Here is a 56,751-nt window from a genome sequence, read left to right on the forward strand (position 1 = left end):
CGCAGGTCGCCCAGGTCTTCCCCGACCTGAACGCGCCGGAGTTCATGCCGGCCACCGCGGCCGGCCCGTCCTGGCCCGCCTCCACCAGGACCGCCGCCCAGCTGGCCGGCCTTAATGTCATCGACGTCGTGCTGCCGACCGACGGCACGCCCGCCGCTGTCGAGCGCGCCCGGACCATGCTGAACAGGGCTTTCCCGTACGGCCGGCTCGCCGCCACGGAGAGCGACTACGCCAGCGACTTCACCCGGCAGCTGTACCAGTTCCAGCGGCTCGCCGATGTCGTGATCGTCGCCAGCCTGGTGATCGCCGGTTGCAGTCTCGCGGTCAGCGTGACCGGCGGGCTCACCGAGCGCCGGCGCCCGTTCGCGATGCTGCGCCTGACCGGGGTGCGCCTGGCCGAGCTGCGCCGGGTGGTGGCGCTGGAGACCACGATCCCGCTGCTGAGCGTCTCGGTCGTCGCGATCGGCGTCGGCTTCCTCGCCGCCCACCTGTTCCTGCGCTCGCAGATGCGGTACAGCCTGCACGCCCCCGGCCCGGCCTACTACGTGACGGTGGCCGTCGGGCTGCTCGCCTCCATCGCCGTCCTCACCTCGACCATGCCGCTGCTCGCCCGGATGACCGGCCCCGCCGCCGCCCGCAACGAGTGACACCCGCGGACCGCGGGCCGGTGCCGGATCCGCTCCGGCCTGCGGTCCGCCGCTTGACGGTACGCCCGGTCCGGTCCCGCCCCGCACACAGGCTCGCGCGGCGGAACCGGGCGCCGCCGCGTACCGGAAAGCGGGCGGGCCCGGAGCGCACGCCCGCCTCGCGCCGGTCCGCGGTCAGGCCGGCGGACGGCCCGGTGCGTCGCGACGGCAGGGGTCATCGTGCCGTTCTCGGGTGCCTAGGGCCCGTCCATGACCTGCCCCGGGTCCCCGAAGAGCTTCACCACGTCGGTGATGCACAGCACCTGGTGCACGATCGGGCAGACCGCGGTGATCGACAGCCGGCTCCCGGCCGCCTCGGCGAGCTCGAAGCAGGCCTCCAGGGCTCGGATCCCACCGGAGTCGACGAACGTCAGCGGACCGGCGTCGAACTCGAGCGCCCGGCCGGGGTGCTCCCGCAGCAGGGTGGTCACCCGGTCCACCAGGCCGCCGGCCTCGCGGCGGTCCAGCTCGCCGCTGAGCACCAGGCGCAGCGGTGCCCCCGGGCCGGTGGCGACGCGACACACCTGCAACCGGCACTGCCCGGACACGTCGAGAGACGCTCGATAGCCGCTGCTCAAGGAACTCTCCCGCCCATCGTGAGGCCGCGGTCCCTCGCTGCTGAAGGTTTGACGCTGTGACCCACGGTAGTCCACCACCGCCTCGGGGACGGCACCATCGTCGGCTGTTCACCCGGCGTGTGACGGTCAGATCCCCTCCGGTACGGCGGGGGCGCTCCGGTCGTACCGGAAACGGGTTCCGCCGATCGCGCGGACCTCAGCCGTCGATGCAGCGGGACAGGTTGGCGATGCTGACGACCAGCGCGGTGAGGTAGGCGTCGATCCGCCAGACGGTGGCGACGACGCCGGCCAGGCGGGCGGCCAGCACCGGCAGCGGGACGACGGTGCCGCCGGCGGCCCAGACGATCACCCGGGCGACCAGGTCGCCGATGATGCCCCGGACGATGTCCCGGGTCAGCAGGATCACGTCGCCGGCCGCCCTGGTCAGCACGGTCATCGCGGTGGAGGTGGCGGCGAGGCCGCGCAGGCCGACCACGTTGTTCCCCATGATCGCCAGGTAGGCGCGCACGTCGGACCGGTCCCGGTCCGGGAAGTCCCGGTCGAGGCAGCGTTGCAGACCGCCGGCGATCCGGTCCAGGCCGGCGGCCATCGCCTGCCACTGGCCGGCCTGCTTGGCGACCACCTCCGGGGTGCCGGTCAGGTCGTCGAGCATCCGGCCCAGGTCCGGCACGTGGGTCACCGCCCAGTCCAGGCCGCCGGCGCGCAGCAGGGCGAACGTGTCCTCGACCGGCAGCGCGAACTCGGCGACCGGCGCGGCGTCGGCCAGCAGCGGCTCGACCCACTCACGGGACGTCACCGTCTCCAGGACGTCCTCGATGATCTCGGAGGCCCGGTCCTCCATGGTGCCCACGTCGTCGGCGGGCATGCCGAGCATGGCGGCGAACCCCTCGACCCCGTCGGCCACCCGCTGGAACCCCTGGACGAACAGCTCCAGGGTCTCCTCCAGGTAGGCCACCAGCTCGCCGTGCCGGACCACCCGGTCGCCGAGCCCGGTCAGGATCCAGCCGCAGCGCGCCCCGAACGCGGCCTGGTCCTGCTCGAACCGCTGCACGTCGTCGCCGATCCGGCCGAGCCGCGCCCGCAGCACCTCGAGCCGGGCCGCGTGCACCCGAAACCGTTTCGCATCGATCGGCTGCTCGGCGGAACTCGACACACGAGCACTCTAGGCGAGCCCGTCGATCATCAACCGCAGGGTGAAGTCGAACCGGTCGTGGGTGCTGCCGGCGGTGAGCTCGGCGGCGTGCCGCTTGGTGTGCGGGAAGCTGTCGGGCAGCGCGGCGATCCGGCTGAGCAGCTCCTCGCGGCCGACCACCCAGCCCTCGTGTCCACTGCCGACCCGCCGGTTCACCAGCGAGAGCTCCAGACAGTACGCGTTGATGTAGAGCAGCAGCGCGTCCATCCCCCAGGCGGCGGCCCGCGGCTCGATGCCCCCGGCGAGCAGGATGCCGAGCATGCCCTCGGCCAGGCGCAGGGTGTCCTGATGAGACGGGGCGGCGGCGAAGGCGGCCCGGGAGATGCCGGGATAGCGCAGGTACTGGTCGCGCAGCCGGGTGCAGACGCCGATCAGATCCGCCTTCCAGGTGGCCGGGTCCGGCTCGGGCAGCTCGATCTCGGCGCACAGCCGGCCGATGAGCAGCTCGTCCAGGTCCTCCTTGTTGACCACGTGGGCGTAGAGCGAGGCCGGGCCGGTCTCCAGCGCGGCGGCCAGCCGGCGCATGGTGAGCGCCTCGTAGCCCTCGGCGGCCACGATGCCGAACGCGGTGCTGACGATCGCGTCGACGGTGATCGGTTTCTTGCCGCCGCCGGACGGCCCGCGCCGGACGGCGGGCGCGGGCGGACCGCCGAGCTGGTGTCGCGCCGCGCGCCGTTCCTGCGGAGTGGGTGACATACCGGCAGCCTAGCCCATGACGAACGGTGTTCTGCACCACAAGAACGGTGTTCGTATTGTTCAGAACGGTGTTCGTCCGTACAACGGTAGGCGTGGCAACTTCCCCTCGGTCCCTGCGGGCGGCCTGGCTCGCCCTGACCGGGCTGTCCGCCGTCTTCCTCGTCGAGATGCTGGACAACTCGATCCTCAACGTCGCGCTGCCCACCATCGGGCGCGACCTGCACGCCTCCACCGTCGCCCTGCAGTGGGTGACCGGGGCGTACGCGGTGGTCTTCGGCGGCCTGATGCTGGCCTTCGGCGCGCTGGCCGACCGGTTCGGCCGCCGCCGGCTCATGCTGACCGGCCTGGTCCTGCTCGGCGCGGCCAGCCTCGCCACCGCGTTCGTCACCACGGCGGAGCAGCTGATCGCGGTCCGGGCGCTGACCGGCGTCGCGGCCGCGATGACCACCCCCGGGTCGATGGCCCTCGCCTTCCGGCTGTTCGCCGACGACCGCCTGCGCGTCCGGGCCACCACGCTGATCTCCACTGTCGGCCTGGCCGGGCTCGCGATCGGCCCGGCCGCCGGCGGCTTCCTCCTCGCCGTCGCGCCCTGGCAGGTGCTGCTGCTGATGAACGTGCCGATCGCCGCGCTGGCGTTCCTCGGCATCCGGTCCGGCATCGCCGCCGACGACCCGGCCGGCCTGCACCGCGACCCGGTCGACGTGGCCGGCGCGGCGCTCGGCACCACCACCATCGGGCTGGCACTGCTGGCGCCCACCCTGTTCGTCGACGGCTCACCGGCCCGCTGGCCGGTCACCGCCGCGGCGGTGCTGGCGGCGATCCTCTTCGTGCTGCGCCAGCGCTCCGCCCGGCATCCGCTGCTCGACCCGAGACTCATCGGGCGGCCACTGGTCGCCGGCGGCCTGGCCTACAAGGCCGCCGCCGGGCTGGCCACCGCCGGCCTCGGCTACCTGGTCACCCTGCAGCTCCAGCTCGACTGGGGCTGGCCCCCCGCTCAGGCGGCGCTCGGCCTGCTGCCCCAGGTGATCGTGCTGATCGCGGGCGGCGCGTTCGTCGACCCGTTCGTCAGGTGGGCCGGCCTCGACCGGGCCGCCTGGCTGAGCGCCACCTCGGTGGTGGCCGGGCTCGCGGTCTGGACCGGGCTCGGCCGGCTCGGCTACGCCTGGGTGGCGCTCGCCCTCGCCCTGGTCGCCGCCGGGCTGCGGGTGGTCGGCGTGGTCGCCGCGGTGAACGTCCTGCGCGGCCTGCCGGAGAACCGCACCTCCATCGGCGCGGCCCTCACCGACACGGTCACCGAGGTCGCCTCCGGAGCCGGCCTCGCCGTGTCCGGCACCATCCTGGCCGCCGTCTTCACCGGCGACATCGCCACCTCGCACTGGTCGGCCCGGCAGACCACCGAGTTCGCCACCGCGGCCCGGCTCGCCGGCCTGGTCCTCACCGTGGTGGCGGCCGCCCTGGTCGTCTGGGCCTACCGCCGCACGCACCGCCCGGCGCCCGTCCGCCGGCCCGCGCCGGTCGAGGCATAGGGTCGGGTCCATGCCGGAGACCCCCTTGGAAACCCAGCGCGAACGAGTCCCGCTCAACGACGACGGCGAGCGGGACACCGCCCTGGCGTTCCTCACCTTCGCCCGATCGTGTGTCCTCAAGAAGGTCGGCGGGCTCGACGACGAGCAGCTGCGCCGCCGCCTGGTGGTCTCCGACACCACCCTGCTGGGCCTGGTGCGGCACCTGACCGACGCCGAGCGTTTCTGGTTCGGCTACACGGTGGGCGGCGACGAGCGCCACGCCGGCGTCGACTTCAGCATGGTGGTGCCCGCCGACCGCCCCGCCCACCAGGTGATCGCCGACTACCGCGCGGCGATCGCCGAGAGCGACGCCCTGCTCCCGGCCGGCCTGGACGCCCGCACCGCCCACCCGGTCGCCGGTGAGTTCCGCACCGTCCGCTGGGTGATCGCCCACGTGACCGGCGAAACCGTCCGCCACGCCGGCCACGCCGACATCCTGCGCGAACTGATCGACGGCGTCACCGGCCGCTGACCGATCCTCACCGGCTCAGGGTCGCGTGGCGGCGTACCGGTGCCGGTTGGTGTCCCGCACCGCCGCGGGCACCCGCTCGATCAGCGCCCGCACCGTCCGGGCGCGCGGGGTGCCGCGCCACCCTGCGCACGGCCAGCATGACGCCGCTGACCGCGCGGGGTTCGGTGCAGTACTCGGCGGGCACGGCCCGGCACCCTGCCGCCGGATCTCCTGGCAGCGCAACGGCGGTGCGCCGGTGCCCCTCGACGGCGTCCACGACGCCGAGCACGGCGGGCAGCCCGCGCCGAGTCCCGCGTGGACGGTGGAGAGCCCGCACCGCGCGCCATCCTTGACCGGTGGCGGACACTGTAAGCATGCAAACGCCGGCCGACGCTCACCCCTCGGAGCGTGGCTTCTTCGTGCTCTCCCAACGCCAGTCGGGCGTCACGCCCCGGGAGGCGATCGTCGGATTCCGGGCGGTCGTCGACGCGGATCTGGACTGGGCCGACCGGCGCAAGGAGCGGTATCGCCGACGGGCGGTGACGACAAAGGTGGCGTCCCTGGTGCTGGCCGGCCTTTCCACGGTCGCGCTCGGTGTGGACCCAGCCGGGCACGGCACCGCGTTGGCGCTGCCGATGGTGGCCGCGGTGACCGTTCTGACGGGGCTCGAGCCGTACATGAGCTGGCGCAACCGCTGGGTGTCGATGGAGCAGACGCGGTACGAGCTCAACCGCCTTCGCGATGAGATCGACTACTACCTGGTCACCACCAGCGCCGGCGACCGCGATCAGGAACAGTTGCGGGAGTTCTTCGCCGATCAGCAGAAGATCTGGCGAGGCGTCAGCCAGCAGTGGCGGGAGTTCCGAGTCGCCGATGCCGCCCCTCCCACGCCCCGGCCCGGCGACTGACCCGGCACCTTCCGACCGGGTGAGCGACCGGGCCGAACGATGCCGGCGGCGGACTCGGCCGGCGCGGGTGATCCTCCGTGGCGGGAACGGCGGCCCGCTGAATCAGCCCAGGCCGCCGTTCGAGCGCAACGCACGTGGGTCAGAGCGGGCGAATGTTCTCCGCCTGCGGGCCCTTCTGGCCCTGGGTGATCTCGAACTCCACCCGCTGGTTCTCGTCCAGGCTGCGGTAGCCGCTCGCCGAGATCGCCGAGAAGTGGGCGAAGACATCGGCGCCGCCGTCATCCGGGCTGATGAAGCCGAAGCCCTTGTCCGCGTTGAACCACTTGACGGTACCTGTAGTCATAACTGCTCCTTCAGCAGGCTTTCGGAGACCGCACCGCGCGGACTCCTCCACCAGCGCCTTGTTACCCACGCTAAACGATCACGAACACGACAAGCGCCCGGACGGACAGGTGCAAGCCTCCGAGGTCATCAAGCTGCCTTCTCGCATGGCCGGTTTCAACCACTGGTCACCTAGCGAGCCGGCCTGCCGCGCCCCGCGAGGGCCTCGGCGGCGGTTGGCACCGTTCCGGCCACCCGGTCAGCGGCAGGAGCGCGAGCCAACAGATGGTCCACCTCCACCGGGCGCTGTCTTGCCCGGGCTGGCAGGCTGAGCTGATGGAGTCGGTTTGGGACTACCCGCGCCCGCCGCGCGCGGAGCGCACTGGAGCCCGGGTCACGGTGGTGCATGCGGGTCGGGTGATCGTCGATAGCGACCGCTGCTGGCGGGTGTTGGAAACCTCGCACCCCCCGGTCTACTACGTACCTCGCGGCGACATCGCCGACGCGGTGCTCGAGCCGGGCGAGGGCCGCTCGTACTGTGAGTTCAAGGGAGTCGCCAGTTACTGGGACCTGGTCGCCGGAACCACCCGGGTGCGACGGGCCGGCTGGTCGTACGAACAGCCCTCACCCGGATACACGGCGATCGCCGGAGCTGTCGCCTTCTATCCGAGCCGGGTCGACGAATGCCGTGTGGACGGCGAACTCGTCCAGCCGCAGGAGGGTGACTTCTACGGCGGCTGGATCACCGCCGACATCAGTGGCCCGTTCAAGGGCGGCCCCGGCACGATGGGGTGGTGACCGGCCTTTCCAGATTTGCGACTGCGGCACGTCGCCGGCAGCGCCGGACGCTTGCGCCCCCGCTATCGGCGGCAGATCCGGATGCGAGGCGACCAGCACAGCCGACGCGGCGCCGCCGTCACTCCTGACCCGCGTCTTCCGCTCGCTGTCCCCCGCCCGGGCAGTCCTCGGGTGGGGCGTAGGCCCGGATGGTGCCGTTGTGCCGCGGGACCTTCCCGTCGGCGGTGAGGGCCACGGGACGTCTGCAGACGGGGCAATGGCCGCGCTGTCGCCGCGAGCGTCGAGTCACCGCGCCTCCACCCGGTAGCCGTTGTGGGTCTCCGGCTCAGCCATGCCCGCCATCGTGCCGCATCCATGCCAGACACCCCGGCGGCGTCGCTCGGGATGTGGACCGGATTCGGCAGGCACACCTACGCCGCTTGGACCTGGAGCACGCATTCCGACTGTTCAAGCAGACCCTGGGCAGAACGTTGTCGAGGCGACGTGCGGCGCCTCCGGGTACGGTGCAGGTGTGCCGACGATCTATCAGGTTCGTGGATACGTGCTGGAGGAAGCGCTTGCGTGGATGCTCCGCAACAGCGGCTACCAGTTGATCGTAACGGCGTCGCCGATGAGTGGCCTGGCCGTCAACGGCGCCGGCCTGACCGTCCGGGGACGCGACGCCGAGCATCAGGCTGACGTACTGGGTGATTTCGCGTTCACCCCGCCGTTCTCCCTGCCGATCCGTATGTTTGTCGAGGCCAAGTACTACGGCCACGCTCGTCCGGTCGGCCTCAATCTGGTGCGCAACGCCTGGGCGACGGTGGCTGACATCAACGAGTTTCACGTAGCCGATGGCCCGCATGGTCGGTACCGGTACGTTTACGCATTGTTCTCCCGGTCTGGTTTCACCGACGACGCTCAGCAGTTTGCGCTGGCACACCAAATCAGCCTTGTAGATTTGTCACTGCCGATGTTCGGCATACTCCGTCGTGCGGTCCGGGAGGCCGCCGGCGGCGCGTTCCCGCATGTCGCAGGCCCGGGGGGAATAGGCGCATTGCGGGCGGCCTTCCGTGAAGTTCTCGAGACCGCCCCACCATCGTCTCCTGCCCTCGCAGAATCGGCGGCCGTGTCGGCGTTACAGGGCGTCGCGGCGACCATGAGAGCGAGCCTGGAATCCTACAACGGGGGCGAATTCCTGCTCGCGTTCCCGCCAGCACCGTTCATCCTCACCTTGACCGGCGCTACGTCAAACAGCATCGAGCAGTTCACCAGGTATTCCGAAGAGAATCCCGAACACAATGTTCACCTGCGGCGCGACAGCGCACCCGAATCGGGTTCGCACCAGGCCAGTCGTTGGCTGCTTTCTCCCGCGGAGGCGCCGGCCGCGTATACGCTCACCTTCAGCCTGCCCGAGCATGTGGAGGGGTGGATCACCGACGAAGCAGATGGTCGCGCCAATACCCGCTGGCTGAAGCGGACCCTGCTGTCGGCGATCATCATCTACCGGTGGGTTGATGGGGTACCGAAGGTATACCAGCTGCGTTATACGCCCCAACGACGTTGAACGAATCAGTGGCCGGCTTCTTAGCTCGTCGCGCTGCAGGCACTCGGCAGCCAACTTCATGGTGACCACATCGCCGTCGCCGGAGAACTCCAGGCAGTCCCACCAGGACTCGCCCCGACCAGGATGTGCAAAGCTTCGACAAGGCCGGCTTGACCCTCGGCGCTCGATCTTGGAGGGCCAGTCCCAGGAATCTCGTTCTCGCTCTGCACGCGCCGGGCGATACAGTCACGGTGAGTGGCTCCGCGCCCGCGCTCAGGTTCTCCGGAGTCCTGCGTGCTACCTGCTTCCCGCCACGGACGGGCCAACCGGCCGCATCATCAAGGTTGACTACGACGTATGTCGGCCAGCGCGCCGAGCGCGGGCGGCGGTCTGCTCTACGAGCCGATTCTCGACTTGTCCACGCGGATAAGATCGGCGCGTGAAGATCAGGTTCCGCGATCACGTGACGGGCCCGGGCCGCTGGCTGGCGATCCCCGGAGCCCTGCTCGTCGTGGCCCTGATCGCGGCTCCGGTCCAGGCCGCGGAGCCGGGCACCGACCACCCGAACGACATGAACTGCGGCAACATCTTCTGGTTGACCCCGCCGGAACCGGACCCGGCCGATCCCGACTACGAGTTCTACCGCGCGAAGATGGACCGAGGCTGCCGGACGGCCCGCGTCACCAGAGGCACCACAGCGGCCATGGTTTCCGCGATCACGGTAGTCGGCGTGGCCCTGCTCGCCCGCCGTCGTGAGAAGTAGATTCAGGCCACCGGGCTGGTGCTCACGGTTGTCTCCGGCGCCGGGACACCACCACCAGGGCCAGCCGCCGGAAGCGAACGGCCGGAGCCCGGCGAAGCGATCCGGCCGGCCCGCAACAGAGCGGACCAGCCGGACCGCAGGGCGGACCGGTCAGACCGAGGCGAAGCGGGCGGCGAAGGCGACCGCGCCGACGTCCCCGTCCCGCAGCCGGAGCGCGATGTCCGCTTCGCCGATGTTCTCCAGGGTCCGGGCCGCGAAGTTGATCGCGGCGGGCTCCCGGCGCAGCAACTGCTTGGCCAGGCGGGCCTGGGTGGAGCGCAACGTGGCGAAGGCGCACATGTCCAGGGCCGCGACGTAGTCGTCGGTCAGGGTTCCGGCCATGGCGTGTTCGACGACAAGTTCGCGCAGCCAGTCCGGCCAGTAGCCGTACTTGCCGACGATCTTGCCGGCGTGGATGGCCTCGGCCGGGGTGTTGCCGGCGTTGAGCAGCTGGGCGGTGACCGGCACGTCGAGGTGGGTGACGCGCAGCGCGGAGACGAAGATGCGCAGCAGCACGACAGCGCCGAACCGCGGCTCCATCTCGGCGGCGGCCCGGGCGTACTCGCCGTCGATCACCCAGGACACGACCTCGGCCTCGGCCAGGGCGGTCGGGTCGACGCCGCGGGACTCGAGTCGCTCGATGGTCTCGCGGAGCCGGGTGCGCGCCTTGTCGTACCGGTCGCGCAGGCCCTCGCTGTTGGCCTTGTTGCGGTACAGGATGGCGATGTCGGCGGCGATGTCCGCTTCCCGTTGCAGCAGCTGCGAGCTGATGCGCGGGAGCAGAAGCTCGGTCAGGCCGATGGTGAGGATCGCTTCGTCGAACCGGTCGGAGGCGGTTTGGAACTGCTTCCACCAGTCGACGGAGTGCTCGCTGGACATGAGACCTCCTGGTACGACTGGAAGCCTCATCGACAGTCCGGCGGGCGACCTGCGGATCCGTGGCCGGGAACCTCCGGGCGTACCGGAAAGCAACGGACCGGAACCCGAAGCGGGCCGTGCGTCAGTCGCCGGCCCCGCGGTCCAGGGCCAGGTCGAGCGCGAGCACGCTGCCGATGATCAGCAGCGGGTCGACGCCCGCGGTGATCTGCACGGCGTAGGTGTCGCGGACGGTCAGCCAGCGCTTGGAGACCGCGGCGACCTCGGCGCCGCCCTGCTCGATCACGTACTCGTGGTCCAGCAGGTCGCCCTTCATCTCCAGATCGTCCGGGCCGGGCACGTCGATCACGAACTTCTCGCGAAACGGGGTGAACAGTTTCTTGCGCACCTCGGCGGCCTTCTCCCCGCCGATCCGGACCTCGTAGGTCGGGCGCAGGGCGACCAGGTGCCGGTGCACGCTGGCGACCTCCTGGCCGGACAGGTCCTCGATCACCACCCGGTTGCGGATGCTGAGCACCTTGCCGTCCACGTGGTAGACCTTCGTGCCGTTCTCGTCGAGCACGTCGAAGTCGTCACCGATGGCGAACAACCGTTCCCTGATCACATACATGTGTCGATTGTCCGCCATCGGCGCCAAGGCGGCTCAGCTGTGCTCGACGGCCGCCTGCTGGATCGGCAGCGCCGCGACGTACCGCCGCATGAACGCGTCGAAACCGGCCACGTCGGCCGGGTCCGGCGCCGCGGTGTCCAGCTGCGCGCCGGCGAACACGTCGTCGTTCAGGAACTGGTCCAGGCTCTGCCCGTCCTTGCGGCCGGCCACGAACGCGGCCAGGATCGCGATGCCCCACGCGCCGCCCTCGCCGGCCAGGTCGCCGACCGAGACCGGGGTGTTGATCGCGGCGGCGAGCAGGTTCTGCGCGACACCCTGGGTCTTGAACAGGCCGCCGTGCGCGAACATCCGGTCCAGCCGCACCGACTCGGCCTTCTGCAGCACGTCCATGCCGATCCGCAGGGTGGCCAGGGCCGAGTAGAGCTGGGTCCGCATGAAGGTGGCGAGGTCGAGCGTGCTGCCCGGCTCGCGCAGGAACAGCGGCCGGCCCTCGTGCAGCCGGGTGATCGGCTCGCCGGAGAGGTAGTTGAACGCCATCAGGCCACCGCCGTCGGGAGCCCCGCGCAGCGCGGACCGGAACAGCGTCTCGAAGACGGTGTTGCTGTCCGCCGGCGCACCGAGCGCCGTGGCGAACTCGGCGAACAGGCCGGCCCACGAGTTCAGCTCGCTGGCGCCGTTGTTGCAGTGCACCATCGCCACCAGGTCACCGGCCGGGGTGGTGACCAGGTCCACCTCGGGGTGCATCCGGCTCAGCGGGCCGTCCAGCACGATCATGGCGAAGATGCTGGTGCCGGCGCTGACGTTGCCGGTGCGGCGGGCCACCGAGTTGGTGGCGACCATGCCGGTGCCGGCGTCGCCCTCGGGCGGGCAGAGCGGCAGACCGGCCTGCAGGACGCCGCTCGGGTCGAGCAGCCGTGCACCGGCCTCGGTGAGCGTGCCGGCCGCCTCGCCGGCGGGCAGCACCGCGGGCAGCAGCTCGGCCAGCGGCGCCGGCACCCCGCGCCCGGCGACCAGCTCGTCGAACTGGGCGAGCATGCCCGCGTCGTAGCCACCGGTGGCCACGTCGATCGGGAACATGCCGCTGGCGTCGCCGACGCCGAGCACCTGGCGCCCGGTCAGCTTCCAGTGCACGTAACCGGCCAGCGTGGTGAAGTGGGCGAGCCGGGCGATGTGCTCCTCGCCGTTGAGGATCGCCTGGTAGAGGTGGGCGATGCTCCAGCGGTGCGGGATGTTGTGACCGAACAGGTCGCTGAGCGCCTCGGAGGCCTCGCCGGTGTTCGTGTTGCGCCAGGTGCGGAACGGGGTGAGCAGCTCCCCCTCGCCGTCGAAGGCCAGGTAACCGTGCATCATCGCGGACACCCCGAGGGCGCCGGTGGTGCGCAGCTCGGTGCCGTGTTTCGCGCGGACGTCGGCGGCCAGCTCGGCGAAGCAGTCCTGCAGCCCGGCCCAGACCGCCTCGAGCGAGTAGGTCCAGACGCGGTCGACGAACTGGTTCTCCCAGTCGTGGCTGCCGACCGCGATCGCCTCGTGGTCGGGGCCGATCAGCACCGCCTTGATCCGGGTCGACCCCAGCTCGATCCCGAGGGCCGTGCTCCCGGCGTCGATCGCCTCACGCAAGTTCGTCATGTTCACGTTCTACCGTACGAGTCTGCTGGTCTACTAGCGGCCCCACCCGTCAATTGTGATCGTTACCATCCCGATCCGCCGGGGCTCACATCGAAACACACAACAGCCCGCTTCCCGGCTCGCCGACGCCGCCGCTTCCCACATTCAGAACCTGTTTTGCGTACGCCCGGAGCAGGGCTCCCCGATGAAAACAGCGTCCAGCGCGGGCTTCGCGGCTTATGTGGCAATCGTCACTTGACGGCCACCCACGTGGCCCTCATGAGGATATGCGCAGGTCGCGGCGCTTTCCAGGTCCCTGCAGCCCCGGCGTCAGGCGTCCAACGGCGCCTAGGGCGAGTTTCCTTCCCGCGGCCCGACAGTTAGCCTGCCCTCTTGTTAGGTAAGGTTTACCTTAGTGGAGGCCCCGTTGGAGCGGTCCGATTCCCCGCATCTGTTTTCCGGCTCCACCCTGGACGGCTACACGTCCGGTGTGTGGCACGCGTCGGCGCTGCTCGCCGACCGGGTGAAGGCAGTGCGGCAGCCGTACTCCGGCGCAGGCGTCGCCGAGTTGCAGGAACAGGTCGACACCATCGACCTCGACCGGCCCCTCGGTGACACCGGTGCGGCATTGCACGAGATCGCCCGGCTCTACCTGGACAACGCCGTCTGGTTCCATGAGCCGACCTACGTCGCCCACCTCAACTGCCCGGTCGCCATCCCCGCGCTCAGCGCGGAGGTGCTGATCTCGGCGGTCAACTCCTCGGTGGACACCTGGGACCAGAGCACCGCGGGCACCCTCATCGAGCGCCGCCTGATCGACTGGACGGCCGGGCGGATCGGCTTCGACCCGGGCGCCGACGGCATCTTCACCAGCGGCGGCACCCAGTCCAACCTGCAGGCTCTGCTGCTGGCCCGCGAGGAGACCCTGGCCGGTCCGGCCGGGGACCGGGCCACCACGATCCCGAAGCTACGGATCTTCGCCACCACCGAGAGCCACTTCAGCGTCAGCAAGTCGGCCGGCGTCCTCGGCATGGCCGCCGACGCGGTGGTCGGTGTGGCCACCGACGGCACCGGCCGGATGGACCCGGAGGCGCTCGCCGCCGCCATCGACGACGTGCGCCGCGACGGCGGGATCCCGATGGCCGTCGTCGCCACCGCCGGCACCACCGACCTGGGCCGCATCGACCCGGTCGACGCCATCGCGGCGATCTGCGAGAGCCGGGGCATCTGGTTGCACGTCGACGCCGCGTACGGCTGCGGTCTGCTCGTCTCGCGCCGCCGGAACCTGCTGGACGGCATCGAGCGGGCCGACTCGGTGACCGTCGACTTCCACAAGAGCTACTTCCAGCCGGTCAGTTCCAGCGCGATCGTGGTGCGCCGGGGCGAGACGATGCGCCGGATCGCGGTGCACGCCGACTACCTGAACCCGCGCACCGCCGCCGTACCGAATCAGGTCGACAAGAGCCTGCAGACCACCCGCCGCTTCGACGCGCTGAAGTTGTGGATGACGCTGCGGACCATGGGCGCCGAGCAGATCGGTGCCATGTTCGACGCCGTCATCGACCGGGCGCACGAGGTCTACCTGGAGATCTGCGACGACCCGGACTTCGAGGCGGTGGCCGCGCCGACGCTGAGCACGGTGCTGTTCCGGTACCGGCCGGCCGGGACGACCGTCGCCGAGTGCGACGACCTGATGCCGCGGCTGCGCCAGCGGCTGTTCCACGGCGGCCGGGCGATCGTCGCCGGCACCACCATCGGCGGCCACTACTGGCTCAAGTTCACCCTGCTCAACCCGAACACCACGATGGACGACCTGCGCAGCGTGCTGGACCTGATCCGCGGGATCGGCGCCGAGATGACCGGCGAGCGCGACGAGGCCGCGGCGGTGATGGCCTGATGCGCACGTACGACTTCGCCGCGATCGGCGTCGGCCCGTTCAACCTGGGACTGGCCGCGCTCACCCAGGACCTCGCCGACGTCGACGGTATCTTCCTGGAGCAGCGGGCCGAGTTCGACTGGCATCCCGGTCTGATGATCGACGGTGTGACGATCCAGGTGCCGTTCATGGCCGACCTGGTCACGATGGCCGATCCGACCTCACGCTTCTCGTTCCTCAACTACCTCAAGCAGGTCGGCCGGCTCTATCCGTTCTACATCCGGGAGAGCTTCTACCCGCTGCGCGCCGAGTACAACGAGTACTGCAAGTGGGTGGCCCGGCAGCTGCCGTCGATCAGGTGGAACACCCGCGTCGACACCGTCACCCACGACGGCGAGGCGTACCTGGTGCACACGAACAATGCGACGTTCCGGGCCCGCAAGCTGGTGCTCGGCATCGGCACGGCGCCGCGTGTCCCGGCCGCCGTGGACCGGGGACCCCACGTGCACAGCGCCGACTATCTGCCCGAGAAGGCCAAGCTCCAGCAGCTCGACTCGATCACCATCATCGGCAGCGGGCAGAGTGCCGCGGAGATCTACCTCGATCTTCTCAACGACATCGAGACGTACGGTTACCACCTGAGCTGGATCACCCGCTCCCCGCGGTTCTTCCCGATGGAGTACACCAAGCTCACGCTGGAGATGACCTCGCCGGAGTACATCCGGTACCACCAGCGCCTGCCGCTGGAGACACGCGACCGGCTCGGTCGTGAGCAGCGCAACCTCTACAAGGGCATCAGCGGCGACCTGATCGACACCATCTACGACACGCTCTACGCCAAGAGCCTGGCCGGGCCGGTGTCCACGACACTGCTGACCGCCACAGCTCTCTCCGGCGTGATCTGGGACGGCGAGCGCTGGACGCTGGCGCTGGAGCACCAGGAGGACGGCAGCTCATTCACGGCCACCACCCGGGGGCTCGTGCTGGCCACCGGCTACGCCCCCAGGGTGCCGTCCTTCCTGGACCCCGTCCGTGATCGGATCAACTGGGACGCCCGTGGCCGGTTCGACGTCACCGTCGACTACGCCGTCGACCGCGAAGGCGACGAGATCTTCGTGCAGAACGCGGCCGGGCACACCCACAGCGTTACCGACCCCGACCTGGGCATGGGCGCCTACCGCAACAGCGTGATCCTTCGGGGTATCACCGGGCGTGAGATCTACCAGGTCGAGGAGTCGATCGCCTTCCAGCAGTTCGGGGCCCCCGCGGCCGACATCCCTAAGGCACTGGTGACATCGTGAGACTCGTACCGCTGGATCTCGACCGTGATCTTGATCTTCTCTTCGCCTGGGTGACGCATCCCCGCGCGCACTACTGGGGCCTGCAGGGCGCCAGCAGGGAGCGGGTGCGCGAGGAGTACCAGGGCTTCCTGGACAACCCGCACTACGACGTGTGGCTCGGGCTGGACGACGACGATGCCCCGCTGTTCCTCGCCGAGACCTACGACCCGGCGCACAGCGAGCTGGCTCCGCACTACGCCGTACGGCCCGGTGACATCGGCATGCACGTGCTCGTCGCGCCGCCGACCCGCAAACGCTCCGGGGTCACCTCCGCGGTGATGCGGGCCGTCATGGACTTCTGCTTCGCCGATCCGCGGATCGAGCGGGTCGTCGTCGAACCGGATGTCCGCAACGACGCCATCCAGCGCAAGAACGCCGAGGTCGGGTTCGTGCCGGAACGCGACGTGCCGCTGCACGGCAAGACCGGCCGACTCAGCTTCTGCACCCGCACGGCGTACGCGATGAGCGTCCCGCACCTGCGGCCGGAGGCCATCGAGTTCGCGCACCGGCGGCTGATCGCGAAGGCCATCGCCGAGTTCAGCCACGAGCGCCTGCTCTCGCCCGTCCATGACCCGTCCCGGAACAGGTACCGATGCGGCGAGAACACGTTCACCGCGAAGCGCTACCCGCTCGAGCACTGGGTGATCGACCCCGAGTCACTGGACGGGCCGCTCGACGCGCTCGACTTCATCGCTCGCCTGCGCGAGACGCTCGGCATCCCGGCGAAACTGCTCGGCACGTACCTCGAGGAGATCTCCGCGACGCTGGCCGGCAGCGCCTGGAAGTACACGCATCGCCGGGAGACCGCCGAGGATCTCGTCCACGCGAGCTTCCAGACCATCGAGGCGGCCATGACCGAGGGGCACCCCGGGTTCGTGGCGAACAACGGGCGCATCGGTTACGGGCTCAGCGATCACGAGGCCTACACCCCGGAGTCCGGGCGGCCGGTCCGCTTGCGGTGGGTCGCCGTTCGCAAGGACCAGAGCATCTTCGTGTACGCCGGTGACGAGCGCGACCACTACCGGGCCGAGCTGGGTGACCTGCTGGACCGTTTCGAGCAGCAGCTCCGTGGCCACGGGCTGGACCCGGCCGGGTACCGCTACCTGCCGGTGCACCCGTGGCAGTGGGAGCACAAGGTCACCGTCACGTTCGCACCCGAGGTGGCCCGCAGGGCGATCGTCCCGCTCGACGCCGGACCTGATCGTTATCAGGCACAGCAGTCGATCCGGACGTTCTTCAACCTGGACCGGCCGGAACGCCACTACGTCAAGACCGCGATCGCCGTGCAGAACATGGGTTTCCTGCGCGGGCTGTCGCCGAAGTACATGCGGGCCACGCCACCGATCAACGACTGGGTCGCGCGGGTCGTGGAGGGTGACGAGGAGCTGCGCGCCTGCGGGTTCGGCGTGCTGCGGGAGCTGGCGGCGATCGGGTACATCGGTGACGCCTTCCACCGGAGCGAGACACCCAGCGCGTACACCAAGATGCTCGCCGCCCTGTGGCGGGAGAGCCCGCTCCCGCGTCTCGCCGCGGGCGAGCGGCTCGCCACCATGGCCAGTCTGCTGCACCGCGACCGCGCCGGGAAGTCGCTGGCCGCCGCCCTGATCCGCGAGTCCGGCGTGGCACCGGCGGCGTGGGTGGCGACCTACCTGCGCGCCTACCTTCGGCCGATCGTGCACTGCCTGCTCAAGCACGATCTGGCGTTCATGCCGCACGGCGAGAACCTGATCCTCGTGCTCGAGAACCACGTGCCCGTCCGGGTGTTCATGAAGGACATCGGCGAGGAGGTGGCGGTCATGAACGACCAGCCGCTGCCGCCCGAGGTGGAGCGGATCCGCATCGAGGTCAGCGACGAGATCAAGGAACTGGCGGTCTTCACCGACGTGTTCGATGGGTTCCTGCGGCACCTCGCCGGGATCCTCGACTCGGACGGGGTGCTCAGCGCCGCCGAGTTCTGGGCGCTGGCCGGCGACTGCGTCCGCGAGCACGCCAAGGACCACCCGTCCCTCGGCGGGCGGCTCGACCTGCTGCGGCCCACCTTCCGGCACTCCTGTCTGAACCGGCTCCAGCTGCGCAACACGCTGCAGATGGTGGACCTCACCGACCAGGCCAGCTCGCTGATCTTCGCGGGCGAGCTGGACAACCCGATCGCGGCATGAAGGTCTACCGCGACGCCTACGGGATCCCACACCTGCGCGCCGGCTCGGTCCTCGACCTCGCCTGGCTGCAGGGGCGGGTGACCGCAACCGACCGGGGCCGTCAGATCACCGTCGAGCGGCTCCGCTCCGAGGGGCGTCTCGCCTCCGTCGCCGGGGCCGCCGAGGTGGGGTGGGACCGGTTCGCGCGACGGGTACGGCTCGACGAGACGGCGCGGCGGTCATTCGCCGAACTGGACGATGCCACCCGGCGGTGGTTGCGGGCGTACGCGGCAGGTGTCCGCGCTGGTGGCGTCGACTGGCAGCCGTGGTCGTCGCTCGGCGTGTTCCAGGTGCAGCACATCCTGTTCGGGACGTTCGGCAACAAGATGTGGCGGGCGCACGTCGAGCGGACCCTCGGCCCGGACGCCGTCGCGTGGTTCGCCACCGAGGGGCCGGGCGGCTCCGGCAGCAACGCCTGGACGATTCCGGGCGAGATCGCCGGCGACCCGCACCGGCTCCTCGAACTGCCCGGCGTCTATCAGCAGATCCGGCTCGCCTGCCCGGCCTTCGACGTGGCCGGGCTCACCTTCCCGGGCGTCCCCGGCGTGCAGCACTTCGGCCACACCGGATCGGTGGCCTGGGCCATCACCAACGCGATGGCCGATTACCAGGACCTCTACATCGAGGAACTGCGCATGACCGGGAACGGGTTCGAGGCTCGCGGCGCGAGCGGCTGGGAGCCGGTGGTCACCCACCAGGAGACGATCGTCGTACGGGACGGGCCGCCGGTCGTGGTCGATGTCCTGGAGACCGCGCGGGGGCCGGTCATCGATGGGAACCTGAGTCTTCGTACGCCGTCGTTGTCCACCTCCGACCTCGGTTTCGGCGCCCTGTTGCCGCTGCTGCACGCGTGCACCGTGGACGACGTCGCCGACGCCCTGTCCCGCTGGGTCGAACCGGTCAACAGCGTCCTCACCGCCGACAGCACCGGGCGCACCCTGCAGCTCACCGTCGGCCGGGTGCCGCAGCGCGACGAGCGCAACCGGATCGTGCCGGTTCCCGCCTGGGAGGCCCGCTACGCGTGGCGGCCGGAGTGGGCGCCGATGTTCCGTGCCGAGGTGACCACCGCCGTCAACGCCAACGACCGGCGGCCCGACACCGGGCCGTACGGCGTGGACTTCGCACCGCCCGCCCGCGCCCGCCGAATCCGTGAGCTGCTCGAATCCGGGGTGCCGCACGAGTCGATCCACATGGACACCGCGCTTCCCGCCGACTCCGCCGAGGCCGGGCGCCGGATGGCCGAGCGGTCGGCCGTCGCCCGCGGGTTGTGCGACCTGCCCGCGTTGAGGCCGCTCTTCTCGCCCTCCGGTCATGATCCGCTGTTCGCGCCGTGGACCGATCCCCGTGCGCGGATCGGGCTTGCTCTCGACGGGGTGCTCGCCGGACTCGGCCTCGATCCGGTGGCCCTCGCCGCCGCGCCCTCCCCCTCCCCCTCGGCCTCAGCTTCCCCGCTGCCCGGTTCACCGGATTCGTTCTGGGGTGCGCGGCATCTGCTGCACCCCCTTCAGCTGCCCGGCCTGGACGTCGACGTGCCGGAGGTCCGGCTCGGTGGCTCGGCCGGCTGCGTGCTCAACACGTCAAGCATTCCCGGGGTCAGTGACCTGTGCTGGCGCGGGCCGGTCGCCCGCTATGTCTGGGACCTCGCCGACCGGCGGCGCAGCCGGTGGGTCGTACCGTTCGGCGCGTCCGACGACCCCGCGTCGCCGCACTTCCTCGACCAGCTGCCGCTCTGGGCGCACGGAGCGCTCGTCCCGCTGGTCACCGACTGGGAGGAACTCATGGAGGAACCCTTGATCGTCTTCGCGGAGAAGCTGCCCGGCCTGGGAGAGCTCACCGTGATCCCGCTCGATCCGGTCGCGCACGCCCCGGTCGTGCACGGCTGGGTGACCAAGGAGCGCAACCGGTTCTGGGGCATGGGCGAGCACTCGGTCGCCGACGTCGAGGAGATCTACGGTTACGTCGACAGCCTGGAGAGCCACCACGCCTACCTGCTGCTGCTCGACGACGGTCCCATCGGGATCTTCCAGACGTACGAGCCGTCACTCGACCCGGTCGGCGAGTGCTACGACGTGCAGCCCGGTGACTTCGGCCTGCACCTGCTGATCGACGCCGAGGGCCGGGATCTGCCACACCTGACCAGCGCCGTCTTCCCGGCCCTGCTCCGGCACCTGTTCGCGGCGGACCCGGCCCGCGCACGCATCATCGCCGAACCGGACATGCGCAACGACCGCTCGATCAGCCGCCTCCGGCGGGAGGGTTTCACCCTGGGACCGGAGATCGACCTAGGTCACAAGAGGGCTCAACTGGCCTTCCTCGACCGGGTACGTTTCGAGGCCGCCGAGAGGTAGTGGCGGCGTTCTCACCGGCCGACCCGGGCAGGGTCGCCGCGATGCGGCGCGACCTGCACCTCACCGACGACCAGATCGCCCGGCGGCTGACCACCGAAGCGGCCACCCCGGTGATCGAGAAGCGCCTGCGCGCCCAGCTCGGCAAGCGGTTCGGCGGCGCTTGGATCCCGGCCGGCGCCACCCGCCGCACGGTCGCGGTCACCAGCCATGCCGACGCCGCCGAGGTCCGCGCCGACGCCCAGAAGTGGCACCGCGGCTGAGGCGGGTGGCGCTCATCCCGGTGCTCGGCCGAGCACCGGGATCACCCCCGCGGGGGTCGATCAGCGGGGAAGAGTTTGATGAAGCGGGCCGAGGAAGGCGAGATGTCCTCATAGCCGAGGAGTCTGTAGAACTCGTGGGTCCTCGTGCGGTGCCGGCGGCTGGTGACCTCCATCTTGATGCAGCCGGCGGCCCGGGCCTGGTCCTCGGCGGCCGCGACCAGTAGCTGGCCCACGCCCCGGCTCCGGTGGCTCTCGTCGACCACCAGGGCGACCAGCCGGCCCATCTTGCCGGTCGACTGCAGCAACGGGAGGACGTGCAGCGCCGCGACACCGACCAGCTCGCCGTCGTGGTCCGCACCGATGAGCCAGCCGGCCGGGTCGCCCGCCCAGAGGTCGAGACGTTCCCGCGCCGACTCCTCGGTGGTCGGATAGCCCAGCTGGCCCAGCAGGACGGCGAGCTGCGGCACGTCGTGCCGCCGGACGGGTCGGAGCTGAATGTCCATACCGGCATTGTCGGGTACGCCGGGCGCGCCCGGGCGAGCACGCCGCCCGCTCCGGCAGCTCAGCGATGCGAGTTCAGCCGAAGGCGGTCACGATAGCGCCGGCCCCAGCGGTCGAGGAGAGCCAGATGGTCGGCGAGTTCGGCGCCGAGCTGGGTCAGGATGTACTCACCGCCCTGGATCGCCGGATCCTGGGTGATCAGGGCGTGGCGCTGGAGACGTCGCAGGGCTCCGCTGAGCGACTGGTTGTGCACGTGCCGCCCACTGGAACTGGCGAGGCGGTCCTGCAGATCGGTATAGCGACCCGGTCCCCGCACGGCGAGGTCGACGAGCACCGGACCGGCCCAGCGCGGTTTGAGGATCTCCCCCAGAAGGGCATGAATCTCGCGCACAACGTCCGCTTCCTCCCCGTGAGTCTTCGGCGCCGATCGATCTATGGGCCTCAACCCTAGAAACTCTTCGACAGTTCTTCATCCCGTAAGCCGGATTTCGCCACCATCGGAAATGATCGACGGGCAGCAATGTGGAAATCCCCGGTCAACCACCCGTTGCGGGCCGTTTGACCAACTGCGCGACCGGATTTCCGACACAACCTGGGCGTTTTGTCCGGAATCTGACGGTCGGTCGGGGCGATTAGACCGACATTGCCCCCTTTGATGAGCAGGTCGGCTGGCGTGATCGCGCTACCGGAAGTGGCCTTGCACGCCCTTCCATGGGCGTGTAGAACCTATTCCAGTGTTTGCGCCGGGCCTCTGGTGCCACAAACGGCGAGCCCTCCCGAAAAGCGCAGTCCGACATCACGGGGTGATGTTTTGACCAGGTCTTTCATCGTCACGCACATCGATCTTTGGCTTTCGGCGCCGGCCTCCACGGAGGTGGAATATGTCTGACCGGCTGCGCCAATTGATATGCCGCGACGAAGTGCTGTACATCATGGAGGCGCACAACGCCCTGAGCGCGAAGATCGCCGTGGAGTCGGGGTTCGAGGCGCTCTGGGCCTCCGGCCTCACCATCTCCGCGACCATGGGCCTCCGCGATCGGAACGAGGCCTCCTGGACCCAGGTGCTGGACGTCGTGGAAATGATCACCGACTTCGTCCCCCAGCCGGTTCTCTTCGACGGGGACACCGGATTCGGCGACGCCAACAACGTCAGTCGCCTGGTCCGGAAGCTGTGCCAGCGAAACGTCCAGGGCGTCTGCATCGAGGACAAGCTCTTCCCCAAGCAGAATTCATTCCTGGGAAATGCCCAGCCGCTCCTCGCGGTCGAAGATTTCTGCGAGAAGATCAAACGCGGCAAGGATGCGCAGACGGACGACGACTTCGTTCTGGTCGCGCGAGTCGAGGCGCTGATAGCCGGGCACGGCCTGGGCGAGGCACTCGATCGGGCATTCCGATATCACGAGTCCGGCGCCGACGCCATATTAATCCACTCCAAGAAATCCGACGGGGAGGAGATCCTGCAATTCCTGGACCGCTGGCGGAATCGATGCCCGGTCATCATCGTGCCCACGAAGTACCACGCCACTCCGACCAAGCTGTTCGTCGAGCGCGATGTCGCCGCCATCATCTGGGCCAACCACAGTCTCCGGGCCTCGATCTCGGCGATGCGCAGCATCACCGACCAGATCTGTCGCGGCCGGTCGGTGACGGAGATCGAGACGCGGATCGCCAGCCTGGAACAGCTGTTCCAGTTGACGAACGAGTCCTCCGCGTGAACGCCGGCCGCGCCCCGGACGAGGAGGGGGCATGACCGACGCCACGGCGCTCCTGCGCCGGCTCGTGGAGCGGGGAGCGACCTTCTTCACCGGCGTTCCGTGCAGTCACCTGGACCCGCTGCTGTCGCAGGTCCTCGGCCGGTCCGACGTCCGTTACGTCGCCGCCGCCGGCGAGGGCGAAGCGGTGGCACTGTGCGCGGGCAGCTGGCTGACCGGCCGCCTCGGCGTGGTGATGTGCCAGAACTCGGGCCTGGGCAACATGGTCAACCCGCTCACCTCACTCGCCGCCAGCAGCGGGATCCCCTGCCTGCTGATCGTGTCCTGGCGGGGCGAGCCGGGCCGGCCGGACGAGCCGCAGCACGAGCTGATGGGCAGGATGACGACCGGACTGCTCGATCTCATGGAGATCGGGTGGCGGCACCTGCCGCCCTCGGACGCGGCTCTGCCCGGCGTCCTGGACGAGGTGTTCGCGCACGTCGCGAGCACCCGCCGGCCGTACGCGATACTGGTCCGGCCGGGCGACCTGACCGCCGGGGGTGGCGGAGCGCGTCCACGCCCCGCCCAGGTGCCCGCCGGGTTGCCGTCCCGGCACGAGGCCCTGACCCGGATCGCCGGGGTGCTGGCTCCCGAAGCGGTGGTCGTCGCCACGACCGGCAAGTGCGGGCGCGAGTTCCACTCGATCCGGGACCGGGAACGCAACTTCTACTGCGTGGGCGCGATGGGTTACGCCAACGCCATCGCGCACGGTATCGCGCTCGGTACGCGTGAACCCGTCTACGTCCTCGACGGCGACGGCGCCCTGCTGATGCACCTGGGCAACCTGTCCACGATCGGCGCGACCCGGCCGCCGGCGCTCACCCACATCGTCCTCGACAACGGGACCTACGACTCGACCGGCGGCCAGGTCACGTCGGCGGGCACGGTGGACTTCGCCGCGACGGCCCGGGCGTGCGGATATCCCCGGGCCGTGGCGTGCGCGGACCTCGACGATCTGGCCCGGCACCTCACCCGCCGCATCGCCTCCGGGCCGGTCCTGTTGCACCTGCGGATCAGACCGGGCTCGGTGGAGAAGCTGGGACGGCCGAACCGCCGGCCCCCGGAGATCGCCGAACGACTCAGGTACGCGATGGCGACGCATCGGGCAACCGACGCGCCGGCAGCCGTACCCGCACCTGAAGGGATGACTGACGCATGCACGTCGCAGTTCTGATGGCAGGCATCGGAACACGGCTCTCACCGCTCACCGAGAGCTGCCACAAGTCGATGCTGAGCCTCGGCGGCCGCCGCATCATCGACTACCAACTGGACATCCTCCGGCAGGCGGGCGTGTCGTCGCTCACCGTGGTGACCGGCCACGGCGGACCGCAGCTCGAGGACCACCTCGCTGTGGCCGGGCAGCGGATCGACTACACCGTCGTGGACAACACCCACTACGCCGACCGCAACCTCGACTGGAGCGCCTTCCTGGCGCTGTCCCAGGCCCCGGGCGACACCATCTACATGGAGGGCGACCTGCTGGTCCCCGCCGCCGGCTTCGAGCAGCTCTGGGCGAGCCGGGCCGATCTGACCATCGTCGTCGACTCGTCGGTGCCCAGCTCACGGCCCGACACGCTGGTCCTGTCCGATGGCGTCCAGCCGCGCCGGCTGCTGTTCTTCGAGCACGAGGTGGCTCACTACGACGGCCCGATGGAGGTGCTGGGCGAGCTGGTCTGCCTGGTGAAACTGAGCGCCGCGGCCCGGGAGCACGTGGTCCGCGCCCTCGGTGAGCAGCCGTTCGTCGGCCCCATGCAGCTGTACCGGATCTTCGACGAGGCCCTGTCGCACCTGAGCGCCGCGGTGATCGACATCAAGGGGCTGCCGTGGGTGGAGATCGACAACCTGGACGACCTGCGGCGCGCGGGCGACCTCGTGGACTCGATCGTGACCAACTGACCCGGCCGGCCCGCCGGTCGAGGATGGAGGAGGGAAAGTGCCCAACCGTACGTTGACATCGATGTCGGAGTACGCGTCCAAGGCGATATCGGCGAGGGCGAAGCTGTTGCCCGACGTCTGCAACCTGAGCATCGGGGAACCGGAGTTCGGGCCGCCGGAACACCTGGTCGACCGGGTCCTGGCCGACGACCTCACCCGGGCGGCGCTGCTGGACGCGGTGAACCGGTACGAGCACTCGGCCGGCTCCGCCGAGCTGCGACAGGCCATCGCCGACTGGTACCAGCGCCGGTACGGCATGATCGTCGACCCGGACACCGAGATCATCGTGACGCACGGCGGCGTCGAGGCGATCGCGCTCGCGCTGCTCTCCGCCACCGACGACGGTGATCCGGTGGCGATCACCGACCCCTCGTACATGCTGTACGAACGCTCGGTGGCGACGCTGGGCCGCACGCCGGTCAGCTTCCGCCGCCCGGCGGCCGACTGTGAGTTCCAGGCGCTGGCCGGCGACGACGCCTCCTTCGCCCGTGACTTCGGCGGCGCGCGGGCCGTCATCGTCAACTCACCGGAGAACCCGACCGGTTACATGCTGACCGCCGACGAGTGGGCCCTGCTGGGCGACATCGCGGCGCGCAACGACGCGTGGATCATCCACGACGAGGTGTACGACACGATGGCCTTCGATCGGCCGCACCTGCCCGCCCGCGGTGTCGAGGCGGTGGGCGACCGAGCCATCATGATCAACAGCTGCTCGAAGAAGTTCGGCACCCCGGGCCTGCGCATCGGGTGGATGGTCGCCCGGCGTGACCTGATCGAGGTGGCGAAGAAGGCACACGACTACCTGTACCTCGGCGTCAACATCCTGTTCGAGAGGATCGCGCTGCGCATGCTGCAGGACCCCGCGATCGAGCAGTGGTTCGCCGGCAACAACGCACGCCTGCGGGAGCGGCGGAACATCGCGATCAGCGCGCTCACGCCGGAGCAGGGGTACTCCTGGAACCGGGCACCCAAGGGCGGGATGTTCCTGCTCCCCGACGTCACCGCGATGCACCGGCGGCTGCCCGCGGCGGTGCGGGACGCGGACCGGTCGGTGGGCGCCACGGTGGCGAGCTACCTGCTCGACGAGCGGCAGGTGGCGGTGGTGCCGGGCGAGGTGTACGGCCCCTCCGTCGACCAGCACGTCCGCCTGGTCCTGTGCGGCGACGAGAAGACCTTCCGCCTCGCCGTGGAGCGCCTGGCCAGGCCGTTGCCGGCCGGCTAGCCCCGATGAACACGACTCCGCGCCGGGCCGGTCCGCCCGTCTCCGCCCGGGGCCGGGGCCGTGAACTGATCGGCCTCTGGTCGAACACCCTGTTCAGCGTCTCCGCGAGCACGTTCCTGTATCTCTTCTTCGCCATCGACGTGCACCACCGGACCAGCAGCGTGCTGCTGTCCAACCTGGTCCTGGTGGCACCCGTGGCCCTACCCGCCCTCGGCAGCCCGATGATCCACCGGATCTGCGCCGGAGGTGATCCCCGGCGCGTGCTGTCCGTCGCGATGTGGCTCGGCGGTCTGGCCTGCGCCACGGCGGCCGCACTGCTGCCGGTGCTCGGCGGCGTGCTCATCCCGCTGTGCCTGGTGATCGGTTTCGTGGACACCGTCCAGCGGGTCGGCCGGCTGGTGGTGATCAACCGGTGCATGTCGCGGGAGAACCTCCGCCCGGCCGTCCCGGTGGCGTTCTCCGCGCAATTCGCGAGCGGATGTGTGGTGGCCGGCCTGATCTACGCCGGGGCCGGCTCCCGCATCTCGCCGCAGCTGGCGCTGGGCGTCTCCGGCACCGGATTCGTCCTCGCCGCGCTGACCGCGCACCTGATCGGCGCCCCGCGTGACGCGGGGCGCGCCGCCGGCGGCCACACCGGAGGCTACCGGGAGCTGCTGGTGGCCGAGTTCCGCGCGCTGGCCGCCAACGGCCGGCTGCGGCACGCCTTCGTCTCGTTCGTCGTCCTGACCATCCTGTTCCAGGGTTACTACAACCTCACCCGGGTGGCCCTGCCGCTGACCACTTTCGGCGGCTCGACCGCCATCACCGGCGCGGTGCAGTTCCTCTCCAGCTTCGCGGCGCTGGTCGCCGCCGTCGCCTTCCTCGCGGCGGGCCGGCGGATCGTGCTGGGCAACGGGTTCACCTGCTGCCTCGCGGCGGTGTTGATGGTCGGGGTCGCGGTGACCGGCCACCCACCGCTGTTCCTCGGGCTCTACTTCCTGTTCATGTTCACCTTCGAACTGGTCTTCATGCAGCGGCAGGCGGCCATCGTCGAAGCGGCGGACGCCTCGACCGTCGCGCTCGTCTCAACCTCGCAGATCGCCCTGATCTATCTGGGCATGACCGTCGTCGTCGTCCTGGGCAGCTATTTCACCGCGACCGTCGCGGTACGCTCCGCAGCCGTCGCGTTCTGCCTGAGCGTCGTCGGGTTCTGGGCGCTGTACGCCGCTCCCCGGGATCGACGACTGCGATCCCGTGACCACCTCGACCCTGATCGGCAGGTGACCCGATGAGCACCGCACCACGGACGTCCCCGGTCGTCTTCGGCGAGTACCTGGACGCCGCCAACGTGGTCACCCTCGCCAACGGGGCGGTCGGCGGACTGGCCCTGTGGCTGGCCCTGGCCGGACGGGCCGGGGCGTGCCTCGGGCTGTTGTTCCTCGCCGTCGTGCTGGACCACGTGGACGGGTACGTGGCCCGGCGGTTCCTCGAACCGGGCACCGCCCGACGGGCGTTCGGCGCCCGCGCCGACAGCCTCGCCGACCTGCTCAACTTCGGTGCGGTGCCGACCGCGGTGATCTCGCTGACCGCTTCGTCGGCGCAGCCCGTCGCGGCGCTCGTGGGCGCGACGTTCGTGGTGCTCGGCATCGTACGGCTGGCCCATTTCGACATCACCGCGGAACCGGACCCGCACCTCTCCACGGGGCTACCCACGACGTACGCCGGATTCCTGGTCGGCTGCCTGTCGGCGCTCACCGTGACCGGACTCGTCGCCACCGGGCCCTACCTCGTTCTCTGCGCCGTCGTGGCCGTCGCTCAGATCGCCCGGCTACGACTGCGCATGCCCGGCACCGGACGGTGCCTGGGCCTCGTCACCGGCGCCGCGGTGGTGACCACGCTGGTCGCTGTCGTCCTGGGCGACGCCGGTGCCCTCGTGCGCTGAGCACACCGACCGGAGGCCGACATGATCGTTTTTATCGACAGCACAGTGATGGGCCTGCAGGCGCTGCGGACCGCGGAGCAACTGGGGCATGACGTAGTCTTCATCCGGCAGCGGTCGCCGTCGTTCGCCTCGCTCGCCGGTTCGACCGAGCGGGAGCTCCGTGAGCGAGCCGGTTTCGCCGGCCGGTACGTGGAGGTGGCGGCCCTGGACACCGGCGAGGTCCGGTCGGTGATCACCGGGCTGGCCCGCGAGGCGCCGATCGACGCCATCCTGACGACCTCCGAGGCGGCACTGCTCACCGTCGCCCGCGAGGCCGAGCACTTCGGAACCCGGTATCCGCGTCACGACCGGCTGCGCGACGCCGTCTACAAGGACCGGATGCGCCGGGTCCTGCGGGAGCGGGGAATCCGGTCGACGGCCTACCGCGCCATCGGTGACCCGGGCCGGTATTCGCGCGACACCCCGTCCGCCGTGCGGCCGCCGTTCGTCGTGAAGCCGGTCCGCGGATTCGGCAAGCAGTACTCAGCGGTCTGCCGGACCTGGGAGGACTTCGACCGGTTCGTGGCGACGGTGGACGAGGCGCGGCGGTGCGATCCGGTGGACCTGGGCCGGCTGGTCAGCACCGACTACCTGGTCGAGGAGTACGTGGACGGCAGCCTGCACTCGGCCGAGGTGCTGGTCACCGACGGCCGGGTACGGATGTTCGCGACCACCAACCGCCATCGGGCCGACTACTACGACCTGCTGGAGATCGCGGCAGCGATGCCCTCGACGATGCCCGGGCCGGCACGGGCGGCGGCGCAGGCGTACGTCCAGGAGGTCTTCGAAGCGCTCGGCCTGGACGTCGGGGTCTACCACGTCGAACTCATCGTCGGCCGCGACGGACCGGTCATCGTGGAGATCAACGCCAGGATGATGGGCAGCGTCTCGCCGCAGATGTTCCAGCTGCTGACCGGCACCGACCCGTTCGAACTGATGATCAAGGCGCATCTCGGCCAGCCGGTGGACACCGACACGACCTTCGGCTCGGCGGCGCTGACCCTGGCCGTCGCCGCCCGGCACGGCGGGGTGGTGGCACCGCACTTCGCCCGCCACGACCTCGACGCGCTGCTGACCGCGTTCGACGTACCGCTGGACACCCTGAAGGTGTGGGCCGGTCAGACGGCCCGCAGGTACGAGGGGAACCTGAGCATCTTCGGCCACGTGATCATCCCGGCCCGCACTTCGGCGGAGGCCTCCCTGCGCGGACTGGAGTTCCTGGCCCGGGTCGAGGAGCTGGTGGGCCTGGAGATCGCCAAGTACGACCCCCGCGGAGTCGCGGACGTCGGGCCGAGCGCCCTGCTGGCCGCCGAGGGATGAGGGAAGGGGAACCCATGCGAGAGGTTGGACCGGACACCGATGTGGTGCGCGACGGCTACGTCCTCGCCGATCCTCTGGACACCGCCGTCCGCACCGACCTGACCGCGGCCCTGGACCGCTTGCTGGCGAAGGGCGAGCGGATCCTGCGGACCGCGGCGGACGAGGGGACGAGCCTCGAAACCTATTACCGTACGCACGGCCCGGAGCTGATCTGTGTCCCGGAAGCCGGCTCGGCCACCTCGGTCTGCCGGATCGAATACCTCGCGGGCGCCGATCAGACCTTCCGCGCCCTGGTCGACAGGCACCTGCTGCCGGCCGTCGAGGCGGCGACCGGCGAGCCGTACGTCCTGTTCAAGGACAAGTGCAACCTGAAGTATCCGGGCGGCGGCGCGTTCACGCCGCACCAGGACTTCCCGGCGTACGAGGCGTTCGGTCCGGCGTACCACGTGACGGCGATGGTGGCGCTCGACCGCGCGGACCAGGAGAACGGCTGCCTGCAGGTCGCCACCAACCACCGGCGCGTCGCCCGGGAGCACGGCTCCGTGGTGGAACGCGAGGTGGCGGGCCGGCCGCTGTTCCGGGCCGTCCAGGAGGGCGATGCCGCGGACGGAAGCATCGTGCCCGAGGCGGTACGCGTGTTCGACTGGCATCCGCTGGAGGTGGCCGCCGGCGACATCGTGCTCTTCGACTCGTTCATCCCGCACCGCTCGTTCGAGAACAGGTCGTCCCGGGCCCGCCGCGCGCTGTTCATGACCTTCAACCGCCGCTCGGACGGCGACCACTACGAGGAGTACTACACCCGCAAGCGCGCCGCGTACGCCGATCCCGCCTTCCACGTGGCCACGCCGACGAACCGAGGCCACACCCCGACCTGACCGCCACCCACCACCAACGCCCCAGACCAGCAACGCCAAGACAGGCGACACCGCCAACGAGCACGACACCAACGCCGCTCACACCGACGGATGGCAACGCCGACGGATGGCCACGCCGCTGGGTGGCAACGCCGCTGGCTGGCAACACCGGTGGCTGGCAACGCCGACGGATGGCAACGCCGGTGGGTGCCGACGCCGGTGGGTGGCGACGCCGACGGATGGCAACGCCGGTGGGTGCCGACGCCGGTGGGTGGCCACGCCGGTGGGTGGCGACACCATGTTTGTGGACAGCTGCTCCGGCTGGGCGGGACCGGCGCAACCAGCCAGCCAACCCGCGAAACGCCGCCGGTGAGGAGGCGACTGATTCTTCGACACCCGCGGGGTGTGCGGGTGGCGGAGAATCAGTCGCCTCCTCACCGGTTACCAGGCGTTTCGCGCGCGGAGCGAAGCGGAGCCAGCCAGCTCAGCCAGCCAGCCAGCTCAGCCCAACTCACCCATGGATCTCGTGGTGCAGGCGCTGCATGCGCTCGTCGAGGCGGGCGGCGTCCTCGGCGGCGGCGGCCAGTTCGGCGCGCAGGGCGGCCGGGACGTCGGCGTCGTGCTTGTAGTAGATCTTGTGTTCCAGGCTGGCCCAGAAGTCCATGGCCACCGTGCGCAGCTGGACCTCGACGGGGACGGCCACCACCTGGTCGGAGAGGAAGACCGGGATCTCGACGATCAGGTGCAGGCTGCGATAACCGTTGGTCTTCGGCCGGGCGATGTAGTCCTTGGTCTCGACCAGGTGCACGTCGGGCTGGCGGGTGAGCATCCGGGCGACCGTGTAGACGTCCGGGACGAAGCCGCAGACGATCCGGATGCCGGCGATGTCGCGGATCCGGGTGCGCAGGTCGTCGACGGTGAGCGGACAGTTCAGCCGGCGGGCTTTCGCGGTGATGCTGCCGAGTGACTTGAGGCGGGGCGTGACGTGCTCGATCGGGTTGCCGCGGCCGCGGTGCGCGAGCTCCTCGGCCAGGATCTTGATCTTCGTCTCGATCTCGGCGAGTCCGAATTTGTACACCATCAGGAACTTGTTCAGCTCGGCCATCGCCCCGTGCAGCACCTCGGGCTCCGGGTGGTGGGCGAAACCCAACGTGCCGAACGGGCCGCCGGCCGGCTGCATCCGGGCGACTTGCCGGTCCCCCGCGCCGAGTTCTCCCATGCGGGGATGCTCGGTGGTCACGTCCGTCTCTCCTCGGTGCATCCGGTGGCTCCTCCACCGTTTATCGGCACGTCCGCGAGGCACAGTAGCGGACCGCCGCTCGACTTTCCGCCTCGACCGGCGCGCTCCGACCGTACGGGAAATTTCTGGGAATTAGCCGCAAGCCGGCCGACTGCCCGGACCCGACGGCGGCCCGATGTTGACAGTCATCGATCGGCGGGGTGGGGTGAATCTCACGTCCTTCGATGCCCAGGAGGCTAGATGTCACCCCGAGTCCGTTTAGCGGCCACCGCCGCCGCGCTCATTCTGGGGTTCTCGTTCGCCGAAACCCCGGCCAGCGCGGAACCCGCCGCCGCACCCGCGCCAGCCATCTCCCTGAGCCCCGGCGAGCAGGCGCTGATCCGCTTCCGGCTGCCCGACCGGGCCGCGCTCGACCGGCTGGTCGCCTCCGGCGCCGACCTGGCCGCCCGGCCCCGGACCGACGCCGGCACGGTCCTGGCCGACCTGGTGGTCGACGACGCGCAGCTGGCCACGCTGAGCCGCAGCGGGGCGGTGCCGGTCCAGCTGATCCAGACCGAGGCCGACGCGGCGGCCCGCCGACCGGCCGCCAAGCGCCTGGCCGCCGCGGCCGACACGCTCACCTTCCTGCAGGCGTACTGGTGGACCACCGGGGGCCGCACCTTCCTGCAGACGGAGGTCGCCACCACCGCGACCGACAACCCGGACGTCGAGATCACCGTCACCTGGCGGACCGCCGACGGGACCACCGGCAGCTATCCGCTGGTCCGGTTCGAGGACTCCGGGGAATACCAGTACCACTACGCGCTGCCGCAGCCGCTGCCGGCCAAGCCGGTGCAGGTCACCGCCACCTCCAGCCTCGGCGGGAAGTCGCGCGCGGTCACCCCGGCGGTCTGGCCCGGTGCCACCCCGCCGCCCGCGCCGGCCGGGTACCAGAAGGACTTCGTGTCGGCCTACATGACGCCGACCGACATCGCCGCGCGGATCAAGCGGCTCGCCCGGCAGTACCCGAGGCTGGTCGACGTGCTCAACCTGCCGAACAAAACGCAGGGTTACCGGCGCACCGCTGTCACCTACCTGGGTGACCCGAACGCCGCGGCGGTGGTGGTCGAGTCGGTCAAGTTCGGCGACCAGGGGTTCAACGGGGTGCAGGTGCGCACCGTCGACCCCGGGGCGAAGAACCGGCCGCTGTCCGCGTCGTACGCCGATCGGGTCCTGACCATCAGGCTGGCCACCGACAACGCCGGCAAGACGATCAGCACCACCGACGACGTGGCGAACCTCATCACCGCGAAGTACCCGCGGAGGTTCCGGGCGACGGTGGAGGCCGGGTCGGCCGGGCTGCCGATGCCGGTGGTCGCGCCGGTGCGGCTGGACGACGGGCTCAAGGGCACCGAGGTGTCCAAGCGGCCGTGGACCGTGCAGGCGCTGCGGATCGGCAAGGTGCGCGACGGATCGAAGATCGGGGTGCTGGCGTACTCGCAGGAGCACGCCCGGGAATGGGCGACGCCGCTGGTCACCCTGGAGTTCGCGGAGCGGCTGCTGGCCAACTACGCGACCGACCCGGCCACCCGTGAACTGGTCGACAACGTGGACGTGTTCATCATCCCGACGGTGAACCCGGACGGGGCGAACTACTCGTTCAACGACTTCAACTTCCAGCGCAAGAACATGGTCAATCACTGCACCGGTACGAACCGGGACCCACGCTACCGCGACCAGTGGGGTGTCGACGTCAACCGGAACTACACGGTCGGCTCCTACTTCGACGGGTACGTCGGTGGCAGCCCGAACTGCCTGTCCGCCGTCTACTCCGGCACCGGGGAACTGTCCGAGGCGGAGAGCAACAACGTGATCGCGCTGGCGTCGGCGCATCCGAACGTCAGGTTCGCGATGAACGTGCACTCGTACGGCGGGTACTTCATGTGGCCGCCCGGGTCGTACAAGGCCGACGGGCGGGTCACGCTGCCCCGGCCGTCGATCGACGAGTCCAAGTTCTTCCTGGACAGCGCCCGCCGGATCGTCGGGGCGATCGCCGCCGAGCGGGGGACGGTGACCTGGCCGGCGTACACCGGGCCGGTGGCGGACGTGCTCTACTCGGCCGCCGGTAACTCGGCCGACCAGCTGTACTACGAGCTGGGGATCGACGCCTGGGACTTCGAGGTGGGCAACGACCGGTGGAACGAGGCCACCCAGGAGTGGGAAGGGGTGGGCTTCCAGCCGCCGTTCGACGAGGCGCACGCCGAGTCGCAGGAGTACGCGGGCGGGCTGGTGGAGCTGGTCCGCGTCGCCAAGCAGTACCAGGACGAGGCGCGCTGATCCGCGCTCGACGAAGGCCCCGGCCGCGGCCGGGGCCTTCGTGCGCCAGCGGGTCTCGCCGCGCGTGGCGGGTCCGGTGACGAGGGCGCATGGCGCCGAGCCACGGGCGGGGCTCGGCGGACGGGTCGATCACGGGCGGGAGGGGGCGGGCGTACCGCGAAAGGGGTTGGCGATCGGGAGGAAAGCGAACCGGAAGCGGCAACTGGCTGGTTTGTCGGAGTGGCCAGTAACTGAATGGCAACGTTTTGGTCACGGTTCCGGCAGGGAACATGGGGACAGATGCCAGCGGGGCCATCGGGACCACGGCTCGCCGCCCAGGCCGGAAGGAGCCCCTGATGTCGCTCACCTGGCCCTGGGCCCTGGTCGCCCTCCTGGTGGTTCCGGTGCTGCTCGCGGCCCGGTGGTGGTTCGACAGGCGGCGCAAGCGGACCGCGCTGACCGTCTCCAGCCTGGCGCTGATCAGGGCCGCGGTCCCCGGCCGCACGGCGTGGCGGCGGCGGGTGCCGGTGGCCCTCTTCCTGGCCGGCCTGCTCACCCTGGCGGTGAGCGTGGCGCGGCCGCAGGCCACCGTCGCGGTGCCGCGGGCCGACACCTCGATCCTGCTGGCCGTGGACGTCTCCGGGTCGATGTGCTCGACCGACGTGAAACCGAACCGGCTGGCCGCCGCCGGGGAGGCGGCCCGCGAGTTCATCCAGCGCAGCGACGGCGGTACCCGGATCGGGCTGATCGCCTTCTCCGGTACGGCAGCGGTGCTGGTCGCGCCGACCACCGACAAGGATCAGCTGATCGATGCGGTCGGTGACCTGAAGACGGCGCTCGGCACCGCGATCGGGCAGGCGATCCTCACCTCGATCGACGCGATCGCCGAGTACAACCCGCACGTCGCGCAGACCGGCGTCGAGCTGATCTCGGCGGTCGTCCCGGCGGAGTTCGAGCCGGACACCATCGTGGTGCTCACCGACGGCTCCAACACGACCGGCGTCGATCCGGTCCTCGCCGCGCAGGAGGCCGCCGCCCGGCACATCCGGGTGTTCACCATCGGGTTCGGCACCACCGCGCCCGGGCCGATGGTCTGCACGGCCGGCCAGGTGAACGGTGGTTCGTTCAGCGGCGGACCGGATCCCGGTGCGGCGTCGGCGCCCGGGCCGTTCATGGAGATCGACGAGAAGGCGCTCACCCAGGTGGCGGCGGCCACCGGCGGCCGCTACTTCCGGGCGGAGGACGCCGGGCGGCTGCACGACGTGCTGACCGGGCTGCCGCGCGAGATCGGCCTGCACGAGCAGCGCACCGAGACGACCGTCTGGTTCTTGCTGGCCGGGACGCTGCTGGTGGTCACCGGGGTCACGCTGGCGCTGTGGTGGAACCGTCCTTCGCGATCTCGTTCGCAACCGCGGCCATCCCCCGCGCGTTCGGATGCAGGGACCCGTGGGTCGTCGCCGGGTCCGTCGTGAACGGGGAGATCCATGGGTCGGCGGCGCCCAGCCCGTGGTCCCGGCTGATCCCGGACACCGCGACGAGGTCCGCGCCGGAGGTCGCCGCCGCGGTCACGAACACCTCCTCCAGCGTGGTCTGGATGCCGCGGAACCGCTCGATCTCGTCCGGTTCGAACGGCACCCCGGGCGCGGGCACGGTCTGCTCGCCGACGACGGTCAGGTAGTCCACGAGCAGCACCCGTGCCCGCGGCGCCCGCTCCCGCACCCGGTCGACGATCTCGGCGAGCCCGGCCACGGCGCGCGCCACGTCCGCCGCGGTGGGCTCGACCAGGCCGTCCGGGAACTCGGCGGCCAGCATCTTCGCGGCGATCCCGCGCGGCCGGAGCCGGTGCCAGGCGGTGTGCAGCATCGAGCCCATGTAGCGCAGGTCGTTGCCGCCGGCGGTGACCGTCACCAGGTCCGCCGACTCGGGCAGGCCGGGAAGCTGCTCGGCGAGGATGGTCGCGGTGGTGGCGCCGGAGACGGTCAGGTCGGTCAGGTCCGCGCCGAGCAGCCGCGCCAGCCGGTGCGGGTAGTTCGCGCCGGAGCGCATCGCCGCCACGTCGACCACCGGGGCGATCCCCGGGCCGGACGCGAACGAACTGCCCAGGGCGGCGTAGGAGAGCGTCATGCCGGTGATCATGTCAGCCGGCGGCTCAGCGCCAGTGCAGTGTCCTCGAGGGCGGGACGCCGTACACCGAGCGGTACCGGGCGGCGAACGTGCTGTGGCTGGCGAACCCCCACCGCATGGCGACCGCCGACACCGTGGTGGCGCCCGGGTCGCTGTCCACCAGCTCCCGGTGCGCCCGCTGCAGCCGGACCTGCCGCAGGTACGCGGTCGGCGTCGTGTTCAGGTACCTGCGGAACGCCAGCTGCACCGAGCGCAGCGTCACCCGGGCCGCGACGGCGATGTCCATCGGGGCGATGTCGCGATCCGCGTTCGCCTCGATGAAATCGCACGCCCGGCGCAGCGTCGCGGGGTGCGCGTCGTGCCGGTCCTGGACGGTCGGGTCCTGCAGGGCCGTGTTCGGGAAGGTGGACAGGGTGACGGCGGCGAGCATCCGGGCGGCGGACCCGATCAGCAGCGGCGCGGCGTCGTGGTCCAGGCCGACGACCGCCTCCAGCACGTAGTCGAACGTCTTGTTCCAGGTGGTGGCGGCCCGGGCGGAGAGCGGGCGATAGCCGAGGAAGCGCACCGGTTGCGGCGTCCGGCTGGGCGCTGTCGCGGCGACCTGGGCGAACAGCTCCGGTGGAAACCGGGCGTGCTCGCCTTCGTAGTCCTCGAGCTGGATCCGCAGGGCGTGCTCCGGCTGCGCGGCCAGCAGGAGGTCGCCCGGGCCGCTGTCGACGAGGTCGGTGCTGACCCGGCGGGACAGCTTGCCGGCGATGTGCCGGCCGATCGCGATCACACCGCCCGCCGCGAAGTCGGCGGTGAACCGCATCCGGAAACCGAGGTGGTGCAGCTGGATCGGGCCGACGGCGAGCCGGGCCAGGCGCATCCGGTGCTCGTCGCCGGCGGCGCTGAGCCGCACCCGGGAGTAGGCGTGGTCCAGCATGTCGCGCGCCTCGTCGAGGTCGGCGGTCTGGAAGACGTCGATCATGGCGCCGTCCCGGATCGCAGCGTCTGGGCGGGCGTCCGGCCGTACGCCTCCCGGTAGTACCCGGCGAACCGGCCGGGATCGGCGAACCCCCACCGGCGGGCGATCCGCTCGACAGTCCCGTCGTGGGCCAGCAGTTCGCGGTGGGCCCGGTCGAGACGGATCCGGCGCAGCTGGGCCATCGGGGTGCTGCTCCGGTGCCGGCGGAACGCCTCCTGCAGGCCGCGCGGGCCGACACCGGCCGCCGCCGCGATCCGGGTGACGCTCAGCGGCTGATCCGCGTGCGTTTCCATGAACTCCATCGCGCGGCGGACCACCGACGGTTCCGCCCGGCCCGGGCCGGGCGGGTACGCCTCGGTCATCGTGGTGTTCGGGAAGACGATCAGCATCGCGGCCACCGCCTGGCGCAGGAACTGCTCGACCACCAGGGGCGGGTGGACCAGATCCGGGATGGTCAGCTGCTCGGACAGGTAGCCGACGGTCCGCACCCAGAACCGGCGCTTGGCCTCCGACACCGGGCCGCCGAACCGGAACCGCAGGTCGGTGATGCCGGTCAGCTCCGCCGCCACCGATCGAGGCACGACGAGGAACTGCTGACCGGTGTCGCGGAAGTCGGCGGTGGACGGTAGCCCCTCCGGATAGAGCAACCCGTCCTGCGGACCCAGCGACTGCTCCCCCTGCGACGTCCGGATGGCGGCCAGGCCATCGGTGTAGATGCCGGCGAAGACCGCCGGCATGGTGGCCGCGGTCGCCGTGTAGTGCACCCCGGACATCCGCAGCCGTAACGCCGACAGATCGCCGTAGCTGACCGAATGGAACGTCAGGCTCAGGTCGTGCCCGGCCAGCGCATCGATCCGGGCCTCGTGCGCGACGATCCGGTTGACCGCGGCGACCGCGTCGTCCCGGTCCTGCGTGTGCACGTCGACCCGCTGTGGTGGCGTTGTGACGATCACGAATCCAGCGTGCACCGGTCCCCTCCCGCCCGGCAATCCGGGCCGCGTGCCGGTTTCGCGGGCGCGGTAGGCCCGGTGGCCGACCTTCGTTTTCTGCGTAGTCCGCGACCGGCCGGATGGTGAAAGTTGCATGTATAGCCCGACAAGCGCGGGGAGTTCTCGGGAACCATGCAGACGATGGTGGAACGTTGCCTGGAAACCGGCGTGGTGACGGTTCGATTCCAGGGGGTCCTCAACCAGAGCACCGCTCCGGGGGTGCACAACACACTCAGTAAGCTGGCCGCCGAGTGCCCCGCGGCGATCGTGGTGGACATGTCCGCGCTGGATCAGGTGGACAAGGCCTGCTTCAGCGTCTTCGCCACCGCGACCTTCAAGGCCGAACAGGACTGGGGCGTGCCGCTGCTGCTGTACGCGGCCCGCCCCGAGGTGTCCCGGGTGATCGGCACCTACCGGAACTTCGTCGCCCTCTACGAGGACCGGTCGCTGGCGCTCGCCGCGGTACGCGCTCACGTCCCCCGCTGGGTACGCGAGCGCCTGGCGCCGTACCCGGACAGCGTGCGCACCGCGCGGGGCCTGATCGGCGACGCCTGCCTGCGCTGGGACCTGCCGCACGTGCGGGACGCGGCCCGGCTGATCGTCTCGGAGCTGGCCTCGAACGCGGTACAGCACACCGGCGCCGACTTCGACGTGACGGCCGCGTACACCGGGCGCTACCTGCGGATCGCCGTGCAGGACCGCAGCTCGGCGCGGCCGCGCCGGATGACCGGTCCGGCCGCCGAACACCTGGAGCCGGGCTGGGGCCTGCGCGTGGTCGAGGCTGCCAGCACTCACTGGGGCTACCTTTCCGTGCCCACTGGCAAGATCGTCTGGTCGCTGCTCACTACCGATCGCTGAGCAGGTCGGCGGCCCCGAGCTGGCGCAGCAGCCACTCGATGTGCGGGCGCGCGCCGTGCAGGCGCAGGGCGGCACCGCGACCGTCCAGCGCCGCGGCCAGCACCACGAAGACCCGGACCGTCGCCGCGTCGCAGAACTCCACGTCGCTCAGGTCCACCACCACCCGCTGGACCGGTCCGACGCTGATCACGCTGCCGAGCTGCGCGGCGAGCGCCGGGGCGGTGGTGCCGTCGAGTTCGCCGCCGAGCCGGATGGTCAGCTCGTTGCCGCCCGCGGTCAGCGCGATCACCGGAGTGACCGGGTCGCTGTCGGCCGCGCCGCTCGCGGAGGGGCTCATCGGCGGTTCCAGGGCCGGATCGTCGCCCAGACCACCTTGCCGTCGTGGGTCGGCATGGCACCCCACAGGGTGGCGGCCGCGTGCACCACGTGCAGGCCCGAGCCGCGCTGCGGTGCCGCGTCGTCCGGCGGCAGTGCCGGGAAGCCGCCGGACAGCCGGGGCAGGCGCGGGTCGCCGTCGCCCACCGCCAGGTGCAGGCCGTCGCCGCGCCGGGAGATGATCACCGTGATCGAGGTGCCGGCGTGCTCGATGGCGTTGAGCACCAGCTCGGAGACGACCAGCCGGGCCCGGTCCTGCAACTCGGGCAGTCGCCAGGCGATACACGCGTTGGTGACCACGCCGCGGGCGGCCGCCGCGGCACCGCCGTCCGGGCCCAGCCGCATCTCCAGCCGGCCGGTCAGCGGCACCTGCTCGGCGGCCGCGGCGCGGGCCCGGGCCATGGTCGGGTAGATCGGCAGGATGCGTTCGGCGCCCATCCGGTGCAGCCGGACGGACAGCGGATTGTCGTCCGGCACGCACACCATCACCTCGACCGGCGGGGCCATCGGCACGCCCAGGCGGCGGGCGGTCAGCCAGGTCGGGATGCTGGCCGCGAACGGGTCGGCCAGCTCCTGCAGGTCGATCAGCAGGGTGGCCGGGTGCTCGCTCAGACACTTGCGGACCGCGGTGTGCGTGTCCCGGCACAGGCGCCGCTCCCAGGTGCCGTGCACGGCGAGGGTCAGCAGCGAACTGTCCACGTCCAGTCCGACGTCGACACCGGCACCTGTCGCGGGGTCGTACTGGTCGAAGAGGTAGGGCGGGTCCACACCGGCATAACCGGCGAGGCACGGGCTCGGTGGCGGCGGAGCGCACGCTTGTTCGCCATCAGGAGACCTGATGTAACGGACATTTCGCAATAAGGCCACCCACAATATTTTTCGTACGCGTGGAGCGGTTGCTATCCCTGGGGAGTGCGATGGCAAGGCGACGAATCCTGGCGGCGTCGCTGCGTGTCTGCCGGCACATGCTGGCCGCCGTGGAACGCCGGTGGCCCCGCCTCGGCACCCAGTCCTGAGCCACCCGCTATGCTGCGAAACGGCCGATACTGGCGAGGGTGGAGCACCACCGGGGACCGGCCGACCTGGACAGTGTGGCGCCGACCGCCTGGGCGCCTCCGGCAGCAGTTCACCTGCGATCGGAGGCCACGTGCAGCTTCGCTACGGCATGAACCCGCACCAGCGACCCGCCACTCTCGTCGCTGTCGATCCGGAGCACCAGCCGTTCCGGTTCCGGCACGGGCAGCCGTCCTACCTCAATGTCCTCGACGCCGCCGCCGGCTGGCAGCTGGTCCGGGAGGCGGCGGCCGCGCTGGGCCGTCCGGTCGCCGCCTCGGTCAAGCACGTCTCCCCCGCCGGCGCCGCCACCGCCGGCCCGCTCGATGCCGTGATGGCCGGCACCTACCGGCTCGACCCGGCCGCCACCGGACCGCTGACCAGCGCCTATGTCCGCGCCCGGGACGCCGACCCGAAGAGTTCCTACGGTGACTTCGTCGCGGTCTCCGAGCCGGTCGACGCCGAGCTCGCCGACCTGCTACGCCGGGTCGTCGCGGACGGCATCGTCGCGCCCGGCTTCGAGCCCGGCGTGGTGGCCACCCTGGCGGCGAAGAAGAACGGCGGGTTCCTGGTGGTCGAGGCCGATCCCGGGTTCCGGCCGCCGGCCACCGAGGTCCGGGAGGTGTACGGCCTGCGGATCACCCAGCCGCGCGACGAGGCGCCACTGACCGGCTTCCCCGACGATCTGGTCCTCGGGCTCGCCGCCGTCCGCTACACGCAGTCCAACTCGGTCGCCTACGTCCGGGACGGGATGACCCTGGGGATCGGGGCCGGCCAGCAGTCCCGGGTGGACTGCACCCGGCTCGCCGGCGCCAAGGCCGACACCTGGTGGCTGCGCCGGCACCCCGCCGCCCAGCGGGCCGGCACGGCCACCCGGGTCCAGGACGCGATATCCGGACAGCTGCGGGCCGTCGAGGCGCTGACCGACGGCGAGCGGGCCGAGTGGCTGCGCGCCCTGGACCGGGTCACCTTCGTCTCCGACGGCGCGCTGCCGTTCCCCGACAACGTCGAGGAAGCGGCCCGGCACGGTGTCCGGCACCTCGCCGAGCCGGGTGGTTCGCTGCGCTCAGCGGACGTCGCCGACGAGTGCCGCCAGCGGGGCATCGCCCTGACCCGGACCGGGATCCGGCTGTTCCGGCACTGACCGGGTGTCCCGGCGCATCACCGACCAGGCCACCCAGCCCGCGCCGACGATGAACCCGAAGCTGATGATCCGGTAGAGGACCACCGTGGCGATGGCCGTGCTGGTGCCGGCACCACCGGCGAGCAGGCCGAGGATCAGCGCGCTGTCGATGATCCCGAGTCCGCCCGGCACGATGGTGATCGTCCCGGCCGCGTACCCGGCGCAGAAGGCCAGCAGCAGCCGGGTGCCGCTGATCCCGCCGCCGCCGACCGCCTGCCAGCACAGCCACAGGCAGACCGCGTCGAGCAGCCAGTTCAGCACCGCGTAGGTCCCGGCGGCGGCCGCGTTGCCGGGCGTGAGCCGGGCCGCCCCCAGCTGGCGCAGGAAGCCGGTGATCCGGCCCAGCCCGGCGGCGGCGTCCCGGCGCCGGAGCCGGTTGAGCCGGGCCAGCACCGCGCCGGCCGTCGCCTCGACCCGCTCCGGGCGCCGGGCGACCTGCCGGACCCCGAGGGTGAGCAGCACGACCAGCGCCCCCAGCCCGGCCAGGCCGGACCAGGACGGCCGGCCCTGCCCGGCGAGCGCGGCGCCCGCGGTGACGGCGGCCAGCGCCGTCGCGGAGAGGATCCCGGACAGCGCGATCGCCCACGAGGCGACCGCGGGGCTGGCCCCGAACCGGCGCATCTGCTGGTAGTTGAACCTGGTGGAGAACGCCGGCCCGCCGGGCAGCGTCTCGTTGAGCGAGTGCGCCGCGTAGGCGAGCGCCGCGTGCCGGTACAGCGGCGCCCGTACCCCGGCCGATCGCAGCACCCGCCGCTGCATCCGGGCGTAGGCGTGCATCGCGGCGATCTCGGTCAGCAGCGCGAGCGCCACCCAGCCGGGCCGCGGCGCGCGCAGCTCGCGGAACGCCGCGGCCAGCGACGGCCCGGCCAGGATCAACTCGGCGGCGAACACCGCCAGCAACAGGATCACGGCGATCAGCCGGATCCGGCGACCATCGATGCGCATGACTCACGACTCCGGCGACAGGTTCGGGCCGTCAACAGGGTGGTTCAGGCCGCGACCGGCTCCCGGGCCGCCTCGTTCACGGCCGCGGCGCTTCGGGTACGCCGATCCGCCCGCACCGCGCCCGCCAGGCAGAGCAGCGTCCCGGCGACGAGCCAGGCGCCCAGCACGACGACGGGGTGGGTGGCACCGTTCCCGTCGAAGAAGGCTGTCGAGCGCAGCAGCTGCCCACCGGCGCCGGGCGGCAGCAGCTGGCCGAGCGCGCCACCCCAGCCGGGCAGCATCTCGGGCGCCGAGGTGGCCCCGGAGAACGGGTTGCCGACCAGCATCATCAGCGCGGCGCCCAGGCCGAACCCGGGGTAGCCGAGCAGCGACTCCAGCCCGAGCAGGGTCATCGACGTCGCCCCGACGGTCAGCCCGATCACCCCGGCGTTGACCAGGAACGATCCGTCCAGCGAGCCGAACCAGAACTGCAGGATCGCGGCCATCGCCAGGCCACCGGTGACCGCGAAGGCCAGCGCCCCGGTGATCCGCCGGACGGCGCCCTTGAGCAGGTTGGTGAGCAGCACCGCGGCGAGCAGGCCGCCCATCACCAGCGGCAGCGCGCCGGCGGACAGGCCGGCGCCGCGCGGGTCGTCGGCGGGCAGCGCGACCAGGTCGCGGGTGGTGACCGCCGGGACCGCGCCGCTCTGCGCCTGGCTCAGCCCGGCGGCGATCGACTGGAGCGTCTGCGCGATCGTGGGGCTGCCCGCGGACGCCGTGACGACCTGCGGCTGCCCGGCGCTGAGGTCGATCGCGCCGTACACCTCACGATCCCGGATCAGCCGCTCGGCGGCGGCGGTGCCGTCGACCCGGGTGACCTCGAAGCCGCCCGGCAGGCGCTGGTCGAGGGCGGCGGTGACCTGCTGGGCCGCGGCGGCCGGCCCGGCGACCGCGATCGGCACGTCGTGCACCGACGAGTGGACCGAGGGCCAGGCGAAGGCGGTGAGCAGCACACTGATGATCACGGTGAGCAGGGCGACGGCGCCGGCCACCCTCGGCCACGGCGAGTGCACGGTGTCGGTGGTGGGCATCTCGGCTCCTTAAGCGAACGACTATTCGTTTTAGTGTCGGAGCCTGGCTCGACCCTGTCAAGAACGAGCGTTCGCTTTTGCGTCACATCCCTCGTCGCCGCCGCCGCGAACCGGGCGTCACCTCGCGCTCGACGCGTGGCAGTTCCGCCTCCTGAGGGTCACGGCTTCCCGAACCGGCCCGCGCGGCGCCATCTCCTCGGTAGGAAGATCACCGTGAAAAACTGCGCATTACGCATGGTCACCGCCGCGGCCACAGTGGTTCTCGCCGTTCCGGGCGGAAGCGCGGCCCACGCGGGCCCGCCGCCGGAGGTGCCCGGCGACGGTGGTTACGCCGGCGCCGGTGGCTACCGTGCCCCGGCCTCGTCGCTCGTCCCGCCGGCCGCCACCCCGCCCGCCGGCTATCCGGTCACCGGCATCGACGTGTCCAGCCATGATCATCCGCAGGGCCGCATGCTCGACTGGCGGTCGCTCGGCCGGAGCAACGCCTTCGCCTATGTCAAGGCGACCGAGGGAGCCGGCTACACCAACCGGTACTACCGCTCCGACGTCTCCGCCGCCAAGTCCGCCGGGATGTACGCCGGCGCGTACGCGTTCGGCCGGCCCGACCTGGGCAACGCGACAGGGCAGGCGGACCACTTCGTCGACACCATGGAGGATGTCCGCGACGGGCGTACCCTGCCGCCGTTCCTCGACATGGAATGGCCGTACCGGCGGCTCCGGCTTCCCGCCTGCTACCGCCTCTCGGCCGGCACCATGACCGCGTGGATCCGGACGTTCCTGGAACGGGTCGAGTCCCGGCTCGGCGTCGTCCCGATGATCTACACGAACGTGAACTGGTGGAACCGGTGCACCAACCGCAGTGCGGCGTTCGGCCACTACCCGCTCGACATCAGCAGCTGCGCGGCGAGCCCGCCGAGCGTGCCCGGCTGGGGCCGGAACTGGACGTTCTGGCAGTACGACATCCCGGACTGCACCCCGGGGCTGGCCCACGACGCCGACGTCTTCCGCGGCAGCCGCACCGACCTCGCCACCCTGGCGCGACAGCCTCGGCGGTGACCCGCGGCCGGGCGGCACCGTGCCGCCCGGTCCCTAATGCCCGGTCAGGGTGTCGTCGGCGATGGCGGCCCGCTGCCCGGGTTCCGGCGGCGGGGCGAGGGTGATCCCGGCGTCGGTGAGCATGGACAGGTCCAGCGACCAGGTGATCCGCGAGCGTTCCCGCCACTGCCGGAAGGCGTCCTCGACGTGCTCGCGGGCCTGCGCCTCGGTCATCCCGGTGACCGCGACGAGGTGGCTGAACGCCTCCCGGTCGCGGCCGCGCAGGCCGGCCAGGCCGAAGTGGGTGACGGTGTGGCAGGGCGTGCACAGGCAGATCAGCCGGCCGAGGCGCTGCACCCGGCTGGCGGCGTCGAAGGTCCACCGTTCGTGCGCCTCCAGCCACACCTTGGCCGACGGGTCCGGCCCGGCGTGGCACACCTCGCATCTGCCACCGGCCCGAGTGACGATCATGCGGCGCAGCCGTTCCCAGTCGGCCGGCGCCACGCAGGACCGTACGTTGGTGAACCAGCAGCTGGACGGCACCAGATCGACGAACAGGCCGCTGCCCAGACCGCGGTCCTCGTGCGGCAGCAGCTCGGAAACCGGGGGCTTCGCGGCCCATCGGGCCAGCCCGCCGGCGGCCGCGCCCGGGGCGTACCAGCGTTTGGCGGTGGCGTCCCACCGGGCGCCGTTCCGCTTCGCCTCGTCCTTGTCCTCGAACGGCACGTCGAGCCAGATCCGCCCGGTGGCGGTGCTGATCAGGTGCCGGCGCCGCACGCCGGAGTCACCGACGAGGGCGGGTGCCGCGACATCCGGGCAACGGCGCCAGAACTCGCCGCCGCCGTGGTTGCGGCCCAGGCAGGAGCAGACGCAGTCGTCGCCGGCGGCATCCCGGCATCGCGGTCCGCACGGTTCGCCGTCCCGGTGGTCCAGGAACACGTCGACCCGCTGGAACCGCTCCGTCAGCCCGCGCACCAGGTGAACCAGGCGCTCCCGGGGGATCGCGTGGACACCCCGGGTGTCGGTGGTCAGCGCCTCGCCGAGGTGGCCGGTCAACCAGGCCCGATGCTCGTCACCGGCGGGCAGCCGGCACCCGGCCGGTCCGTCGACGGGACGCAGGACCCAGGGCAGCCGCTCGGTCATCACCGTCCATTCAGTAGCATCCCGAGGCTCGGCCGCAACCGCATGCGACCCGGCGGTACGGGCGTCAGGGGTGCGGCGGGTTGAGCACCTGCAGGACGTATTCCACCATGCCCGCGGAGACCGGGATCTGCAGGCCACGATCCTGGGCGTACGCGTTCGCGGTGGCCAGGACACGTTCCGGGGTGGGCTTGCGGAGCTTCTTCACCGCAGCCTCCACGCAGTGGAAGTGCCCTGGTGTCGGCGGCGGAACCGGTGACGCCCCGGAGAACAGGGACCTGGGGATGTCCTGGCGCGGCGGCACGCCGGAGTCGTCGAAGACCACGGGTAGCTCCTCGGTAGCGGACTGTCCTGATGGTAAGGAGGCCGGCCCCGGCCGGGATCTGCCCGGAGACGGCGGGACACTGCCCAACCCGAGCAGGAACCTGGCCGACAGGCCGACCGGGAGGAGCGCTCCGCCGGCCGATCGCGCTTACCATGAGCGCGCTCCGCCGAGAGAGGGTGTCGATTACCGGTGACCGTTCATGTCGCGGTCATCGACCCGCTGCCCATGTACCGGCAGGGTGTCGTGGCGGCGCTGTCCGCGATCGGTCACCGCGTCGAGGCCCCGGCCGACCCGCTGGCCTGGGCGCGCGACGCGCGGCGGGCGGTCATGATGCTGACCCTCGCCACGCCCGCCGACTGGCAGCTGCTGCGGCTGCTGCACGACGTGTCCACCGCCCCGCCGGTGATCGCGATGCTCGACGACGACTCGGCGACGGCCGGCGTCCGGGCGGTACGCGCCGGCGCCCGCTCGGTGCTGCCCCGCACGGTGACCAGCGAGGTGCTGCGGCGCACCGTGGAGGCGACACTCGACGGGCAGGCGGTGGTGCCGGGAGCGGTCGCGGCGGCCCTCGCCAACGGTGCCGCGACCCCACCGGCCCCGGACGGGCACGCCTCGCTGTCGCCCCGGCAGCTGGCCTGGCTGCAGCAGCTCGCCGAGGGTGCCACGGTGGCCCAGCTGGCCACCCGCGCGGGTTACTCGGAACGCGCGATGTTCCGCCTGCTCCAGAGCCTCTACCGGGACATGGGGGTGCGCACCCGGATGGAGGCGGTGATCCGGGCGACGAACCTGGGCTGGCTGACGCCCGGACGTCACCCCTGACGCGGGTCGGCCGTCGCGGCGATCTCGGTCAGCAGCGCGACCACCCGGCTCAGCTGCCCCGCCGGCCGCCCGCAGTCGTCGAGTTGCCGGACGAGCAGGAGCAGCCAGGCGGCCAGCCCGGCCTTGCCCCGAACGGACTCGAAGGCCGCCACCGCCTCCTCGATCCCGGCCGTCCCGTCGAGCACCCCGGCGCAGAGCGCGAAGCCGCGGAAGGGACGGGCGGAGAAGTCGCCGGGATCGTTCCCGATGCGCTGTTCCGCCTCCTCGGCCAGCCGGTGGAAGCGACCGCGGGCCAGCGTGTGCCGGCGCTGCCGACGAGCCACCAGCGCCAGCACGGCGAGAACCTCCAGCGATCGGCCCCGGGAACGGTACCGCTCGGCGGCCTCGATCTCGCGGGCCGCGTCGTCGACCTCATCGGCCAGCAGATGCACCAGGCACAGCGTGGTGCGAGCCTGCATGAGGACCACCGGCACACGCTCCTCGAGCGCGAGAGCGACTGCCTCGGCGGCCAGCTCCCTCGCGCCCCTCGGATCACCGGCCCACAGCAGCTGATCCGCCCGGGCGTCCAGCCAGGCGGCCCGCAGGGACTCGTCGGCTCCCGCCGTCACCTCGGCCATCACCCGAGCGGCACGGTCCCACTGCCCGAGTTCCGCCGACCAGCGAGCGATCTTGAACGCCAACCGGGTCCCGCGGGCCGCCACCTGCTGGGCGGTCAGCTCGGCGGGGAACCCGGGCCGCCCGGCCAGCTCCCGGGCCCGGCCGGCCTGGTCGATCGCCGCCCGATACTCACCCCGGCGCCGGTGACAGTCCGCCAGCCCCTCCCACGCGCCCATCCCGGCCACCACGTCGTCGAGCCGCATGGCGTCGCGCAGCGCCTGGTCGTAGGCCTCCCGGGCCTTCTCGATGTCGTTGCTCTGCCAGTACATCGCGCCGAGGTTGGCCCGCACCCGCGTCGCGGCCCGCTCCTCACCCAGCCGCACCGCACGATCAAGAGCTGCACGGTACGCCTCGGCAGCCTCCCCGAAACGGCCACGTGCGGCGTAGATCCAGCCCAGCGCGTTGTCGTTGGCCAGCTCGGAACGCTCGTCCGGCAGCGTGCCCCGCAGGCTCCTGCGGTAGTCGAGCAGCACGACGTCGCTGTGCCAGCGGTGCAGGTAGTGGTCGATCTCCTCGAGCAGCTCGTACGCCGGCCCCGGGTGCGGAGCGTCGATCAGCGCGCGCAGCTCGGCGAAATGCGTGTCGAGATCACCGGGCATGGTGATCTCCTCAGGGGACATGGTGTTCAGCTCGTTGGCCGCCAGCAGCAGCAGCCTCCGCCGGCTCTCGCCGGCCGGCAGCCGCCCGATCAGCCAGGCCGCGTCGGCCGGGCGCAGCTCGTGGCGATCGCCCGCCCGGCTCACCAGCGAGCTCTCCACCAGCTGCCCGAGCGCAGCGTGCACCTGATCCTCGGCGACGCCCGGCATCAGCGTGGCGACCTGCTCGCCGGTCACCGGGAAGCGATAGGCGGCGAGGCACTCCAGCACCCGGCGGGGCACCGTTCCGAGGTGGTCGAGCACCACCTCCAGCAGCTGGGCCGGGACGTCCCGCGGCGGGATCCCGGCCAGTTCGTCCAGCAGCGCGCGGCTGGACACGTCCGGCCCGGTCAGCGCCCGCACGGCCTGGAACAGCTCGGTGGCGCGCGGATTCCCCTGCACCGCCTGGTAGAGCCTGGCCAGATCGTCGGCGTCCAGGCCGTGCGGCCGCCGGTTGAGCAGGGTGGTGAAGTGCTCGGGGCTCAGGCGTCCGATCGCGACCGGGGGTTCCAGCGCGGGCCAGATCCCACCGGCCGGCGACACCGGCACCACGCTGGTGACCAGTACCACTGTGACCCGGTGTCCGGGACGGATCGCCAGGGACTCCAGCGCCTCGTCGAGTTCCAGATCGGCGAGCACCGACGAGTTCGGCAGCAGCAGCCGCTCGGCGTCGTCGGCGACCAGGACCACCCGCCGGTCGCCCGCGGTTTCCAGTGCGGCCTCCAGCCTGGCCAGGGAGGACTCACCCGGCCGGAGCGCGGCCGCCGGTCCGCCCTCGATCGCGTCGATCAGGGTGCGGACGTCCAGGCGTCCGCCGGCAACCACCCGGACCTCCGGGCCTCCGCCGGCAACCACCCGGACCTCCGGGCCTCCGCCGGCAACCACCCGGCGGGCCGGGCCGGACGTGCCGCCCGGTCCGCCGGCGACCTCGGCGATCACGTCGCCGACCAGGGCGGACTTGCCGACGCCTCGCGGACCGGTGACGACCACGACGCCGGGCGGGCCGGCGGTGAGCCGTTGTCGCAGAGCCATCCGGATCGGGTCGTGGTTGACCAGTCCCGGCCCGGTCCGGCTCGGGCGCGGCGGCACCGGCACGGTCTCCGCCACGACGTCGGGGATGAAGTCCGGGGGAAGCTCGACGAAGCCCTGCGCCGCCGGGCGGTACCTACCCTCCAGCAGCCGGGTGGCGGCGTGCGCGGCGAGCAGGAAACACCACCGCCGGATCGGCGCCGGGATCCGGCCGCGTCCGGAGAGGATCAGCCCGATCGCCGTCAGGCAGACCAGGCGCTGCTGTCGCCACTTGCGCAGCAGTCCGTGCTCGGTGGCGTATTCGATCTCACCGGCGTGAATGCCGGCGATCGCCCGCGCCAGCTGGGGGCCGGCCGCCGCCATCCGTGCCGCGTCGATCTCGGGTGCCAGCACGACGTCGAGCACCTTGTCCGGGTCCAGCCCGGGGTCCTCGATGAGGCAGGTCACGGCGGTGGTGCAGATCAGGTAGGCGGGGTCCCAGGTCAGCGGGCCGTCCGGGGTGAAGCGGGACAGGTCGACCAGGAAGAACTCGGGGCCGGCGTTCTCGTCGGTGCCGACCAGCAGGTTTCCCGGGTGCAGGTCGCCGTGGGTGAGCCCGCGGACCGGGAGCAGGCTCAGTGTCCCGCCGACGCTCGCGTCCCGGGCCAGCGCGAACGGGTTGACCAGGCCGCGGCTGCCCTGGTTGAGCCAGGGCCGGGGCGACTCCAGCAGGCCGGGATGCCGGCTCGCCCAGGTGTGGATGGTCTGGCCCGGGGCGAGCCGCCAGCCGAGCAGTTCGGTCAGCAGCTCGCCGGCGGTCTGCCTGGTCGTGGCGGCCGTGCCGAGGTTCCACTCGCTGAGCAGCGAGCGCGCTATCGCCCGGCAGCCGCGGTCCGCGTGAGCGTGCGCGCGGAGCATCTCGCCGAAACCGAGGAGCACGTCGAAGCCGCCCCCGGCGACCGTCTGGAAGGCGATGTAGCCGCCCTCGTCCATCGCGACCGGCTGGTATCGCACCTCGGCCAGGTGCCGCTTGGCGAAATCCGGGTTCTTCCGCACCGCGTGCCCGTGCGCGGCGACCTCCCGGTGTTTGAGGTCACCGCCCGGATCGATCTTGAGAATCAACCCGGCCTCCTGCTGCCCCGCCGGGTACTCGGTGACACCGATCAGCATCGCCGAGGTGAACCCTCGGGCGGTCCAGTCCTCGGTGGCCAGCCCGATCTTCCACCGGCCGGCCCAGGCCACCAGTTCCTTACGGACGCGGGGCAGTTCGATCTTGTCGAGGATGTCCTGTTCGACCTCACCCGGTCTCATCGCCCTCCCGCTCTCACACCTCGGGCGTGGCTATCAGCCGCTCGATGGCCGCCATCGCGATCTGCGCCGGGACGACGAACTCGTCGCGGAACAGCGGGGCCTCCCGATAGGGCCCGATGAAGGCGGCGATCCCGGCCGGCACCGTCATGGTGTCGCCGCCGTCCAGCGCCGCCGGCATGCTCTGCTCGTACTCGGTGATCAGCGAGCGCAGATAGTTCTCCGCGCTCCGTAGCGAGGCGGCCAGGCCGGGGACGGAGGACAGCGTGCCGCCCTCGGCCCGCGCGTCGCGCACCATCGCCTCGATGCTCAGCTGCGCGTCCAGCACGGACTGCAGCAGCTCGTCGTACCTGCCGACCCGGAGTCTGCGGTCCGCGGGCGCGGCGGCGTGGGTGAGCGCCTGCGCGCGCAGCAGCCGGCGCACCCGTTTCACCGTGTGGTACGCCGTGATCAGCTCGTTCAGGTAGCGCTGCCGCGTCTCCCGGATCGCCTTCGCCCGCTGGTCGCGCAGCTCGGCCTGCCGATTGAACGCCTGGTAGAGCAGCGAGACCAGGCCACCGAGCACGGCGATCAGGATGAACTGCAGCAGCGTCTTGTACGCCTCCGCACCGACCGCCTCGGTGACCTGCTCGTGCCAGACCAGCAGGGCGACCGCCAGGCACGTGCTGACCAGGGCCCCGGTCGCCGCGGCGATCGTCAGCCTCCGACCTGAGGACCTGCCCGATGCATCGATGGAACGGAGTGTAGTCGCCCGGTCGACGCTCCGGCATCGGCGGCTCGGCTGATGGACACCGGGCGTACCGAAGTCAGGTGGTCTTCATCCGTGCCGGATGAGATTCGGCAGGTGAGTTAGCGGTCACACCCGGACCCTGACCGCGATTCATCCGCCACGAAGGATGACGCGCGGCGAGCCCCGGCAGTGAGACTGATGAATCGCTGCCGGGACGCTGAGGTCGCACGGCTCGCCCCGGGGCGCTCGTTCGTCCTGGGAGGCACCTGTGCTGAGCGGACCGCGATCCAGAAGAAGGCGCCGGGCGGCCGTCGCCGCGCTGGCCCTGACGGCCTCGCTGCTCACCGCGTGCGGGGACGACGGTGGATCACCGATGCTGACCTGGTACATCAACCCCGACAACGGCGGACAGGGGCGGCTCGCCGAGTCGTGTGCGGCGGCCTCGAACGGCGGCTACCGGGTCGATGTGCAGGTCCTGCCGAACGACGCGTCGCAGCAGCGGGAACAGCTGGTCCGGCGGCTCGCGGCCAAGGACAGCTCGATCGACGTGATGAGCCTGGACCCGCCGTTCGTGGCGGAGTTCGCCAACGCGGGGTTCCTGCGCCCGTTCGACGCGGGTGACGCGGCCGCCTTCACCGACGGCGTGCTGAAGGGGCCGCTGACCACCGCGTACTGGAAGGACCAGCTGGTCGCGGCGCCGTTCTGGGCGAACACCCAGCTGCTCTGGTATCGCAAGTCGGTGGTCCAGGCGGCCGGGGTCGATCCGAACCGGGCCGGATTCACCTGGGACGACATGATCAAGGCGGCCGAGGGGCAGCACCGGGTGATCGGCGTACAGGCCAACCGGTACGAGGGCTACATGGTGTGGATCAACGCGCTGGTGGTCTCGGCCGGTGGCGAGATCGTCGGGAACGTCGAGGCCGGCAAGGACGCCACCCCGGAGATCGCCTCCCCGGCCGGCGACGCGGCGGCCCGGATCATCGGTGGGCTGGCCCGCTCTGCCGCGGCGCCGCCGGCGATGCCGAACGCCGGTGAGGAGGAGTCGCGCTCGACGTTCCAGGGCGACACGGGCGGCTTCATGGTCAACTGGCCGTACGTGTACAGCGCCGCCAAGGAGGACGTGACCGGCGGCGGGATCGCCCAGTCGGTGGTGGACGACATCGGCTGGGCGCGGTATCCCCGGGTCACCGCCGATCAGCCGAGCCGGCCGCCGCTGGGTGGGATCAATCTGGCCGTCGGCAACTACACCACGCATCCGGCCGAGGCGGTCGCCCTGGTCAAGTGCGTGACGTCGCTGCCCAACAACATCGCGTACATGGTGGACGCCGGCAACCCGGCGGCTCGGGGTGCCGCCTACGACGATCCGAAGGTGCGCGAGGCGTTCCCGATGGCCGACGTCATCCGCCAGTCGATAAACGATGCCGGGCCGCGGCCGATCACCCCGTACTACAACGACGTGTCGACGTCGGTGCAGCTCACCTGGCACCCGCCGGGGGAGGTCGAGGCGCCGGCCACGCCGAAGGAGACCGCCACCTTCATGTCCGACGTGCTGCAGGGCAAGCGACTTCTGTGAAGGAGGTGTGGTCATGGCTGTGATGGTGGAGGCGCCCGCGCCGGCGACCGCCGAGGTCACCGACCGGGCACGGCGCGAACGCCGGATGGGGCTGATGCTGTCCGCACCGGCCTTCGTGGTGATGGTGTTCGTGACCGCCTACCCGCTGATCTACGCGGTCGTGCTGTCGCTCTACAACTACCGGCTCACCGACCCGGCCGGGAAGGAGTTCGTCGGTCTCGGCAACTACGCGACAGTGCTGACCGACCCGGTGTGGTGGACCGACTTCTCCACCACCCTCCTGATCACCGTGTTCAGCGTGGCGGTCGAGCTGGTGCTGGGCTTCGCGTTCGCCTTCGTGATGTACCGGATCCTGCGCGGCAGGTCGCTGGTCCGCACCGCGATCCTGGTGCCCTACGGGATCATCACGGTGGTCTCCGCCTACATCTGGCGGTTCGCGTTCCAGCTCGACTCCGGTTTCGTCAACCAGTGGTTCGGGCTCGGTGACTACAACTTCTTCGGCAACCGCTGGTCGTCGTTGTTCGTCATCGTCCTGTCGGAGATCTGGAAGACCACGCCGTTCATCTCGCTGCTGCTGCTGGCCGGGCTGGTCCAGGTGCCGGAGGAGCTGCAGGAGGCGGCCCGGGTGGACGGCGCCACCGCGTGGCAGCGGCTCAAGCGGGTGACGCTGCCGAACATGAAGGCCGCCATCATGGTGGCGCTGCTGTTCCGCACCCTCGACGCGTGGCGGATCTTCGACAACCCGTTCATCATGACCGTCGGCGCGAACAAGACCGAGACGCTGTCGTTCCTGGCCTACCGGCAGAACGTGACACTGGTGAACCTGGGCGCCGGCTCGGCGGTCTCGGTACTGCTGTTCCTGACCGTCGTGGTGATCGCGTTCATCTTCGTCAAGGGCTTCCGGACCGACCTGTCCCAGGTGCGAGGTGATCGGTGATGGCCGGCCGCAAAGCCAGCAACTGGTGGACCGTCTGGGGACTGCTGATCCTGCTGTGGGCACTGTTCCCGCTGCTCTGGATGGTGTCGCTGTCCTTCAAGAACCCGGACACCTTCCGCAGCGTCGAGCCGACCTTCTTCCCGCAGGTCTGGGTCTGGGACAACTACAAGACGGTGTTCACCGACTCGTTGTTCACCAGCGCGCTGCGCAACTCGGTGTTCATCGCGCTGATCGCCACGTTCCTGGCCGTCGTGATCGCGATGTTCGCCGCGTACGCGATCGCCCGGATGGATTACCCGGGCAAGAAGTTCCTGCTGTCGATGGCCCTGGCGATCGCCATGTTCCCGCAGGCCGCGCTGGTCGGCCCGCTCTTCAACATGTGGCGCAGCCTGGGCATCTACGACACCTGGCTGGGACTGATCATCCCGTACCTGACGTTCGCGCTGCCGCTGTCGATCTGGACCATGTCGGCGTTCTTCCGGCAGATCCCGTGGGAGATGGAGCAGGCCGCGCAGGTCGACGGCGCGACCGCGTGGCAGGCGTTCCGCAAGGTGATCGTGCCGCTCGCGGCGCCCGGCGTGTTCACCACCGCGATCCTCACCTTCTTCTTCTGCTGGAACGAGTTCCTGCTGGCCATCTCGCTGACCTCGACCGACCGGGCCCGGACCGTGCCGGCCGCGCTGTCGTTCTTCACCGGCGCCTCGCAGTTCCAGTCGCCGATCACGTACATCATGGCCGCCTCCGTGGTGGTGACCATTCCCGTGGTGATCCTCGTGCTGATCTTCCAGCGCCGGATCATGGCCGGTCTCACGGCCGGCGCCGTCAAGGGCTGAGCTGTCGAGGAGGAACCGGCCATGGCCGCGATCAGCATGCGCAACATCGTCAAGCGGTACAGCGACGGCTACCAGGCCGTCGACAACGTGAGCCTGGACATCGCCGACGGCGAGTTCGTCATCCTGGTCGGCCCGTCCGGCTGCGGCAAGTCGACACTGCTGCGCATGATCGTCGGCCTGGAGGACATCACCTCCGGCGACATGATGATCGGTGACGTGCGGGTGAACCAGAAGGCGCCCCGGGACCGGAACCTGTCCATGGTGTTCCAGAACTACGCGCTCTACCCGCACCTGACCGTCTTCGAGAACATCGCGTTCCCGCTGCGCCTGCGCAACACCCCGGACGCCGAGGTGCGCGAACGCGTGCGGACCGCCGCCGAGCTGCTGCAACTGACCGAGCACCTGGACCGCAAGCCGGCGCACCTGTCCGGCGGGCAGCGGCAGCGGGTGGCGATGGGCCGGGCCATCGTCCGCAAGGCCGACGCGTTCCTCTTCGACGAGCCGCTGTCCAACCTGGACGCCAAGCTGCGCGGGCAGATGCGCACCGAGATCGCCCGGATGCAGAAACGGCTGGGCACCACCACCGTCTACGTCACCCACGACCAGACCGAGGCGATGACCCTGGGTGATCGGATCGCGGTGCTGCGCCGCGGCGTGCTGCAGCAGGTCGGCACGGCACGGCAGCTCTACGAGGAGCCGGCGAACCTGTTCGTGGCCGGGTTCATCGGCTCGCCCCCGATGAACTTCGTCCCCGGCCGGGTCAAGGGCGGGCAGATCGACACGCCGTTCGGGACGGTCAGCCCGGCCGGGGCACGACTGTCCCGGGTCGCCGACCGGGAACTGGTCATCCTCGGGCTGCGGCCGGAACACTTCGAGGACGCCAGCCTGGTGCCGGCGGACAAGCGGGCGCGCGGGCGGACGTTCTCCGCCGACGTGGACGTCACCGAGTGGCTGGGCGCTCAGCTGTACGCGTACGTGCCCTACGAGGCGTCACCGGAGATCACCAAGCAGCTGGAGGAACTGGAGCGCGAGCTGGACAGCGAGCAGATGCGCACCCAGCTGGTGGTGGCCCTGGACGTGAACAGCCGGGTCGTCTCCGGATCGGCCGCCGAGCTGTGGTTCGACCCGGAGCGGATGCACGTCTTCGACGCCGCCAGCGGCGAGAACCTCACCCTGACCGCGGCGGCCCCGACCGACTGAGCGGTCCCGGTCCGCCTCGCTCGCGGATCACCACCGGCTTTCGGTACGGCTGCGGCGCCCGGATCACGAAGTCTCGCGCAGCACCGGCCGGCGGCGAAGTCGTCCTCGCCGCCCGGCCAGCAGTTGTACCGCCGGGCCGGGGTGCGCCGGTTTCGGGTCGATCCCCGTCACGTCCACGCGGGCAGCCTGCTCTGATCCACAGCGAACGGGTCGAGGTCGATGGCGAGCAGCCCGGTGTCCAGGCCGATCAGCAGCAGCCCGTCGACCCAGGCGCAGGTCAGGCCGAGATGGTGCAGCGGAATGGTGACCAGGCAGCGGCCGTCGGCGACGTCGAACACCCGGGCCGTGCGGTCCTCGCCGACGGTGACGACGGCGAGCCGGTCGCCGAGCCGGACCGGGCAGACGTCGCTCACCACGCCGGCGTGTCCCTCGAATCGGCGGATCTCGGCGCCGCTGACCGGATCCGAGATCCGGGCGATCTGGAAGCCGCCGCTGAGCAGCATGGCCCGGCCCTCCACCGGGATCGGGCGCAGCGCGTTGACCCAGCCCAGGGTTCGCAGCCGGCGCTGGTCGCCGCGCGCCTCGCCGGTGCCCGGATCCCACACGCCGACCCGCCCGTGGCCGGCCGTGGCCAGCAGCGTCTCACCGCCGGCCTCGATCGGGCAGAGCGCGCTGATCCGGCCGGTGTGCCGCTTCCAGCGGTGCCGGCACGCACCGGTGAGCGGATCCCAGAGCCGGACCGTGCCGTCGTTCTCCCCGGTGGCGAGCAGGACCCGGCCGCCGAGCCGGATCTCGCAGGCGGCGCCGACCCCACCGGTGTGCCGCGCCAGCCGGTGCCGGCACTCGCCGGTGAGCGGATCGTGGAAGTGCACGGTCCGATCGGCCATGGCCACCGCCAGCAGCGACCGCCCGTCCACGGCTATCAAGCAGATCGCGGTGACCCGGCCGACGTGCTGGTCCGGCTCGTCGCGTTCGGCACCGGTCGCCGGATCCCAGACCCGGACCGCGCCGGAGGCCCCGGCGGTCACCGCCACCCCGGCGATCGGCAGTATCACGTCGACCCGGTCACCGCGGCGGCGCTGCTCGTCGGCGATCAGCGGGTCCCACAACCGGGCCGTGCCGTCCAGGCCGGCCGTGACGAGCAGCGTCTCGCCGTCGAGCAGCACCGCGCGGATCCGCCGCGTCCAGCCGACGTGGCCGCGGAAGCCGTGGCGCAATGTTCCGGTCGCCGGGTCCCAGAGCCGGATGGCACCGTGGTCGTCGGTGGTGGCGAG

52 protein-coding genes and 1 riboswitch (2 of these 53 only partly in view) are annotated in these 56,751 nt (G+C 71.1%); of the genes, 30 read left to right on the forward strand and 22 right to left on the reverse strand.

The window, feature by feature from the left end; translation table 11 throughout:
• Positions 1 to 647, forward strand: the 3' end of a protein-coding gene (locus tag Actob_RS25300) for an FtsX-like permease family protein (protein WP_284914302.1). It extends 1,579 nt beyond the left edge of the window; only the last 647 of its 2,226 coding nucleotides appear in the window; the start codon falls outside the window, past its left edge; the stop codon is at positions 645 to 647.
• A 236-nt stretch (positions 648 to 883) separates the two neighbouring features.
• Here Actob_RS25300 and Actob_RS25305 read toward each other — a convergent pair whose 3' ends face one another.
• The 3 genes from Actob_RS25305 to Actob_RS25315 form a co-directional block, all read right to left on the reverse strand.
• Entirely contained in the window at positions 884 to 1,264 is a 381-nt protein-coding gene (locus tag Actob_RS25305) for an STAS domain-containing protein (RefSeq protein WP_284914303.1), read from the reverse strand.
• 196 nt (positions 1,265 to 1,460) lie between these two features.
• A complete protein-coding gene (locus Actob_RS25310; protein WP_284914304.1) occupies positions 1,461 to 2,417 on the reverse strand; it encodes a hypothetical protein in 957 nt (318 codons plus the stop codon).
• A 9-nt stretch (positions 2,418 to 2,426) separates the two neighbouring features.
• Positions 2,427 to 3,152, reverse strand: coding sequence for a TetR/AcrR family transcriptional regulator (locus Actob_RS25315; RefSeq protein WP_284914305.1), 726 nt, complete (start codon positions 3,150 to 3,152; stop codon positions 2,427 to 2,429).
• 92 nt (positions 3,153 to 3,244) lie between these two features.
• Here Actob_RS25315 and Actob_RS25320 point away from each other — a divergent pair, with 92 nt between their 5' ends.
• The 3 genes from Actob_RS25320 to Actob_RS25330 all read left to right on the forward strand — a co-directional run bounded on the left by Actob_RS25320 (position 3,245) and on the right by Actob_RS25330 (position 6,076).
• The gene (locus Actob_RS25320) at positions 3,245 to 4,678 is read left to right on the forward strand and encodes an MFS transporter (protein WP_456319227.1); all 1,434 of its coding nucleotides are present in this window, start codon (positions 3,245 to 3,247) and stop codon (positions 4,676 to 4,678) included.
• 10 nt (positions 4,679 to 4,688) lie between these two features.
• Complete coding sequence (locus tag Actob_RS25325; RefSeq protein ID WP_284914306.1) at positions 4,689 to 5,189, forward strand: DinB family protein; 501 nt, start codon at positions 4,689 to 4,691, stop codon at positions 5,187 to 5,189.
• Positions 5,190 to 5,542: 353 nt separating this feature from the next.
• The gene (locus tag Actob_RS25330) at positions 5,543 to 6,076 is read left to right on the forward strand and encodes an SLATT domain-containing protein (protein WP_284914307.1); all 534 of its coding nucleotides are present in this window, start codon (positions 5,543 to 5,545) and stop codon (positions 6,074 to 6,076) included.
• 139 nt (positions 6,077 to 6,215) lie between these two features.
• Here the strand turns inward: Actob_RS25330 and cspE are convergent, their stop codons facing one another.
• Positions 6,216 to 6,419 carry a transcription antiterminator/RNA stability regulator CspE gene (cspE, locus tag Actob_RS25335; protein ID WP_284914308.1) on the reverse strand — a complete coding sequence of 68 codons (204 nt, stop codon included), beginning with the start codon at positions 6,417 to 6,419 and terminating at the stop codon, positions 6,216 to 6,218.
• A gap of 314 nt (positions 6,420 to 6,733) precedes the next feature.
• Here cspE and Actob_RS25340 point away from each other — a divergent pair, with 314 nt between their 5' ends.
• The 3 genes from Actob_RS25340 to Actob_RS25350 all read left to right on the forward strand — a co-directional run bounded on the left by Actob_RS25340 (position 6,734) and on the right by Actob_RS25350 (position 9,483).
• Positions 6,734 to 7,195 (forward strand): DUF427 domain-containing protein, encoded by a 462-nt coding sequence (locus tag Actob_RS25340; protein ID WP_284914309.1) that lies wholly within the window; start codon positions 6,734 to 6,736, stop codon positions 7,193 to 7,195.
• A 511-nt stretch (positions 7,196 to 7,706) separates the two neighbouring features.
• Complete coding sequence (locus Actob_RS25345) at positions 7,707 to 8,741, forward strand: hypothetical protein (RefSeq protein ID WP_284914310.1); 1,035 nt, start codon at positions 7,707 to 7,709, stop codon at positions 8,739 to 8,741.
• A gap of 418 nt (positions 8,742 to 9,159) precedes the next feature.
• Positions 9,160 to 9,483, forward strand: a complete 324-nt coding sequence (locus tag Actob_RS25350) for a hypothetical protein (RefSeq protein ID WP_284914311.1) — start codon at positions 9,160 to 9,162, stop codon at positions 9,481 to 9,483.
• A gap of 150 nt (positions 9,484 to 9,633) precedes the next feature.
• Here the strand turns inward: Actob_RS25350 and Actob_RS25355 are convergent, their stop codons facing one another.
• From Actob_RS25355 to Actob_RS25365, 3 genes are all read right to left on the reverse strand, one after another.
• On the reverse strand, positions 9,634 to 10,401 hold the full coding sequence (locus Actob_RS25355; RefSeq protein ID WP_284914312.1) for a hypothetical protein: 768 nt from the start codon (positions 10,399 to 10,401) through the stop codon (positions 9,634 to 9,636).
• 121 nt (positions 10,402 to 10,522) lie between these two features.
• Positions 10,523 to 11,008, reverse strand: coding sequence for an LURP-one-related/scramblase family protein (locus tag Actob_RS25360; protein ID WP_284914313.1), 486 nt, complete (start codon positions 11,006 to 11,008; stop codon positions 10,523 to 10,525).
• Positions 11,009 to 11,041: 33 nt separating this feature from the next.
• Positions 11,042 to 12,634, reverse strand: coding sequence for a xylulokinase (locus Actob_RS25365; RefSeq protein ID WP_284914314.1), 1,593 nt, complete (start codon positions 12,632 to 12,634; stop codon positions 11,042 to 11,044).
• Positions 12,635 to 13,028: 394 nt separating this feature from the next.
• Here Actob_RS25365 and Actob_RS25370 point away from each other — a divergent pair, with 394 nt between their 5' ends.
• From Actob_RS25370 to Actob_RS25390, 5 genes are read left to right on the forward strand one after another with little or no spacing between them, the layout of a single operon-like run.
• Positions 13,029 to 14,510 carry a pyridoxal phosphate-dependent decarboxylase family protein gene (locus tag Actob_RS25370; protein WP_284914315.1) on the forward strand — a complete coding sequence of 494 codons (1,482 nt, stop codon included), beginning with the start codon at positions 13,029 to 13,031 and terminating at the stop codon, positions 14,508 to 14,510.
• Positions 14,510 to 15,790, forward strand: a complete 1,281-nt coding sequence (locus Actob_RS25375; protein WP_284914316.1) for a lysine N(6)-hydroxylase/L-ornithine N(5)-oxygenase family protein — start codon at positions 14,510 to 14,512, stop codon at positions 15,788 to 15,790. The genes Actob_RS25370 and Actob_RS25375 overlap by 1 nt, the downstream gene beginning before the upstream one ends.
• On the forward strand, positions 15,787 to 17,988 hold the full coding sequence (locus Actob_RS25380) for a GNAT family N-acetyltransferase (protein ID WP_284914317.1): 2,202 nt from the start codon (positions 15,787 to 15,789) through the stop codon (positions 17,986 to 17,988). The genes Actob_RS25375 and Actob_RS25380 overlap by 4 nt, the downstream gene beginning before the upstream one ends.
• A complete protein-coding gene (locus Actob_RS25385; protein WP_284914318.1) occupies positions 17,985 to 20,375 on the forward strand; it encodes a GNAT family N-acetyltransferase in 2,391 nt (796 codons plus the stop codon). The genes Actob_RS25380 and Actob_RS25385 overlap by 4 nt, the downstream gene beginning before the upstream one ends.
• Positions 20,376 to 20,416: 41 nt before the next feature.
• On the forward strand, positions 20,417 to 20,635 hold the full coding sequence (locus tag Actob_RS25390; RefSeq protein WP_284914319.1) for a hypothetical protein: 219 nt from the start codon (positions 20,417 to 20,419) through the stop codon (positions 20,633 to 20,635).
• A 41-nt stretch (positions 20,636 to 20,676) separates the two neighbouring features.
• On the opposite strand, the gene Actob_RS25395 is transcribed toward Actob_RS25390, so the two are convergent.
• Both Actob_RS25395 and Actob_RS25400 read right to left on the reverse strand, forming a co-directional pair.
• Positions 20,677 to 21,138, reverse strand: a complete 462-nt coding sequence (locus Actob_RS25395; protein ID WP_284914320.1) for a GNAT family N-acetyltransferase — start codon at positions 21,136 to 21,138, stop codon at positions 20,677 to 20,679.
• Between the two features lie 59 nt (positions 21,139 to 21,197).
• Positions 21,198 to 21,527: a winged helix-turn-helix transcriptional regulator gene (locus tag Actob_RS25400; protein ID WP_284914321.1), complete on the reverse strand. Its 330-nt coding sequence runs from the start codon at positions 21,525 to 21,527 to the stop codon at positions 21,198 to 21,200.
• Positions 21,528 to 22,017: 490 nt separating this feature from the next.
• On the opposite strand from Actob_RS25400, the gene aepX reads away from it, so the two are divergent.
• The 8 genes from aepX to Actob_RS25440 all read left to right on the forward strand — a co-directional run bounded on the left by aepX (position 22,018) and on the right by Actob_RS25440 (position 30,199).
• Positions 22,018 to 22,851 (forward strand): phosphoenolpyruvate mutase, encoded by an 834-nt coding sequence (gene aepX / locus Actob_RS25405; protein ID WP_284914322.1) that lies wholly within the window; start codon positions 22,018 to 22,020, stop codon positions 22,849 to 22,851.
• A gap of 31 nt (positions 22,852 to 22,882) precedes the next feature.
• Complete coding sequence (aepY, locus tag Actob_RS25410) at positions 22,883 to 24,061, forward strand: phosphonopyruvate decarboxylase (RefSeq protein WP_284914323.1); 1,179 nt, start codon at positions 22,883 to 22,885, stop codon at positions 24,059 to 24,061.
• Positions 24,043 to 24,783 carry a phosphocholine cytidylyltransferase family protein gene (locus tag Actob_RS25415; RefSeq protein ID WP_284914324.1) on the forward strand — a complete coding sequence of 247 codons (741 nt, stop codon included), beginning with the start codon at positions 24,043 to 24,045 and terminating at the stop codon, positions 24,781 to 24,783. Before aepY ends, Actob_RS25415 begins: the two co-directional genes overlap by 19 nt.
• 61 nt (positions 24,784 to 24,844) lie before the next feature.
• Entirely contained in the window at positions 24,845 to 26,044 is a 1,200-nt protein-coding gene (locus Actob_RS25420) for a pyridoxal phosphate-dependent aminotransferase (protein ID WP_284914325.1), read from the forward strand.
• A 5-nt stretch (positions 26,045 to 26,049) separates the two neighbouring features.
• Entirely contained in the window at positions 26,050 to 27,315 is a 1,266-nt protein-coding gene (locus tag Actob_RS25425) for an MFS transporter (RefSeq protein WP_284914326.1), read from the forward strand.
• Complete coding sequence (locus Actob_RS25430) at positions 27,312 to 27,965, forward strand: CDP-alcohol phosphatidyltransferase family protein (protein ID WP_284914327.1); 654 nt, start codon at positions 27,312 to 27,314, stop codon at positions 27,963 to 27,965. Before Actob_RS25425 ends, Actob_RS25430 begins: the two co-directional genes overlap by 4 nt.
• Before the next feature lie 21 nt (positions 27,966 to 27,986).
• Complete coding sequence (locus Actob_RS25435) at positions 27,987 to 29,324, forward strand: ATP-grasp domain-containing protein (RefSeq protein WP_284914328.1); 1,338 nt, start codon at positions 27,987 to 27,989, stop codon at positions 29,322 to 29,324.
• Between the two features lie 14 nt (positions 29,325 to 29,338).
• Positions 29,339 to 30,199 (forward strand): phytanoyl-CoA dioxygenase family protein, encoded by an 861-nt coding sequence (locus tag Actob_RS25440; RefSeq protein ID WP_284914329.1) that lies wholly within the window; start codon positions 29,339 to 29,341, stop codon positions 30,197 to 30,199.
• Positions 30,200 to 30,689: 490 nt separating this feature from the next.
• Here the strand turns inward: Actob_RS25440 and Actob_RS25445 are convergent, their stop codons facing one another.
• On the reverse strand, positions 30,690 to 31,418 hold the full coding sequence (locus Actob_RS25445) for a GTP pyrophosphokinase (RefSeq protein ID WP_284914330.1): 729 nt from the start codon (positions 31,416 to 31,418) through the stop codon (positions 30,690 to 30,692).
• A gap of 240 nt (positions 31,419 to 31,658) precedes the next feature.
• On the opposite strand from Actob_RS25445, the gene Actob_RS25450 reads away from it, so the two are divergent.
• Complete coding sequence (locus tag Actob_RS25450; RefSeq protein ID WP_284914331.1) at positions 31,659 to 33,734, forward strand: M14 family zinc carboxypeptidase; 2,076 nt, start codon at positions 31,659 to 31,661, stop codon at positions 33,732 to 33,734.
• Positions 33,735 to 34,069: 335 nt separating this feature from the next.
• Positions 34,070 to 35,185, forward strand: coding sequence for a VWA domain-containing protein (locus Actob_RS25455; RefSeq protein ID WP_284914332.1), 1,116 nt, complete (start codon positions 34,070 to 34,072; stop codon positions 35,183 to 35,185).
• Here Actob_RS25455 and Actob_RS25460 read toward each other — a convergent pair.
• Genes Actob_RS25460 through Actob_RS25470 form a run of 3 tightly spaced genes read right to left on the reverse strand, consistent with a single transcriptional unit; the run spans position 35,076 to position 37,757 of the window.
• Complete coding sequence (locus Actob_RS25460) at positions 35,076 to 35,837, reverse strand: SGNH/GDSL hydrolase family protein (RefSeq protein ID WP_284914333.1); 762 nt, start codon at positions 35,835 to 35,837, stop codon at positions 35,076 to 35,078. The two genes, Actob_RS25455 and Actob_RS25460, sit on opposite strands and share 110 nt — an antisense overlap.
• Before the next feature lie 25 nt (positions 35,838 to 35,862).
• Positions 35,863 to 36,807 (reverse strand): helix-turn-helix transcriptional regulator, encoded by a 945-nt coding sequence (locus tag Actob_RS25465; RefSeq protein ID WP_284914334.1) that lies wholly within the window; start codon positions 36,805 to 36,807, stop codon positions 35,863 to 35,865.
• Positions 36,804 to 37,757, reverse strand: a complete 954-nt coding sequence (locus Actob_RS25470; protein ID WP_284914335.1) for an AraC family transcriptional regulator — start codon at positions 37,755 to 37,757, stop codon at positions 36,804 to 36,806. Before Actob_RS25470 ends, Actob_RS25465 begins: the two co-directional genes overlap by 4 nt.
• 177 nt (positions 37,758 to 37,934) lie before the next feature.
• On the opposite strand from Actob_RS25470, the gene Actob_RS25475 reads away from it, so the two are divergent.
• On the forward strand, positions 37,935 to 38,651 hold the full coding sequence (locus Actob_RS25475) for an ATP-binding protein (RefSeq protein ID WP_284914336.1): 717 nt from the start codon (positions 37,935 to 37,937) through the stop codon (positions 38,649 to 38,651).
• On the opposite strand, the gene Actob_RS25480 is transcribed toward Actob_RS25475, so the two are convergent.
• Entirely contained in the window at positions 38,638 to 38,988 is a 351-nt protein-coding gene (locus Actob_RS25480) for an STAS domain-containing protein (protein ID WP_284914337.1), read from the reverse strand. The two genes, Actob_RS25475 and Actob_RS25480, sit on opposite strands and share 14 nt — an antisense overlap.
• Entirely contained in the window at positions 38,985 to 39,794 is an 810-nt protein-coding gene (locus Actob_RS25485; RefSeq protein ID WP_284914338.1) for an ATP-binding protein, read from the reverse strand. The genes Actob_RS25480 and Actob_RS25485 overlap by 4 nt, the downstream gene beginning before the upstream one ends.
• A gap of 264 nt (positions 39,795 to 40,058) precedes the next feature.
• A riboswitch (ZMP/ZTP riboswitch) is annotated at positions 40,059 to 40,144 on the forward strand.
• A 29-nt stretch (positions 40,145 to 40,173) separates the two neighbouring features.
• On the opposite strand from Actob_RS25485, the gene Actob_RS25490 reads away from it, so the two are divergent.
• Positions 40,174 to 41,223 (forward strand): hypothetical protein, encoded by a 1,050-nt coding sequence (locus tag Actob_RS25490; RefSeq protein WP_284914339.1) that lies wholly within the window; start codon positions 40,174 to 40,176, stop codon positions 41,221 to 41,223.
• Here Actob_RS25490 and Actob_RS25495 read toward each other — a convergent pair.
• Together Actob_RS25495 and Actob_RS25500 are read right to left on the reverse strand one after the other, a co-directional pair.
• Entirely contained in the window at positions 41,146 to 42,207 is a 1,062-nt protein-coding gene (locus tag Actob_RS25495) for a lysylphosphatidylglycerol synthase transmembrane domain-containing protein (RefSeq protein ID WP_284914340.1), read from the reverse strand. The two genes, Actob_RS25490 and Actob_RS25495, sit on opposite strands and share 78 nt — an antisense overlap.
• Positions 42,208 to 42,251: 44 nt before the next feature.
• Positions 42,252 to 43,277 carry a hypothetical protein gene (locus Actob_RS25500; protein WP_284914341.1) on the reverse strand — a complete coding sequence of 342 codons (1,026 nt, stop codon included), beginning with the start codon at positions 43,275 to 43,277 and terminating at the stop codon, positions 42,252 to 42,254.
• A gap of 234 nt (positions 43,278 to 43,511) precedes the next feature.
• Between Actob_RS25500 and Actob_RS25505 the strand changes: the two genes are divergently transcribed.
• Positions 43,512 to 44,333 (forward strand): glycoside hydrolase family 25 protein, encoded by an 822-nt coding sequence (locus tag Actob_RS25505; RefSeq protein ID WP_284914342.1) that lies wholly within the window; start codon positions 43,512 to 43,514, stop codon positions 44,331 to 44,333.
• Positions 44,334 to 44,366: 33 nt separating this feature from the next.
• Here the strand turns inward: Actob_RS25505 and Actob_RS25510 are convergent, their stop codons facing one another.
• Complete coding sequence (locus Actob_RS25510; protein WP_284914343.1) at positions 44,367 to 45,455, reverse strand: DUF5710 domain-containing protein; 1,089 nt, start codon at positions 45,453 to 45,455, stop codon at positions 44,367 to 44,369.
• A 64-nt stretch (positions 45,456 to 45,519) separates the two neighbouring features.
• On the reverse strand, positions 45,520 to 45,777 hold the full coding sequence (locus Actob_RS25515; protein WP_284914344.1) for a hypothetical protein: 258 nt from the start codon (positions 45,775 to 45,777) through the stop codon (positions 45,520 to 45,522).
• A gap of 189 nt (positions 45,778 to 45,966) precedes the next feature.
• On the opposite strand from Actob_RS25515, the gene Actob_RS25520 reads away from it, so the two are divergent.
• Positions 45,967 to 46,596, forward strand: coding sequence for a helix-turn-helix domain-containing protein (locus Actob_RS25520; RefSeq protein WP_284914345.1), 630 nt, complete (start codon positions 45,967 to 45,969; stop codon positions 46,594 to 46,596).
• Here the strand turns inward: Actob_RS25520 and Actob_RS25525 are convergent.
• A complete protein-coding gene (locus tag Actob_RS25525) occupies positions 46,587 to 50,207 on the reverse strand; it encodes a tetratricopeptide repeat protein (protein WP_284914346.1) in 3,621 nt (1,206 codons plus the stop codon). The genes Actob_RS25520 and Actob_RS25525 overlap by 10 nt on opposite strands.
• Positions 50,208 to 50,220: 13 nt before the next feature.
• Positions 50,221 to 50,769 (reverse strand): hypothetical protein, encoded by a 549-nt coding sequence (locus Actob_RS25530; protein WP_284914347.1) that lies wholly within the window; start codon positions 50,767 to 50,769, stop codon positions 50,221 to 50,223.
• 538 nt (positions 50,770 to 51,307) lie between these two features.
• Here Actob_RS25530 and Actob_RS25535 point away from each other — a divergent pair.
• Genes Actob_RS25535 through Actob_RS25550 form a run of 4 tightly spaced genes read left to right on the forward strand, consistent with a single transcriptional unit; the run spans position 51,308 to position 55,477 of the window.
• Complete coding sequence (locus tag Actob_RS25535; protein ID WP_284914348.1) at positions 51,308 to 52,507, forward strand: extracellular solute-binding protein; 1,200 nt, start codon at positions 51,308 to 51,310, stop codon at positions 52,505 to 52,507.
• Between the two features lie 13 nt (positions 52,508 to 52,520).
• Positions 52,521 to 53,444 (forward strand): carbohydrate ABC transporter permease, encoded by a 924-nt coding sequence (locus Actob_RS25540; RefSeq protein ID WP_284914349.1) that lies wholly within the window; start codon positions 52,521 to 52,523, stop codon positions 53,442 to 53,444.
• Positions 53,444 to 54,277 (forward strand): carbohydrate ABC transporter permease, encoded by an 834-nt coding sequence (locus tag Actob_RS25545; RefSeq protein ID WP_284914350.1) that lies wholly within the window; start codon positions 53,444 to 53,446, stop codon positions 54,275 to 54,277. The genes Actob_RS25540 and Actob_RS25545 overlap by 1 nt, the downstream gene beginning before the upstream one ends.
• Positions 54,278 to 54,298: 21 nt before the next feature.
• Positions 54,299 to 55,477 carry an ABC transporter ATP-binding protein gene (locus Actob_RS25550; protein ID WP_284914351.1) on the forward strand — a complete coding sequence of 393 codons (1,179 nt, stop codon included), beginning with the start codon at positions 54,299 to 54,301 and terminating at the stop codon, positions 55,475 to 55,477.
• Positions 55,478 to 55,644: 167 nt separating this feature from the next.
• On the opposite strand, the gene Actob_RS25555 is transcribed toward Actob_RS25550, so the two are convergent.
• Positions 55,645 to 56,751 carry the final stretch of an AAA family ATPase gene (locus Actob_RS25555; RefSeq protein WP_284914352.1) on the reverse strand. It continues 3,081 nt past the right edge of the window, so 1,107 of the gene's 4,188 nt are visible here — the last part of the coding sequence; its start codon lies beyond the right edge, outside the window; it ends in the stop codon at positions 55,645 to 55,647.

Source organism: Actinoplanes oblitus, from assembly GCF_030252345.1.
Lineage (GTDB): Bacteria > Actinomycetota > Actinomycetes > Mycobacteriales > Micromonosporaceae > Actinoplanes > Actinoplanes oblitus.

Coding starts and splice junctions, on each gene's coding strand:
- Actob_RS25315 (WP_284914305.1), bottom strand. CDS start 3,152: ATGTCACCCACTCCGCAGGAACGGCGCGCGGCGCGACACCAGCTCGGC.
- Actob_RS25325 (WP_284914306.1), top strand. CDS start 4,689: ATGCCGGAGACCCCCTTGGAAACCCAGCGCGAACGAGTCCCGCTCAAC.
- Actob_RS25330 (WP_284914307.1), top strand. CDS start 5,543: ATGCAAACGCCGGCCGACGCTCACCCCTCGGAGCGTGGCTTCTTCGTG.
- cspE (WP_284914308.1), bottom strand. CDS start 6,419: ATGACTACAGGTACCGTCAAGTGGTTCAACGCGGACAAGGGCTTCGGC.
- Actob_RS25340 (WP_284914309.1), top strand. CDS start 6,734: ATGGAGTCGGTTTGGGACTACCCGCGCCCGCCGCGCGCGGAGCGCACT.
- Actob_RS25355 (WP_284914312.1), bottom strand. CDS start 10,401: ATGTCCAGCGAGCACTCCGTCGACTGGTGGAAGCAGTTCCAAACCGCC.
- Actob_RS25360 (WP_284914313.1), bottom strand. CDS start 11,008: ATGTATGTGATCAGGGAACGGTTGTTCGCCATCGGTGACGACTTCGAC.
- Actob_RS25365 (WP_284914314.1), bottom strand. CDS start 12,634: ATGACGAACTTGCGTGAGGCGATCGACGCCGGGAGCACGGCCCTCGGG.
- Actob_RS25375 (WP_284914316.1), top strand. CDS start 14,510: ATGCGCACGTACGACTTCGCCGCGATCGGCGTCGGCCCGTTCAACCTG.
- Actob_RS25385 (WP_284914318.1), top strand. CDS start 17,985: ATGAAGGTCTACCGCGACGCCTACGGGATCCCACACCTGCGCGCCGGC.
- Actob_RS25390 (WP_284914319.1), top strand. CDS start 20,417: ATGCGGCGCGACCTGCACCTCACCGACGACCAGATCGCCCGGCGGCTG.
- Actob_RS25395 (WP_284914320.1), bottom strand. CDS start 21,138: ATGGACATTCAGCTCCGACCCGTCCGGCGGCACGACGTGCCGCAGCTC.
- aepX (WP_284914322.1), top strand. CDS start 22,018: ATGTCTGACCGGCTGCGCCAATTGATATGCCGCGACGAAGTGCTGTAC.
- aepY (WP_284914323.1), top strand. CDS start 22,883: ATGACCGACGCCACGGCGCTCCTGCGCCGGCTCGTGGAGCGGGGAGCG.
- Actob_RS25415 (WP_284914324.1), top strand. CDS start 24,043: ATGCACGTCGCAGTTCTGATGGCAGGCATCGGAACACGGCTCTCACCG.
- Actob_RS25420 (WP_284914325.1), top strand. CDS start 24,845: ATGTCGGAGTACGCGTCCAAGGCGATATCGGCGAGGGCGAAGCTGTTG.
- Actob_RS25425 (WP_284914326.1), top strand. CDS start 26,050: ATGAACACGACTCCGCGCCGGGCCGGTCCGCCCGTCTCCGCCCGGGGC.
- Actob_RS25430 (WP_284914327.1), top strand. CDS start 27,312: ATGAGCACCGCACCACGGACGTCCCCGGTCGTCTTCGGCGAGTACCTG.
- Actob_RS25435 (WP_284914328.1), top strand. CDS start 27,987: ATGATCGTTTTTATCGACAGCACAGTGATGGGCCTGCAGGCGCTGCGG.
- Actob_RS25440 (WP_284914329.1), top strand. CDS start 29,339: ATGCGAGAGGTTGGACCGGACACCGATGTGGTGCGCGACGGCTACGTC.
- Actob_RS25450 (WP_284914331.1), top strand. CDS start 31,659: ATGTCACCCCGAGTCCGTTTAGCGGCCACCGCCGCCGCGCTCATTCTG.
- Actob_RS25455 (WP_284914332.1), top strand. CDS start 34,070: ATGTCGCTCACCTGGCCCTGGGCCCTGGTCGCCCTCCTGGTGGTTCCG.
- Actob_RS25460 (WP_284914333.1), bottom strand. CDS start 35,837: ATGACGCTCTCCTACGCCGCCCTGGGCAGTTCGTTCGCGTCCGGCCCG.
- Actob_RS25465 (WP_284914334.1), bottom strand. CDS start 36,807: ATGATCGACGTCTTCCAGACCGCCGACCTCGACGAGGCGCGCGACATG.
- Actob_RS25475 (WP_284914336.1), top strand. CDS start 37,935: ATGGTGGAACGTTGCCTGGAAACCGGCGTGGTGACGGTTCGATTCCAG.
- Actob_RS25480 (WP_284914337.1), bottom strand. CDS start 38,988: ATGAGCCCCTCCGCGAGCGGCGCGGCCGACAGCGACCCGGTCACTCCG.
- Actob_RS25495 (WP_284914340.1), bottom strand. CDS start 42,207: ATGCGCATCGATGGTCGCCGGATCCGGCTGATCGCCGTGATCCTGTTG.
- Actob_RS25500 (WP_284914341.1), bottom strand. CDS start 43,277: ATGCCCACCACCGACACCGTGCACTCGCCGTGGCCGAGGGTGGCCGGC.
- Actob_RS25505 (WP_284914342.1), top strand. CDS start 43,512: ATGGTCACCGCCGCGGCCACAGTGGTTCTCGCCGTTCCGGGCGGAAGC.
- Actob_RS25510 (WP_284914343.1), bottom strand. CDS start 45,455: ATGACCGAGCGGCTGCCCTGGGTCCTGCGTCCCGTCGACGGACCGGCC.
- Actob_RS25525 (WP_284914346.1), bottom strand. CDS start 50,207: ATGAGACCGGGTGAGGTCGAACAGGACATCCTCGACAAGATCGAACTG.
- Actob_RS25535 (WP_284914348.1), top strand. CDS start 51,308: ATGCTGACCTGGTACATCAACCCCGACAACGGCGGACAGGGGCGGCTC.
- Actob_RS25540 (WP_284914349.1), top strand. CDS start 52,521: ATGGCTGTGATGGTGGAGGCGCCCGCGCCGGCGACCGCCGAGGTCACC.
- Actob_RS25545 (WP_284914350.1), top strand. CDS start 53,444: ATGGCCGGCCGCAAAGCCAGCAACTGGTGGACCGTCTGGGGACTGCTG.
- Actob_RS25550 (WP_284914351.1), top strand. CDS start 54,299: ATGGCCGCGATCAGCATGCGCAACATCGTCAAGCGGTACAGCGACGGC.